Origin of the sequence: Cupriavidus oxalaticus (assembly GCF_004768545.1) — a bacterium.
GTDB lineage: Bacteria > Pseudomonadota > Gammaproteobacteria > Burkholderiales > Burkholderiaceae > Cupriavidus > Cupriavidus oxalaticus_A.
The window spans coordinates 515,336-573,006 of sequence record NZ_CP038636.1 but is presented as its reverse complement, the minus strand read 5'-3'; the positions used below and the strand labels follow the sequence as shown (position 1 = coordinate 573,006).

Genomic DNA, 57,671 nt, shown 5'->3' with positions numbered 1-57,671 from the left:
GTGCTTCGACATTGTTAGGACAAAAGTTAAAAGATTGATATGCTGGCCGGAAATATAGGTCAATCACACAAACAAGTCAAAATGATGAGGGCAACGGCCGAATCCATGCGGGCAGGGACAGCGAGTGAGGTATTGGATAGGGAATACCCTCCCTTTTACTTCCGACTTATATTTGTCATCATGACCTAATGTTGGTTGGTTGTTCTATAAACGAAGCGACCGGAAGCGCACGCGGCCGGGCGCCGGGCTTAATGAAGCATCAGGAGAGCATCCATGGATGAATCCAAACGAAGGGCCTTCGAAGAGGACGGTGCCGTCCTCATCGAGGGCTGTCTCAACGCGGAACAGTTGGCCATGTGCCGGCAAGTCTTTGACTGGGGCATCGAGAACCCGGGGCCCAACGCCCACAGCCTGTTTGACGGCTCCGTGCAACGGTCGCAAGTCGATAACGCCAATCCCTTCGCAAAGGGGCGGCTGGATGAACTGGTCGCCTCGCTCCCGTTCGGCCAGCTGTTCGCCGACCTGTGGGGCTCCAGACATGTCTGGTACTTTGCGGAAGAGTTGTTCCTCAAGCAGGGTGGCCGGGCCGGGCGCTCGCCGTGGCACCAGGACACCTCTTATCTGCCCTGGGCGGGAAAGCACTTCGCCAACGCGTGGATCAGCTTCGAGGCGGTCCCCAAGCGCAATGCGCTGGAGATCGTCAGGGGCTCGTACCTGGGTACGCGCCACGATGGCAGCACCTTCCAGAACCCCGACGACCCCACCGAGCCGTTGCACGGCGGTGGGGCCTGGCCGCGGCTGCCTGATATCGAGGCCGAACGCCGCACCGATCCCAATGCGTACGACATCCTCTCCTGGGCAACGCAGCCGGGAGACGTTCTGCTGCTGCACCCGGGTTCGCTGCACGGCGGGGGCGCTGTCGACGCCGATTTCCCGGACCGCCATACGCTGGTGTTGCGCTTCTTTGGCGATGACGCGGTCTTCAGTCCGTTGCCGGAGCACAGCGATGCCGGCTTCACGCCGGCGGGTGTGCTGTACGTCGAAGAACTGGCATCGCTGAAGGCGGGGGACCCCTTCCGCGCGCCGTGTTTCCGCCAACTCATTTGATAAACGATACCGACCTCATGACGACCACGACGATGAAACGGCAACCGATCATTCCGCCCGGCACCCAGCCGCTCTACGACGCCTACCATTTCGCCCCCGCGACCCGGGTGGGCGACACCATCTGGGTGTCGGGCCAGGTTGGGCTCGACGCCACCATGAAGCCCGGCGAGGGCATGGAGGCACAGGCACGGCTGGCCTTTGCGTCCCTGCAAGCGATCCTTGAATCGGCAGGCGCCAGCCTGGACGATGTTGTCGAGCTGACGACCTATCACACCAGCCTGCGGCAGGAAATCGAGGCCTTCACCAAGGTCAAGGATGAATACCTGCCGAGCCGCTATCCGTCCTGGACTGCGGTAGGCGTGGCGGAGCTGGCGCTTCCCGAGTTGTGCATCGAGATTCGGGCCGTGGCGGTAGCTGGCAGCGGCGGCGCCTGAGCCTGGTCATGACGCCACGCCAGCTGCCGGGGGCCGCGCCTGTGCGTTTGCAAGCATCGCATCCAGGCGCGCAGGGACTACCCCAGCTCTTTTTTTCTTTTGTTCTTTGTCATTGTTACCTAAGTTAGGTAACGTGTTCTACATCATAAAAACACGAAGCGAAGCACTTCGTGGCCATGCCAGACAGGAGACTCAGATGAGATACAAGATGTTGTTCCTCACCATGACCCTTGCGTTCGGCGGAGCGGCTTATGCCGCGGCCTCCGAGCAGGACGCGGGCCGGCTCGGCAAGGACCTCACCCCGGTGGGTGCCGAACGGGCCGGCAACAAGGATGGGTCGATTCCGGAGTGGACCGGCGGCGACATGAAGGCACCGGGTGGCTGGAAGCCCGGCACGGCGCGCCCCGACCCGTACGCGAATGACAAGCGGGTGCTTTCGATCGACGCGTCCAACGTCGACAAATACAAGGACAAGCTTGCCCCGGGACAGATCGAAATGGTGAAGACGATCCCGGGCTATCGGATGGACGTCTATCCGACGCACCGTTCTTGCGGCTTCCCCGACTTCTTCTACGAGCGGACCAAGAAGAACGCGACCACGGCGAAGCTTGGCGAGAACGGCCAGGACCTCGCCGAGGCGCTCGGCGCCGCCGTGCCGTTCCCGATTCCGCAGAACGGCGCCGAAGCCATGTGGAACCACAAGCTGCACTGGAAGGGAGAGGGCTTCCAGATGAGCTATGCCGGCTACATCCCGCCGAAGGGCACCGACAGCATCGGGGAGCCGCTTGGCCAGCAGGAATGGCAGATGTCGCCGATGTGGTCTCCGTCGAACAAGGGCGTAGGCGACGCCCGCGGCATCGAGAGCCTCTACCTCAACACCTTTACCAGCCCACCGTCGATCGCGGGGGATGCCACCCTGACCCAGTACAAGTTCTCCGAGGCCAACGACGTCTGGCTGTATTTCGCGAGCCAGCGCCGCGTGCGGCGCGCGCCGACGTACCAGTACGACGCCCCGCAGCTCAACACCGAGAACCTGCTGACCGTCGACCAGTACATGCAGTTCAACGGCCCACTCGACCGCTACGACTGGAAGCTGGCCGGCAAGAAGGAGATGTACGTGCCCTACAACACGTACCGGGTCAACTCTTCGGCAAACAAGGTCGACGAAGTCGTCAAGCCGAAGTTCCTGAGCCGCGACCTGACGCGCTATGAGCTGCACCGGATGTGGGTGGTCGAGGCCACGCTCAAGCAAGGCATGCGGCATACCTTCCCCAAGCGTGTGTTCTACATCGACGAGGACACCTGGACCATCCTGGTGGAGGACATGTACGACGCGCAGGGCAAGGTCTGGCGCACCACCGAGATGGGCCCCTACATGGCCTGGGAAGTGCCGGCCTGCGTCTGGGCGGCCAATACCAGCTATGACCACCAGACCCGCCGTGCCGTGCTCGACCGCGTCGTCGCCGGCCACAAGGAACCTGACTGGCTCGCCGCAAGGGAAGGGCGCCTGAAGGAGAAGACCTTCGAGCCGGACGGCCTGCGCCGGTTCACCACACGATAAGCCCAAGAAAAACAGAACCACGGGGAGACAGGCATGAAACTGCGTGATGTGGCAGCAGCGGCGGCGCAAGCCGCCGCGGGGAAGCGAATGGAACGGAAGCTGGCCCGCTCGGTGATCGTAGGCCTGCTGGCAATGGCGGATGCCGGCTCGGCTTACGCCGCACAGTGGACGCTCGACAACGGCTGGACGGTGGCCTTCGACTCGACGGTCTCGTTTGGCGCGGCGATGCGAACGTCGAAGACGAACTGCAGCTTTGTCGGCAACGACAACGGCGGCTGCGTCGGCGATGCGCCAACGCCGCTGCAGAAAAGCAACCCGTCTGTCTTCTCGTCGAACCTGGATACGCTGCGCCTGAACCAGGACGACGGCAACCTGAACTACAAGCGCTGGCAGCCGGTCTCGGCCAATGCGCAGTGGACCAGCGACCTCTATGTCAAGGGCACCAACGGGTGGAGCGGACTGGTGCGCGGCGTCGTCAACTATGATTTTGCGACCGCCCACACCAGACGCACCGACCTGGACCCGGACGCGCGGAACTTCGCCACCAGCGACCCGCGCCTGCTCGACGCCTACATCACCAAGGAATTCGACGTCGGCGACCAGCAGGCGCGTGTCCGGGTCGGCAACCAGGTGCTGAACTGGGGTGAGAACCTCTACATCCCGGGCGGTATCAACGCGATCAACGCGATCTACCTGCCGTCCGCGCACCAGCCGGGAACGCCGCTGAAAAACCTGTTTATCCCCGCGCCCATGGTCTCGGCGAGCACTTCACTCGGCAAGGACCTCGGCCTGGAGGCCTTCTACCAGTGGAAGTGGAACAGCTTCACGTTCGACGCGCCCGGGACCTTCTTTTCGACCAGCGACTTCCTCGGCAAGGGCGGACGAGGCTTCTATATCCCGACTTCAGCTGTCAATGGCGCGCTGGCTGCATCGGGCCTGGCCCCGCTTCCCAACGGCACGATCGGCGACACCGGAACCCGGATCGTCGGCATCAATCCCGCGACCGGGATGCCCTACAACCGCCGCCTGAGCACCGGGGAGCTGGCGAATCCCAATACCAACCCGGTCGGGCCCCTGGTCGGCACGGGCACCTTTATCCCGCGCGGCGCGGACAACAAGCCGACCAACAACGGGCAAGGGGGGATGGCGCTGCGTTACAAGTTCCCCGACAGCGGCAACGAACTCGGCCTCTATTACTACCACTACAGCGAGAAGGTGCCGTTCGTGAGCTACCAGGTGGTCAACACGACGAGCAATCCGTTCGGCTGGCAGGCGTCGCTCGACTACGGCAAGAACCGCGACCTGTTCGGCCTCTCGTACAACTTCCAGGTTGGCGAATGGGCGATCGGCACCGAGCTGTCATACCGTCCGCGGGACAGCGTCGCCATCGATCCGACCACGGTCATCGATCCGGCCAACCCCTACTACTGCAACGCCCTGGCCGATTTCGCGGTCAAGCCCGTCGGTAGCAGTTGCCGCGGGGCAATCGACACGCAGCACTATCAGCTCCACCTGACCGGCATCCACATCATGTCGCCTTCGGGCTCGTTCGGCTGGCTGCTGCGCGCGCTGGGCGCGTCCGAGGGCACGCTCACCGCGGAAGGTGCGCTGGCGTATTACCCGAAGCTCAGGCTCAACGCCGGCATTCCGTATGCGGTCACCGCCGACTACACGCTGCCCACCAAGTTGTCGGCGGGGATGGTGCTGGCGGCCTCGGTGACCTATCCCAACATCTTCGGCACGCGGGCGTCGCTGTCGCCGGACATCGCCGTCATGCAAGGCATCGGAGGCTATTCGGCCACGGCGCTGCCAGGCTTCATCCGGGGCGCGGGCGCCGCGGTGATCGGCGCGACCCTCGACTTCAAGACGAAGCCGGAGACAAAGATGCGCCTCGACTACACGCACAACTGGGGCGGTAGCGGCAGCAACCTGCTGCGCGACCGCGACTTTGTCTCCCTCAGCATGACCACGTCCTTCTGATGCTTTCCCGCCTGATAACCCGTCTGGAAGCGGCCCTGTTCGGGCACCGCCTTCCTTTCCTGCTCGCACTGGCAGGATTCACCGCCTTGATGGGCGTGCTCGGCGCGAAGCTGCACCTCGAAGCCGGCTTCGAGAAGCAGCTGCCGCAAGGCCACGAGTACATCAAGACCTTCGAGCAGTTCCGTGACAAGCTCTTCGGCGCCAACCGGCTGACCATTGCCGTGCATGCCCGCCAGGGCGATGTCTGGAATGCGGCGACGCTTACCCAGGTCCTCAAGGTGACCGAGGCCGTCACCTATCTTCCGGGCGTGGACCGGACCAGCGTGACGTCGCTGTGGACACCGAACGTGTTCTTCACCGAGATCACCGAGGACGGCTTCCGGGCAGAGGCGGTGGCCGGCGGGGATATCGTGCCGGAAAAGCTCTCCGCCGATGTCATCGGCAAGATGCGTCAGCGCACCATGGCCGGCGGCCATGTCGGGACCCTGGTGGCACGCGACCAGTCCAGCGCCCTGATCACCGCCGAGCTGGCCGACGTCGATCCCCGCACGGGCAAGAAGCTCGACTATATCCAGTTCAACCGCCTGCTCGAGGAGCAGATCCGGCGCCCGTTCGAGAACGACCAGGTCGAGATCGAGATCATCGGCTTCGCCAAGCAGATCGGCGACATTGCCGACCGCGGCGCGGACGTGACGCGCTTCTTCGGCATCGCCTTCCTGCTCACCGGGCTGGCGGTCTACTGGTACTGCCGTTCGGTGCGCCTGACCCTGCTGCCGCTCGCCTGCTCGCTCGTGTCGCTGGTCTGGCAGTTCGGCACGCTGCGCCTGCTGGGCTATGGGCTTGACCCGCTCGCCATCCTGGTGCCGTTCCTGGTATTCGCGATCGGTGTCTCGCACGGCATCCAGCAGATCAACTTTATCGTCCGCGAGGTCGCCCAGGGCACCGACTCCGCCATTGCCGCCCGGCGCAGCTTTACCGGCCTGCTGATTCCCGGGTCGCTGGCGCTGGTCACCGCGCTGGTGAGCTTCGTTACGCTCATTCTCATCCCGATCCCGATGATCCGGGAACTGGCGATCACGGCGGCCATCGGCGTGGGCTACAAGATCGTCACCAACCTGATGATGCTGCCGGTGGCGGCGTCGTACTTCCGGTTCACGCCGGAATTCGCGCAGCGGGCACTGGCGCGGCGCGAGCGTCATAACGGGTGGCTGGAGGCGGTGGCCCGGATCGCCCAGCCGCGCAACGCACTGATCGTGACCATCGCCGGCGCTGTGGTCTTCTGCCTGGCGTTCTGGCAGAGCCAGGGCAGGCACGTGGGCAGCCTCCAGGCCGGGGCGCCGGAATTGCGCGCGGATTCCCGCTACAACCAGGACGTCGCCGCGATCGTCAACCGCTTCGACGTGGGCCTGGACTGGCTCACAGTGGTGTTCGAGGCCACGCCGGACCGCCATGGCGAGGTCTGCTCCCGCGCCGACGAGTTCCTGTTCATCGACGACTTCGCCTGGCGCATGGGCAGCGTGCCCGGCGTGGTGTCCACCGATTCGCTGGCCGCCCAGCTCAAGCTCTACAACGCCGGGATGAACGAAGGCAGCCCGAAGATGGCCACCGTGACGCGGGACCCGCGCGGGCTCGGCTCGCAGTTCCAGGGCGTCAACAACCGCATCGCCGGGCTTTCGTCGAGCGACTGCCGCGTGCAAGGCGTCAACCTCTATCTGCCCGACCACCGCGCCACCACGATCCAGACCGTGGTGGCGGCGGTCAAGCAGTTTCGCGAGTCCAACCGGCTCGATGGCGTCGCGGTCAGGCTCGCAAGCGGCAATGCCGGAGTCCAGGCAGCTACGAATGAAGTGCTGGAGGCCAGCGAGCTGCCAATGATGCTGTACGTCTACGCCGCCATCCTCCTGCTGGTCTTCCTAGTGTATCGGGACTGGCGGGCGATGGTCGCCTGCTGCCTGCCGCTGACCGTGGCCACGTGGATCGGTTACTGGTTCATGAAGGAGCTTGAAATTGGCCTGACGGTGGCGACGCTGCCGGTAATGGTGCTCGCGGTCGGCATCGGCGTGGACTACGCCTTCTACATCTACAACCGCCTGCAGGTGCAACTGGCAAACGGTCTCGCGTTCACCGACGCGCTTGCCGTGGCGCTGAAGGAAACAGGGCTGGCGACCGTATTCACGGCCATTACGCTCTCGGTCGGCGTGGCGACCTGGATGTTCTCGAGCCTCAAGTTCCAGGCCGACATGGGCGCGCTGCTGACCTTCATGTTCCTCGTCAACATGGTCATGGCCATTACCCTCCTGCCCGCGTTCGCGGCGGTGCTGGAGACGTTCTTCCCCCGGCGCGGCGCGGTGCGCATGCCGGAAATCCTGAAGCATTGAGACGCGAGAAGGCGTCAATCCCCCATGAACCTGCACCGATTCCTACCTGTTGTCGCGATCGCCTTGGGCGTGGTGTGCCCGTCGCGGGCGGCGGAGACCTCCGCCGCAGCACCGTGGCCAACGCTGGAGCCCGCCCGGCAGGTCTCCAATGCGGTGGCCGCGCCGCTGCTGGCGTCCGCGCGTGCCGGCAATCGCGTGGTCGCTGTCGGCGACCACGGCGTCATCCTCCTTTCCGACGACGGCATCAGGTTCCGGCAGGCAAGGATGGTCCCGGTCCGCTCGCTGCTGACTTCTGTCCAGTTCATCGACGCGCGGCGCGGCTATGCGGCGGGGCACGATGGCGTTGTGCTTGGCACGCAGGATGGCGGCGAGACGTGGAAGCTGTTGCGTGCCGAGAAAGGCGCGGAGCAGCCGATCCTTTCGCTCTACTTCGACAGTCCGGAGCACGGCATCGCCGTGGGGCTGTACGGCTGGGCCATCGAAACCCGCGATGCCGGCCGGACCTGGTCCGAGATCAAGGTGGCGACGGGCGAGAACGTGGGCGAAAACGCCGACCGCCACCTGCTGCACATGTTCCGATCCGGTCGCGGAACGCTCTTCATCACTGGCGAAGGCGGCACCATCTTCCGCTCCGCCGACCGAGGCAAGTCGTGGCGGGCCTCGGCCACGGGCGACAACGGCTCGCTGTGGTACGGGCGCGCACTCCCCGACGGCTCCCTTCTGGTCTGCGGCATGCGCGGACACCTGTACCGCAGCAGCGACGACGGCATGACGTGGCAGCGCGTGGACTCGCATACCACCCAATCGCTCACCGGGATCGCTGAGCTTGCTGACGGCCGCGTCGTCGTGGTCGGCATGGCCGGGACGGTGCTCGACAGCAAGGACGGCGGCAAGACGTTCTCGGTCACGCAGCGCGCAGGGCAGGAGTCCCTGACCGCGGTGCTCGCGGACGGTTCGCGGCCGCTGCTGATGTCGATGGCGGGTCCTTTGCAAAACGACGGTCCGGCCAGGCGATAGGCACACCACAAGCATTTCCAGTCGTCCCGTCAGAGGACGGCATTCCTTTCAACCACCCAATCACTTGTCAGACACAACTCTCAAGGAGACAAAACATGGCAAAGCACCCCGTCGTCGTCTATGGCGCAAGCGGCTACACCGGCATGTTGATCATGGACTGGCTGATCGACCAGGACATCCCATTCACGGCCGTGGCGCGCAATGCAGGCCGGGCGAAGGAAATGATGGCCCAGCGTGTCGTGCGCCTCGAATCGGCAAACTATGAACTCATCGAGGCGGGCCACGATGTCGATGCCCTGGTGAATGCCTTCCGCGGCGCGAAGGTGGTCTGCAACACCGTCGGACCTTTCTCAACGGTCGGGCTCGTTGGCGTCGAAGCGGCGCTCAAGGCGGGTTGCCATTACCTCGACACCACGGGCGAGCAGCCGCACATCCGCCGCGCGCGCGATCAGTTCGGCGACCTGTTCCGGCAGGCCGGGCTGCTGTTGTCGCCGTCCAATGCCTACATGTACACGTTCGCCGAGATTGCCGCGGAGCTGGCGCTGGAGACGCCCGGCGTCGATGCGCTGGAAACCGCGACGCTGACGCGCGGCCCGCGTGGCGGCAGTGCCGGCGTGAGCGTGGGCTCGACCGCGACGATCTTCGAAGGCTATCGCCACGAGGCTTGCTACCTGTGGGAGAACCAGCTGGTGCCTTATGCGGCGGATGCGTCGTTCAATGTGGTCGATCCCGCCTTCATGCAACCGGTGTTCTGCCTGCCGTGGGGCGGTACGTCGCTGCCGGTCTACTTCGAACACGATCCGCGCGTACGCAGCTGCATCTCCAGTGTCGGCTTCTACGACAACGACGCGATGCGAACGGTGCATGCGCTGGGCAAGAAGTGGGAAGCCGAGTACAAGCACCTGCCCCGCGAGCAGCAGGACGCGGTGCTGAAGCAGATCGTGGATTCGACCACCCCCGCCATGCCGCCGCGGGAACGCACCACGCTGCAGCGCACCGTCGATTTCGCCATCGGCCGCGGCCAGATCGCTTCGGTGCGGGCGACCGTGCATGGGACCACGCCATATATCGCCACCGGGGCCATCCAGACGGCAGGCGTCATCAAGCTGCTCGACGGCGACACCGCAAAGGTCGGTTTCGCATCCGGCTCGAAGGCCTTCGGGCACCGCTACCTGCTCGGCTTCCTCGAGCAGCGCGGGCTGGCTCGTGCGACGGTTTCGCATCTGTAATTGCCGTGCCGCCCCGGCCTGTTCTTCAGGTCGGGGCAATCAATGCGTCACAGATTCAGAGGACTACCAGAAATGGCAATCATTGATTATTTTGACCGCGGGTTGCGCATCAATCCCCACGGCATTGCCTATATCCAGGGCGAGCGCAGCTACTCGTTCCGGGAGATTGGCGAGCTTTCCTGCCGCATCGCCAACGGGCTGCTGGCGGAAGGCTTCGGCAGGGAAACCAAGGGGGCGGTCTGGGCAGACAACGACGTCACTGCCTGGAGTTGCGCGCTGGGGCTGTGGCGAGCGGGGATGGCGTACATCCCCGTCAACGGGCGCAACGCGCCCGAGGAGAACCAGTTCATTCTTGACGCATTCGACTGCGAAGTGCTGTTCTTCCAGGAAGCGTTCGCATCGGTGATCGAGGCGCTGCGTCCCCGGCTGCCGAAGGTCAGGCTCTGGGTGTGTGTCGATGCCGCGCTGCCGTGGGCGCCATCGCTGTCCAGGTGGAGCGGGGACCAGGCCTCGAGCGCGCCGCGCATCGATTACGGCATGGACGACATCGTGACCCTGTCGGCAACGGGCGGGACGACCGGCGCGCCGAAGGGCGTGATGAACACGCACCGCGCTTACCAGACCTACTTCGCGCAGTTCATGATGGCGTACCCCTACCAGGGCGACGAGCGCCCGGTGAATCTTGCCGCAGCGCCGATGACGCATACCGCCGGGATGCTGTCGCTGCCTTGCACTGCCCGCGGCGGTACGGTGGTCGTGCTACCGAAGCCAGACCCTGCAGCCTTGATCGGCGCGATTGCGAAGCACCGGGTTACCGAGTTCTTCCTCCCGCCGACGGTGATCTACCGGCTGCTGGACATTCCGGGGATCGAGAAACAGGATTTCTCATCGCTCAAGTGCTTCCTTTATGGGGCTGCGCCCATGTCGGTGGAGAAGCTCAAGCGCGCGATCGAGGTGTTTGGCCCGGTCATGGCTGGCGGCTACGGCCAGACCGAAGCCCCGGCGTCGATCTCCTACCTGACGCCGGCCGAGCATTTTGTCGGTGGCGAACTGGCGTCCGACGAACGGCTGTCCTCGGTCGGCCGTCCCAACCCGCTGATCCGCGTGGAGATCATGGGCGAGCACGGCGAAGTCCTGCCGCAAGGCGAGACCGGCGAGATCTGCGTGCGCGGCGACCTCGTCATGAAGGGCTACTACAAGGCGCCCGAAAAGACCGCGGAGACGATCGTCGACGGCTGGCTGCACACCGGCGACATCGGCCATCTCGATGCGCAGGGCTACCTCCATATCACCGACCGCAAGAAGGACATGATCATCAGCGGCGGCTTCAACGTCTATCCGAGTGAAATCGAGCAGGTGATCTGGTCCCATCCGGCCGTACAGGACTGCGCGGTGATCGGCGTGCCCGACGAGAAGTGGGGCGAGGCGGTGAAGGCCGTGGTGGAGCTCAACGCGGGCTACGAGGTGAGCGCCGACGAACTGGTCGCGCTGTGCAAGGGCAGGCTCGGCTCGGTCAAGGCGCCGAAGAGCGTGGAATTCGTCGCTGCACTGCCGCGAAGCCCGGTCGGGAAGGTGTTGAAGAAGGATCTGAGAGAACAGTACTGGCAGGGCCAGCAACGCAAGATCTGAACCAGGCTCCGAGGAAAAGAGACATGAGCAACATTTACATCGCCGGCATCGCGATGACCGTCTTCGGCCGGCATTTCGACCTGAGCATCGAGAGCCTCGCCGGTGCCGCGCTACGCGACGCCTTGCAGGACGCCGGCTGCAGTGCCGACGCCATCGGTGCGGCTTTCTACTCCGGCATCACCAATGGCCAGCTTCAGGGGCAGTTGTCGATCCCTGGCCAGGTCGTGTTCAGCAAGATCGGCATCGAGGGCATTCCGGTGTTCAACATCGAGAACGCCTGCGCGTCCGGCAGCACGGCGGTGCATCTTGCAGTACAGCACCTCAGGGCAGGCAGTTGCGACGTCGCGCTGGCACTTGGCGCGGAGAAGATGAACGTCGCTGACAAGGCGAAGTCGTTCGCCTTGTTCGAGGCGGGATGGGACGTATCCCGCGTCGAGGAGAACTTCGCGACGCTGGCGAAGCTGGGAGAAGGCATCGAGCCGCCGCCGGGATCGGAATCCGACCGGCCCTATAGCCGCTTCATGAAGATCTATGCCGCGATGTGCCGGTATCACATGAAGACCTACGGCACGACGCAGCGGCAGATTGCGGCGGTATCGGCTAAGAACCACGGGCATTCGGTGCACAACCCGCATTCGCAGTTCCGCCAGGCGTTTACGATCGAAGAGGTGCTCGCCGCGCCGCCGATCACCTATCCGATCACGCTGCCGATGTGCGCGCCGGTCTCGGACGGTGCCGCGGCGGCAATTCTCTGCACGGAAGCGGGGCTGCGGCGCATCGGCGCCGATCGCAGTCGCTGCATCCGGATCGCGGCGAGCGTGATCCGCAGCTTTACGCATCGGCGCATCGACGAGCCGGAGAAGAATATCGGCCGCTTCGCCGCGCTTCAGGCTTATGAGCAGGCCGGCCTGGGCCCGGAAGATATCGACGTGGCAGAGGTACACGATGCCTCGGCGATGGGGGAGATCATCCAGGCCGAAAACCTGGGACTGGCGCCGCCCGGCCAGGGAGGGCCGGCAGCGGAGCGCGGGGAATTCACAATCGGCGGGCGCATTCCGATCAATACGTCTGGCGGCCTCGAATCCAAGGGCCATCCGCTCGGTGCGACAGGTATTGGCCAGCTCTACGAACTGGTCACGCAACTGCGTGGGGAAGCGGGTGCGCGACAGGTTGGCGGCGCGCGTCACGCGATTCAGGAGAACGGTGGCGGCTTGCAGGGCGTCGAAGAGGCGGCGCTGGCAATCCATATTTTGAGCAAGGAGTAAGGGAGCAGGTATGGACGGGTTCAACTGGCGAGGCGGACAGGCGTATCGGCCATTGGGAGGCTGGGTGGAGCGGCCGGATGACCTGCAGCCGCAACTCGAAGGCGACGTCAGCGCGGACGTGGTCGTTGCCGGGGGCGGCTTTGCCGGACTGTCCACCGCGCTGGAGCTTGCCGCGCGCGGGGCGAAGGTGATCGTTCTCGAACGCGAGTTCGCCGGCTTCGGCGCGAGCGGGCGCAACGCGGGCTATCTCGCGGGTGGGCAGGGGCTGGAGTACGACCTGTTTCTCAAGCGCGTGGGACAAGAGCAGGCCAGGGATATCGTGCGCTTCTACGATGAAGGCGTCGACTATGTGGAGCGCAAGCTTGCAGAGTGCGCGATCGACTGCGACTACAATGCCTCGGGGATCATCCGCGCAGGCGTCCATCCGTCCCAGGAAAGGAAGCTGCGCAGGAGCATGCGTACCGGCGTGCAACTTGGCTCTCCCGGGGAGTTTCTGGATCACGCCGCGATGCGGGCCCGCGGCATCCCGCCGGCGTTCCTGTTCGGCTGCCATGCCCCTCGAGGCGGTACGCTCGATCCCGGCAAGTATGTGCTGGGGCTGCGGCGCGCGGCGCTGCGCGCGGGCGTGAAACTCTATGAGAGTACGCCGGTGTTGTCCTGGGACGGAGGCCCCACCGTCCGGGTGCGGACTCCGAAGGGCAGTGCGAGCGCGCCGTTCCTGGTGCTTGCAACCAACGCCTATACGCCGCAACTCGGCCTGCTGCGGAACAAGGTCATGCCGCTGCGGGTGTCGGCCATCGAGACTGAGCCGTTGTCCCCGGCGCAACTGGCGTCGCTGGGCTGGCCGCGGCGCGAAGGCATCGTGACCTCGCACTGGACCATGGAAAGCCATCGGCTGACAGCGCGCGACACGCTCGTACTGACGACAAAGCGGTTGAGCTACGTCTATGGTGCGCAGACACCCAATGTGCCGGACGAAGCCTCTTACCGTGCCCTGGCCAAGACGCTGCATGAGCGGTTCCCCACGCTGGGAGACGTTGCCATCCGGTCATGCTGGAGCGGGTACATCAGCCTTGCTTACGATGCGCTGCCCGTGGTCGGCGAGGCCGGCGCCGACCGGAACATCCTCTATGCCGCCGGGTGTTCCGGGCATGGTGTAGGTACCCAGTCGCTGATGGGACTGCTGCTGGCCGAACGGATACGTGGCGCGGGACATCCGCTGCTATCGGCGTTGCACCACAAGACTCCCTCGACACTGCCCGAACCGCTGCAATGGTGCGCCGTCAATTCCGCGCTGGGCGTGGCCAACATGCTGGACGATCGGGTGAACCGCAAGGCACGCTACGCCGCGCTGTCATAGCGCTCGCCGACCATTTCCGTTCCAGCCAGGACAAAGGAGGTAAGCCGCTGCCGAAGCGAGCCGGGCGGCACGCGCGTCGACGGGCGTCAGATATAATGATGCCCGCCCAGCCTACCGCTGGCGCGATCGTTTACAAAGGGCTGAAAAGCCCTGGATCAAGGCAGACAGGATGACAGTGCCCATGGAGCAGCGCACCACCAGGAAGCGGCGCGCATCGAGCGCAGCCGCCACGGGAGCCGACCCCGACAGCTTGCGGGCCCAGGGCTTGCGCACGCGCAACGCCATCGTTCGCGTTGCCAGGAAGCTGTTGCTCGAGGGCGGCAGCCTGGACTTCTCGCTGCGTGCCGTCGCCCTCGGCGCCGGGATCAGCATCAGCAATCTCCAGTACTATTTTCCGACCAGGCAGGCCGTGCTGCGGGCGATCATGGCCCCGATCATCGACGCCTATCTCGAGGACCTCAAGCGCGCGCTGGACAGCCGTGTCTCGCCGCGCGAATCCCTCGACGCACTGCTGGAAAAGACGCTCAGCGATGCGCGGAATGTCAAGGACGCGGCGCTATGGTGGCACTTCGTCTCGCTGTCATCGACCGATCCCGAGTGCGCCCGGATGTACGAGGAATGGTATGACACGCTGACGCGCGGCATTGCGGAACTGGTGCGGTCGATCAATCCGGAACTGAAAACGGCCGACAGCCTGCACGTTGCCTCGCTACTGATCGCGCTGGCCGACGGGCTGGCGCTGCAGCTCGGCGCGGGACGGCGCAAGCGTGATTCGCGCGGGCTCGACGCGGCATATCGGGCCGCTGTCGAGCAGATCATATTCAAGGAGCGGTCGACCGAAGTGGCCGGCTAGCTGCGGCAACGCGGCGCCGCGGCGCGCGAACGCCAGAAGGCAGGGAATACCCTGTCTTTTTTTTCGCCCGTGTGTTTGGCAACATGACCTACGTTTTGTATGGTGTTCTACTAAATAGACGATAGACGACAGGCGTGCCGTATCCGCGGCAAGCCGCCACGCATGCTTCCACGACAGGAGGAGACCCAGAATGATTCGATTGCACAAGACCGCTGCGTTGCCCGTAGTCGGCCCGACCGGATTCGAGACGCCGCTGAGCGAAGAGGAAAACGCAATCCAGCAGACCGTCCATCGTTTTGCGCGTGATGTGCTGCGACCGATCGGACGGGAACTCGACCGGATGGCGCCCGAGGACGTCATCGCTCCGGGTTCTCCGTACTGGGCGGCGATGATGGAGAGCGCGAAGCTCGGTCTCGACCCGCAACTCATCGCACAGTTCCCGCCGGAGGTTGCAGTGCGCATCGAGTCGCTGATCGGCGAAGAGCTTGGCTGGGGGGATTCGGGCCTGGCCGTTTCGCTCGGCGCGGCGACCATGCCGCTGACGATGGCGCAGTCGCTCCGCAATCAGGAACTGATCGACATGTGCACCGGAAAGATCGGTTGCTGGATGAACACGCAGCCTGACCGCGGCTCCGATGCCGCGATCCTCTACCGCGAAGAACTGAGCGCGGGCGGAAAGCAGCCAGTTGGCAACGTGACCGCCAGGGTCGGTGCCGACGAGATCGTCATCAACGGACAGAGCTCGGCATGGGTGTCGAACGGGTCGGTGGCGCAGGTCGCGCTCGCTTACATGGCGGCGGACTATGGCGACGGGTTCCACGGCACGGACGAGCACGGCGCGTTTACCAACGGCATCGGGCTGATCCTGCCGCTCGACCTGCCGGGCATCTCGCGCGGCAAGCCGCTGGACAAGATCGGCCAGCGTGCGCTGCCTCAGGGCGAGATCTATTTCGACAACGTCAGGGTGCCCAGGCGCTTCGCCGTTGCGCTGAAGGACGAATACCTCGGCAACCTGGCTTCGACATGGTCGTTCGCCGGTACGCACATGTGCCAGGTCTTCGTCGGTGCGGCCCGCGCCGCGTTCGAGCTTGCGCTTTCCTATTGCCATGAGCGCAAGCAGGGCGGGGCGCTGCTGCTGGAACACCAGATGACCCAGTTGCGCGTGGGCGAGATGCTGCGACGGCTCGAGATGGCACGTGCCATCGCCCGCCGCAGCCTGGCGTTCGCGCGCCTGTCGCCACAAAGCCACCCGTATGCGACCGCGCAGGCCAAGGTCAGCGTCACCGAGGAAGCCATGAAGATCACGCACGAGGCATTTCAGCTCTTCGGCGGTAACGGTACGACGCGCGAGTTCCCGATCGAGAAGCTGTTCCGCGATGCGCGCTCGGCGCTGATCGAGGACGGGGAGAACTACGTGCTTACGTCGCGGCTGGGCGTGTTGGCCGGGCGCCTCTACCAGAACGGGTGGGCGCGGGATTAGGCGCCGAGGTCAAGTGCCGGATACCGGCCGTCGCAGCGGGCGGCCGGAGCGCGCCAGACCAATCAGCCATTTGCATGGGAATGCCGCGATGAAGTCAAGTTCCTGCTCGGGCGCGACAGCCCTGGGGCTACGGCCTGGTCCTAGTGAATTGCTCCACTTCATCCGGGCATCGGTGGCAAGGATTCGAATGGACGCCGCGGACGGCGCCGCCATCGAGCGCCGCTTGTCGAGCCTTCTGCGGCACGCGCTCGCGACAGGCTCGCCATTCGATATCGCGCTGGTATTGGGCAGCGCAGCCGAACTCATGCTGTTCCCGGAGCAGGAAGTCCTGGAGCAGTGTACGGCCGCAGTCCAGCAGGCCGATCAACAGGCGCTGCGTGGGCTCGTCTGGGCAGTCAGGCACAGAAGCATGAGAAGCGGGAAGGGCGTGCGCAGGTTCGCACTCGACCCGCAATGAGATGACAGCAAACAGCAAAGCACTATGGGCAAGATTTCGTCCTCCGACACTTCCGTAAACACACAGCGAAGGCACTTGCTGAAGATGGCGGGCGCCTCCACGGCGGCAGGGGCCGTCGGCCTGGGCCCGGGGCTGGCCAAGGCAGCCAGGGGCCGCACGCCTGAAGACGTTCTGGACGTCGCCATCATCGGCGCGGGCCTGTCGGGCCTGACTGCCGCGAGGGACTTGCGCCAGGCTGGCTGCGAGTCCTTTGTCGTGCTGGAAGCGCGCAATCGCGTGGGTGGGCGGATGCTTAACTACGACGTGGGCTCCGGACACGTTTCCGAGGTCGGGGGACAGTGGATCGGCCCCGGCCAGACGGCGGTGGCCGACCTGGCGCGCGAACTCGGTGTGGGCACGTTTCCCAGCTACTACAAGGGGAAGACGGTCGTCCTCGGTGGTGACGGCCGGCTGGAGGTCGACCTGAAGGGCACGTTTGGCAGCGATGAGGCAATCGGTGGCAAGCTCAGCAAGCTCTCGCGGGACGTGCCGTCGGGCGCGCCGTGGAAATCCGCGAAGGTCGCGGAACTGGACAAGTTGTCGGTTGGCGACTGGCTGGCGAAGCAGGCCATCAAGCCCGAGGACCGGACGGGGTGGAATGCGAGCATCGCGCTTTCCGGCGGCGTGATGCCGGCAAAAATGGGAATGCTCCATTTCCTGTCAATGATCAACTCGGCCGCCTGCGACTACATGCAGCTGGACAGCATCAAACACAGCGCCCAGGAAACACGATTTGTCGGTGGTTCGCAGGTCCTCTGCGTCAGGATGGCGCAGGCATTGGGGAAGAGGGTGCGCCTGTCGAGCCCGGTCCGGCGCATCTCGGACTGGGACCGCGAGGTCGTGATGCTGCACACGGACCAGGGCGAAGTGCGCGCACGCCAGGTCATCATGGCCCTGAGTCCACCCTTGTGCCAGCAGGTGCAATTCGATCCGCCGCTGCCGGAAAAGCGCGCCGCGCTGCAGCGCGCCTGGCCCGCCCATTCGCCGGCGCGGAAGACGGCGATGGTCTATTCCCGTCCGTTCTGGCGCGACAAGGGATTGAACGGACACATCTTCCAGGTCGACGGGCCCATTCTGTGGGCCTTCGACAACTCTCCCCCGGGGGGCGAGATCGGCGTCATCAATGCCTTCATCTCGAATGCATCGGTCCCCTCGGATCACAAGGCGGCGCAACGGTTTCTGGCAGAGATCTATGCGCGGGCCTTCGGCAGCGAGGCCTTGTCGCCGGTGTCATACCACGATCATGACTGGGGCCGTGCCGATCCTTGGACGATCACCTGTGTCTCGGCCATTCCGCCGGGCTTCTGGAGCGCTCACGGCGAGGCATTGCGGCCGCCCTGCGGCAAGCTCATCTGGTCGGGCACCGAGACGGCCGAGATCTGGGCCGGCTACATGGACGGCGCCGTGCGCTCTGGCCATCAGGCCGCCCTCCAGGTGCTCAATGCCTTGCGTCGCGCTTAGGAGACGGAAATGAAGAAACGCATATGGCTGGGCGTTCCCGCGATCGCCGTCGCCGGGCTGCTCGCATGGTTCGGCGGCGACCTCCTTGGGATCTATCGCCTCGACCGCTATATCACGGCGTCGGCTGCCGCGTATGAGACCGATGGCAGCCCGTGGCCGCGCGTGTCCGACGCCTGCATCGGCTGTCACGGCGCCAGGGGCAATTCGCTGCACCAGGGCTATCCGAGCCTGGCGGGCCAGCCGGCACCATACGTGGCGGCCCAGCTTCACAAGTTCGCCAGCGGGGAGCGGTCCGATCCGATCATGGGTCCACTGGCCAGGACGATGAGCGAGACCGAGATCAACGATCTTGCCGGCCACTTCGCCAGGCAGCCAGCCGGCGCCAACCGCTACTTCACGCCAGATGCCGGATTGCTGGAGAAGGGCAAGCGGCTGGTGGCGTCGGGAAACTGCGCCGCGTGCCACGGCAGCCAACTGATTGGGCGCGACCAGTTCCCGCGCCTCGCGGGCCAGGGCTACGAGTATCTGCTGGCGCAGTTTGATGCGTTTGCCACCGGCACGCGCGGCGAACCGACCGGGGTGATGAAAAGCGTGGCTGCGGCGGCGTCACCGGAGGACCGCAAGGCGATGGCCACTTATCTCGCCAGCCTGGCGCCGCAAAAGCCATGAACAATCCAAACCTGCAAATCGAGCCTTGGGAGTCGTGATGGACCGTAATCTCTATCTTCTCTGTTTTGCCATGTTCGTCCTCGTGGTGACGTCATTGATCCACGGCCTGAAGTTCCTCGGGAAGCGCAACTACCTGCTCGGCTTTGAATGGCTGGTCGTGACCTTCTCGGCGTCTAATTTCCTGCTTTTCGCCCTGGGCGGCGTGCAGGTCTCGTATGGCATCTCGTACTTTTGCGATGCGTTCTCACGGGGCTTCGGCATTCCCGTGGTTGCCCTGGCCGGACTGATGTCCGTTACGCATCGCTACAAGCCGTCCATCCTGATGGATGTCGTGCTCTTCGCGGGAGCGATCGCGGGGACGGCCGTGTTGTTGTCAGTCGACGCGCTGGCGCAGCCAAGGCCGTATTTCTATGTGGTGATGTGGTCGGTATTTTCGGTGTACCTGGCCTGGTTTGCCTGGAAGCTGCTCAGCGCCGGGGAAGGCTGGCATGCATTTGGCGTATTCATGGTCCTGCTGACCGGGCAAGCCATTGCATGCATCTACGATTTCCACACAATTCCCGGCGATGACGAGCAACACCTGATCTTCTTTACCCTCGCTTGCCTGACGTGGTCGTTCTTGTGTGTCGAGCTGTATTACGCGTACTGCGCGCTGGATCGCGCAGAGAAGGATGCGGAGTCGCTGGCTCCCATGCCGGCGCTTCAATGAACGGGGCGACCGGATGAGCAATGCTTCTTCAGCGTTCGCCGGCACGCAGCCGGCAAAGGAGACACTGGGCTTTGACCCGGCCGGACTTGAAGCCTGGATGGCGCGCCAGGTGGAAGGCTTTGCCGGCCCGCTGACCGTCGAGCGGTTCAGCGGTGGGCAGTCCAACCCCACTTACAAGCTGGTTACGCCGCGCCAGGCTTACGTCATGCGCGCCAAGCCGGCGCCGAAGGCAAAGCTGCTGCCGTCCGCGCACGCCATCGAGCGCGAGTTTCGTGTGATGGCGGCGCTTGCCGGCACTGAAGTGCCCGTGGCCAGGATGTATGCCCTATGCGAGGACGAAGCCGTCATCGGCCGTGCTTTCTACATCATGGAATTCGTCAATGGCCGCGTGCTATGGGATCCTGCGCTGCCTGGTATGAGCAACAGCGAGCGTACGGCGATCTACGATGAGATGAATCGCGTGATCGCGGCACTGCATCGCGTGGACTACAAAACCATCGGTCTCGCGGACTACGGTAAGCCCGGCAACTATTTCTTCCGCCAGATCGAACGATGGAGCAGGCAGTACAGGCTGTCTGAAACCGAATCGATTCCGGCGATGGATGCACTGATTGCATCGCTGCCCGACCAGATCCCGGGGGAAGCGGAGGAGCAGGTCTGCATCGTGCACGGTGACTACCGGCTCGACAACCTCATGTTCCATCCCACCGAGCCTCGCGTACTCTCGCTGCTCGACTGGGAGCTGTCGACGCTCGGCCATCCGATGGCGGACTTCAGCTATCACTGCATGAGCTGGCACATTTCTCCGGGGCCGCTGCGCGGCATGGGCGGCATCGACCGGGGCAGCCTGGGGATCCCGGATGAAGCGGCCTACCGCCACGCGTATGAGCAGCGCACCGGGCGCAAGATCTCGGGGAACTGGAACTTCTATCTCGCGTTCAGCATGTTCCGAACCGCAGGCATCCTGCAGGGGATCATGAAGCGCGTGGTGGATGGCACGGCGGCGTCGGCGCAGGCGCTCGAAGCGGGAAAGCTGGCCCGGCCGATGGCTGCGATGGCCTGGAAGTACCTGCAGAAGCAGGCGCGATGACCTGCATCCAGGGGGCTCCAGCGGCATAGGTTTGTCGGCACCGCGCTTCCGAAGCTGTCATACGGGCCTGACGCCAGGGCATCCCGCTAAATGGTAATTCGCATTACTAAGGATTACTAAGGAACCGAGCCGGGGCTCGGCCTTCTGGTGGGCTTTCGGTGCAAGGGAATTTATTGATATGCAAATTGGTATTCCGCTGGAAACACTACGCGGCGAAACTCGCGTCGCCGCCACCCCCGAGACGGTCAAGAAGTACGTCGCCCAGGGCCACAAGGTGGTCGTCCAGGCCGGCGCCGGCGTTCGCGCCAGTCAGCCCGATGGCGCGTATGAAGCGGTCGGCGCCACCATCGGCACCGCTGCCGAAGCGCTGGGAGCACAGCTGGTGCTCAAGGTGCGCGCCCCGGACGACGCGGAACTGGCACAGATGAAGCCGGGGGCCGTACTGGTGGGCATGCTCAATCCCTTCGATGCCGAGAACAACGCGCGCATGGCGGTTGCCAATGTGACCGCCTTCGCGCTCGAGGCCGCGCCGCGCACCACGCGCGCGCAGAGCATGGACGTGCTCTCGTCGCAGGCCAACATCGCCGGCTACAAGGCCGTGCTGGTGGCCGCGCACCACTACCAGCGCTTCATGCCGATGCTGATGACCGCCGCCGGCACCGTCAAGGCCGCGCGCGTGCTGATCCTGGGCGCCGGCGTGGCGGGCCTGCAGGCGATCGCCACCGCCAAGCGCCTGGGCGCGGTGATCGAAGCGTCCGACGTCCGCCCCGCTGTGAAGGAACAGATCGAATCGCTCGGCGGCAAGTTCCTCGACGTGCCGTTCCTGACCGACGAAGAGCGCGAGATCGCGCAGGGCGTGGGCGGCTATGCGCGCCCGATGCCGCCGGACTGGATGAAGCGCCAGGCCGAGCTGGTGCACCAGCGCGCGATCCAGGCCGACATCGTCATCACCACCGCGCTGATCCCGGGCCGCAAGGCGCCGGTGCTGCTGCAGGAAGCGACCGTGCAGCAGATGAAGCCGGGCTCGGTGGTGGTCGACCTGGCCGCCGCGCAGGGCGGCAACTGCCCGCTGACGGTGGCCGACCAGGTGGTCGAGCGCCATGGCGTCACCCTCATCGGCCATACCAACCTGGCCAGCATGGTCGCGGCCGACGCCTCGGCGCTTTACGCCCGCAACGTGCTGGATTTCCTCAAGCTGGTCGTCGACAAGGATGGCCAGTGCACGCTCAACCTCGAAGACGACATCGTCGCCGCCTGCCTGATGTGCCGGGACGGCCAGGTCGTGCGAGCAGGTTAAGGCAAACGAAGGAGAAGTCGATGGAGATGGTGAACCACACGGTGATCAACCTGATCATCTTCGTGCTGGCGATCTACGTGGGCTACCACGTGGTCTGGACGGTCACGCCGGCCCTGCATACGCCCCTGATGGCGGTAACCAACGCGATCTCGGCCATCATCATCGTCGGTGCGATGCTGGCCGCGGGCCTGACCGAAGGCGGCGTCGGGCGCGTGATGGGCACGCTGGCGGTGGCACTGGCCGCGGTCAACGTGTTCGGCGGCTTCCTGGTCACCCAGCGCATGCTGGAAATGTTCAAGAAGAAGGAGCCGAAGGCCAAGGCGACCGAACCCAAGCAGGCACTGGCCAGGGAGGGCGCGTAATGGCAGCCGGCCTCGTCAGCATGAACCTCGTCACCCTGCTCTACCTGGTGGCCTCGGTCTGCTTTATCCAGGCGCTCAAGGGGCTGTCGCACCCGGCCTCGGCGCGCAAGGGCAATGCCTTCGGCATGATCGGCATGGCGATCGCGGTGGTCACCACGCTGGTCCTGATCATCAAGCTCAAGAATGAGTTCCTGGCGGCCGGCACGGCGCAGTCGTCGGTGGGCTCCGGCCTGGCGCTGATCTTCGGCGCGCTGGTGGTCGGCGGTGGCATCGGCGCCTACGTGGCCAGGAAGGTGCAGATGACCAAGATGCCCGAGCTGGTCGTGGCGATGCACTCGCTGATCGGTCTCGCGGCGGTGTTCATCGCGGTGGCCGCGGTGGCCGAGCCGGCTGCGTTCGGCATCACGCCGGCAGGTTCGCACCTGATCCCGCTGGGCAACCGGATCGAGCTCTTCATCGGCTGCTTCGTCGGCGCCATCACCTTCTCCGGTTCGGTGATCGCCTTCGGTAAGCTGGCCGGGCGCTACAAGTTCCGCCTGTTCCAGGGCGCGCCGGTGGTGTTCCCCGGCCAGCACTGGCTGAACCTGCTGCTGGCGGTGGCGATGATCGGCTTCGGCGTGATCTTCTTCATGTCGCAGGCCTGGCTGCCGTTCCTGATCATGCTGGCGATCGCCTTCGTGCTCGGCGTGCTGATCATCATCCCGATCGGCGGCGCCGACATGCCGGTGGTGGTGTCGATGCTGAACTCGTACTCGGGCTGGGCGGCGGCGGGCATCGGCTTCTCGCTGAACAACCCGATGCTGATCATCGCCGGCTCGCTGGTGGGGTCAAGCGGTGCCATCCTCTCGTACATCATGTGCCGCGCGATGAACCGCTCGTTCTTCAACGTGATCCTGGGCGGCTTCGGCGGCGACGCGTCGGCAGGCGCGGCCGCCGGCGCACAGGCACAGCGCAACGTGAAGTCCGGCTCGGCCGACGATGCCGCCTTCCTGATGGGCAACGCCGAGACCGTGATCATCGTCCCCGGCTATGGCCTGGCGGTGGCGCGCGCGCAGCACGCGCTGAAGGAACTGACCGAAAAGCTGGCCGAAAAGGGCGTGACCGTGAAGTACGCGATCCACCCGGTGGCGGGCCGCATGCCCGGCCACATGAACGTGCTGCTGGCCGAGGCCGAGGTGCCATACGACCAGGTCTTCGAGATGGAAGACATCAACAGCGAGTTCGGCCAGGCCGACGTGGTGCTGGTGCTGGGCGCCAACGACGTGGTCAACCCGGCGGCCAAGACCGATCCCAAGTCGCCGATCGCCGGGATGCCGATCCTGGAGGCGTACAAGGCCAAGACCATCATCGTCAACAAGCGCTCGATGGCGGCGGGCTACGCCGGCCTGGACAACGAGCTGTTCTACATGGACAAGACCATGATGGTGTTCGGCGACGCCAAGAAGGTGGTCGAGGACATGTTCAAGGCGGTGGACTGATCCCGCTGACGACCACTGCTCGCGCTATACGGCCACTTGTCCGATACGCCGGCGATGTGCTAACCCAGGAAACTATGCGGCCTGCGTTTTCAATCACCTTCTATTCTGATGACTAATGTTATTATAAATAGACTGAAGACAGCGTTTCGCAACCCGGCCTGATCGCTCCTGGAGCATCTCGGCCGCGGGGAGACCGCAACGGACCGCCAGGGAGGACGATTGACATGAGCACAGCTTTCAGCAGTTCCGACATGCAGGGACGCATCCGGCGCGTGGATCTCGGGCGCGTTTCGGTCTTCTTAGGCGAGAAGAGCGGCAAATACCCCGACGGCAATCAGGTAGTGATACGAGGCTCGGACACTCGTGCGGCGTTCGACACCCCGCTGGTCGCGAACTATATCGGCCCCGAGTTTGACGCGACCGAACTGGTGGTGATGGGCCATGTGCATGAGGACCATATGGCTGGATTGCATCGTCTCCCGCATGCATCGGTCTATGTGCACGAGGGGGATTTGCCAGCGGCAAGGAGCTGGGATGGCATGATCGCCGCTTTCGGCAATGCGGACTATGCATCGGAGACGCTGCTCAAGTTTCAGCGAGAGTTCTTTTATGCGCCGCGGCCCGATGCGCAAGGCTACGTGGACGGCGCATACTGGGATCTTGGGCAGGCCGGCATCCGCGCGTTTCACCTGCCAGGGCACACCGCGGGCCACACCGTGCTTCTTGTCGAACCGGAGGGGGTGGCTTTCACGGGCGACATCGACCTGACCGGATTCGGGCCTTACTATGGCGACGCGGGATCCAGCCTGGCGGACTTCCGTCGCAGCCTGGCACGGCTGCCCGAGATTCCGGCCAAGGCTTGGGTTACGTCCCATCACCGGGGCGTCTACACCGATCGCGAGCGCTTCCTGCGTGATCTCGCGGCCTATGCGGCCAAGCTGGACGAGCGCGAACAGCGCCTGATGGCCATGCTGCGCGAATCGCCAAAGACACTGGCGCAGCTGGTCGACCGGCGGCTGCTGTATCCGCCTGGCTATGAAGGCTTGTGGGTGGTCAACGCCGAGACCCGTACGATTTCCCAGCATCTGGCGGAGCTGCTGGCCGACGGACGGGTTGAGAAGAACGAAGACGGCGTCTACCGGTTGGGATGACATACCCTGAGGACCGCCGCCATGGTGGTCCTCGCGCCATGTCCCGATGCGGAACGCTGAAGCAACGCCGCATCGGGTTGGCATCGGCCAAGGTTTGACGATATCCGTCGTGCTCAGAAGTTGTGGCGGATACCCAGTGCTGCGCCGAACATGCTGTTCTTGCCGGCACCGGGCTGGTAACCGTTGTTGAACGCAATGGATGCGGTGTCCAGGCACAGGCCGGCATTCCTGGCGTAAGCGGTGGTCAGGTACAGGTCCGTACGCTTGGAGAGGCGGTAGTCGGCAATGAACATCAGTTGCCTCGGATTGCCGGCAGGCCTCAGCGCCGGCAGGGTCGAGGACCGGAACGTCTGGTAGTAGTAGTCCAGCGTCAGGCTCAGGGCAGGCGTCATTTCGTAGTAGACGCCAGCCCAGTACAGGTTGTCGCGCGTCAGTGTCTGCCCCGGCGCGGTCGACATGCCCCAGCGGTATCCACTCATGAAGATCGCGGGCCCGACGGCGTAGCTGGCTGCTGCGGCGGCCTTCTTGAAGGTGCCGGTACCGGCGAAGCCGTTGGTGCCGATGATGCTCGGGTTCACCTGGTCATAGGTCACGGTGGCGCTGAACGACCCTGCCGTATAGGACGCCCGGGCGCCATAGCCGGTATCGCGGCGAAACTGGCCCGGAACCTCTCCCGAGCCGCCAAGCCGGCCGAGGTCCACGGTGCCGCTGCTCCCGCCGGTGCCAAAGCTCCAGTGGGCCCCGACGCTGACCGGACCAAAGGTCCCGGAATACTTGAGGGTGTTGTCTTCGCGGTACACCGGCCCGATCTGGGCGATGACAGGTTCATACAGGCTCGACATGGCCGCCGGCGAGAAGTTGGCCAGTGCCTCGAGCATCGAGGTGTATTGGCGCCCGAAGGTGATCTTGCCGTAGGTGGCGCTCTGCAGGCCGACGAATGCCTGCCGGCCAAACAGGCGGCCGCCTTGCTGCAGGGTGCCATTGTCGCCGCCTACGCCGCTTTCCAGCACAAAGACGCTGCTCAGGCCGCCGCCGATATCTTCAACGCCGCGCAAACCCCATCGCGAACCAGACAGGCCTTCGCCGTTCAGCGCGTATCGATTGGCCGAGCCGCCGCCCGCGCTCTTTAAGTTGGTGTCGATTTCAAGGTTGGTGTCCAGCGTCCCGTACAAGGTGATGGATGACTGGGCATGTGCCGCGCCTGCGAAGACACCAAGTGCTGCCAGTGCGATGACAGGCGTCGTGCCCCAGTTGCGTGCCACGCTGCGCGGCACTCGGTGTTTCTCCTCACGACGCTGTTCCCTGACGACAGCACCATCCTTGCTCAACCCATTGCGCCTGAATGCATCCATCAACCATCTCCCTGTTTGTCAGTTGCCTGGCGGCCGCATGCAAAGGCATCGGCCGCGCACTCTTTCTGAAGTCCTGCCCGGCGATTCGCGCGAATCGTGAATTAACATAACGTGTGTAATGTTAAATAAAAAGGACGGGTATTCCCTGCGTGGTCCCGGCAAGGAGAGGGGGGCAGGGGCGGACACAGGCTGCGCGTCCCGGATGGAACGGGCTGCACCCGGGCGTTGCCGGAGGCAAGAACGCTGAAGGGGCTAGAATCGGAACATAACGTCAATTCTGTAAAATCAGGCTTCTGGCGGCTAACCGGCGGCATCCAGTGATCGAAATCCTCCTCAAGAGACAGAACAGAACAATGGACAGAGACGACGATATCGAGCAGGTCTCAACCCGGGGTCGTCCGGTCGGCGACCGCGAAGCGAAGCGCAAGGAGCTGCTGCGCGCGGCATCCATGGTGATTGCACAGGAGGGATACGCCAACGCATCGCTGCGCAAGGTTGCCAAGCATGCGGGCTACACCACTGGGGCGGTGACGTATTACTTCGCGAACAAGGAAGAGCTGGTCGTGGCGCTGATGGAGAGCGCATTTGACCGTTTCGACGCGATGCTGGAGTCGGCCCGGGAAAGCGGTGACATCCTTGCGCCGTTCGAAAGCTGGATCAGGCTGACGGACCGCAGCACGAGGTTCTGGCCGGCGACATCGGAGTTGCTGGCGCAGGGGCGCCACGAGCCTGCGTTTGCGGAAGTCATCGCCAGGCGCTACGCGCGTTATCGCCGCTTGCTCACTGCCATTGTCAAGGACGCTCAGGAGAAAGGGACGGTCCGCAATGATATTCCGGCGGACATCCTCACCGATCAGCTCGTTGCCATGGGGGACGGGTGGATGATGATGTATCCCATCGAGCCCAAGCGATTCACGCCAAAGCGAATGCGGGCGCTCATCGATGCGCTGGCGGTGCTGGTTGCGCCCGTGCCGGGCGAGCAGAATCCTGGCGGACGGGCGGTGCGCGCGTAGCACGGCATCAGCGGTGGCCAGCGCCATCCAAAGCGCGGGCGACGTCAGCGGCAGCCCTGGTGCCGGTCTCGATGGCACCGTCGATGCCGCCAACCCCGATCGGTGCGATGTCCGCTCCCGCGAAGTGGATGCGGCCGTGGGGTTGTCGCATCAAGGGAGCTGCGTGCGTCAGATTGCCGGGGCGGTGATGCATCCATCCGCCTTTGGAGAACGGGTCGTTCGCCCAATCCTGGCAGACCGTGTCCACCACTTCGATGTCCGGGATAAAGTCCCGCAGCGCCTGCTGTACTGCCTCGCGGTCATTCCCGTCCAGCGTTGAGGCATCGGCGCAGAAGCACACCACCAGCGTATCGCCATCGTCGCGCCGTTCGGCATGGGCGGTATTGATGGGATGCTTGCCCGCCGGCGCATAGATTACGAAGGGCTCGATCTCGCCCTTGACCCGTACCCAGATCTTGCTGGGCAGGATCGGGTTCTTTTGCTCGATCATGGCGCGCACGGGTTGCGGCAGTGCAGGCGTGACGGAAAGCTCGCTCAGCAGATTCAGCGGCAATGCCACCACGGCGCGCCGGGCCCGGATACGCTCTCCATCGCGGGTGGTCACGATGACCTCATGCCCGTTGTCATCGACAGCGGCCACCGGCGTCGAGAGGCGCAACTCGGCGGCCGACTCGGCGCTCATGGCGTCGATCAGGCGGCCGGTGCCGCCCTCGATCGGCCAGTGCCCGGCGATTTCCTTGAACGCGCTCCAGCTGCCGAAGCAGATCGCGCACCAGAACAGCAGTTGCGCGAGCCCCTGCTCGTGTTCGGCACAAACCAGGATGGACATCGCGTTGACCAGCAGGTCACGGTCGTGCGCGGAGAGTTCAAGCGCGTCAAGCCGGTCGCCGATGGTCTGCTTGTCGATCGCGCCGACATCGGCGGCTGCGAGGTCATCCACCTGGGGAAAGTGCGTCCGGGCATCGGCAAAGAAGCGGGCGACCAGCGGCGCGGTCAGTTGGTGGAGTTGCTCCCACGTCCCGGCGTGCACCACGCCGTCGGCGTACCAGTAGGCCCTGGTCACCGGCATCGGTTTGGCCAGCCCGATGCCATAGCGCTTGAGTTCGCGCCACACATGCGCCTGGGTCCAGTGCACGTAGGTGCCGCCCAGATCGAGGTGCAGGCCGAGGGCCTTTCCCCACCAGGTCCGGCCGCCAATCCGGTCACGCGCCTCGAGCAGGACCACCGAATGGCCTGCCATGCTGAGGTCCCGTGCGGCAGTCACGCCTGCGAAGCCAGCGCCAATCACGGCGACATCGTACAGATCTGTCATGAGTATTTCCGTAGCGAATTTCAGTTAATGCAGGGGTCCCGCAAGTCCCCGCTGTCATGCCATCGCGTAGCATCCCCCAGCGCATGCCTCATGCGGCGCGCGCCTTGCGGTTCGAGCGTTCATCGAGCCTGCTTGCGACCTTCAGGGCGGCGTTCAGCGCGAACCAGCGCAGCGGCTCGGGCAGCGTCGTGGGCGGGCTGTGTTGCATCAGCATCGCAAGCAGCGGGTTCTCGATGCCGCAGATCCTCTCGGCCAGCATGTGTCCGACCATGCCCTGTGTGCCGACGCCGTGGCCGGAGCATCCCGCCGCGTAGTAGATGTTCCGGTCCGCTCGGGTGGTGCCGATCACCGGCAGGCCATCGTCGGCATAGCTGATGTAGCCGCTCCAGCAGCGCCGGATGGCGATACCCCTCAAGGGTGGAAAGCGGTCGTGCAGGGCCATCCGCAGCGCCCGGTACTGGGCGTGCTCCGGCACATCCGGCGTCTGCGAGCCGAACGGGTAGCGCAGGCGCTTGGTCGTCACGACCAGCGTGTTGCGCGCCGTCAGGCGATGGCTCTCCATGACCCAGAGCATGGTGGTGATGCCTTCGCGACGATGCCACCCAAGCGCTGCCAGCTGGACGGGGGAAAGCGGTTCGGTCTCCATGGCCGAGAGCCGCAACGGCACCACCTTGTCCGCGAGCGGGCCGAGCTGGGGCGTATAGGCGTTGGTGGCCAGGATCATGACCGGCGCGCTGACACTGCCGCGCGGCGTCTGCACCTTGACGACTGGTCCTTCGGTGAAGGACAGCAACGGCGTGTTCTCGTGGATCGTGACGCCTGCCCGCAGGGCCGCGCGCCGCAGGCCCAGGACGTACTTGCCGGGATCGAGCGTGCCGCCGTTCGACACGTAGCTGCCGAACAGGAACGCTGGCGGGATGCCACGTGCGCGCATCTCGGCCTGGTCCAGATATTCCGATGGGCATCCGAGTTCGGCGCTGATGCGCATATCGTCGCGCACCCTGCCTTCCTGCGAGGGGTCGATGCCGGCACGGATCAGTCCCGACTGGTTGTAGTCACAGTCGATCCCGTACTCCGCGAACTTGCCTTCGGCGAAGCTGACGCCGTCCTGGTAGAAGCGCACGATCTGCTTCGCTTTCTCATGGCCTGCGCGCTTGAGGAAACGGTCGAGCTTGAGTCCCTGACCGCCGGCGAGATAGCCCGCGTTGCGGCTGCTCGCTCCATAGCCGCAGAATTCGCGTTCGAGGACGACCACCTTCACGCGGTGCCGGGCAAGCTCCAGCGCCGCGCAAAGGCCGGCAAAGCCGGCGCCGACGATGACCACATTGGCGTTGGTGTGGCCCTCGAGCGGTGGCTGCAGATCGGCCGGCTTTTCTATCCAGCCGCCCAGCGTTCGATATGTCTTGAAGTCTTCAGTCACGTTGCCGCGTTCCTTTATCTGGAGATTCGTGCTGCCGGGACACAACCACCCGGTACTTGACGGCAATGCCGTGTCAGGCGGCCATGGGCGTGTCCGGGGATTGGCGCGCTCCGTTTGCAGCGCCGGACCCTTCGTCGGTAACGGCTTCCAGCGAGCGGTTGGTCGTGCGCGGGCCGAACAGGGCAACGGGGATGGAGAAGACGATGTAGCAGGCTGCCGCCGCGAGCATTACGCCCGCCATGCCGCTTGCCGAGAACAGCGCGGCGCCCAGGACGCCGGCGGCCGCTCCGCCGAACCGCCCGCCGGAAATCACGATGCCGCTGCCCAGGGCGCGCAGCTGCGTCGGAATCGTCTCCGGAATATAGGTGTAGTACGCATTGACAACGAGCCCGGTGATGATGGACGCGAGACCGCCCGCACCGATCACCGTCCAGTTGGTGGCCGAGATGCCGAGCACGACCAACGGCAGGGCGCTGAGCACGGACACGACAAGGATGGTGGACTTGCGTTCATACCGGTCGAGAAACAGCATGGCGACGAACGGCGTGACGCCATAAATCACGTTCCATAGGAACAGGATGAAATACGCATCTTCCTCGGAGTACTTGAGGCTGTACACGAGCGAGTAGACGCCCCACTGCCCGAACAGGTAGTAGGCCAAGGTGGCGCCGAAATAGCCGAGCGTGAGAACGGCTATGGTTCGCAGAACGGCCTTGTCGTTGATGAGGTCGCGTAGCGTTGGTGCTGCGGCGTTCTGTTGAGTTGCGGCAATTCCGGGTTCGTCGAGCGGACCGCGGCGCAGTGCGCGTGCTTCCAGTTCTCTGACGATGCGTTCGGCGCGGTCGGACCACCCGCGCGAGACACACCAGCGCACCGATTCCGGCAGGATGAAGCGTGCCAGGGGCGCAATCAGCAGGCCGATGCTGCCAGCCAGGAACAGGTTGCGCCAGGCACCGGTACTGCTGTGCGGGAGATAGAACATCGCCAGCGCCGCAGCCCCGATGCCGGAGACCACGAACCCGATCGTCACGATGGAGACGAAGCGGCCACGAGCCTTGCCGGGAAACATCTCGGCGATATAGACAAGCAGCACCGATGTGGCGGCCTGCACGCCGATACCCGTGACGACGCGGGAGGCCAGTATGGTCTCGTAGGTAGGCGCGAACGCCGTCGCCAACGCGCCCAGCGAGTACAGGACGGTGGTCCATACCAGCACCGAGCGTCGTCCCCATCTGTCAGACAGTCTTCCTCCCACCAGCGCTCCGATGATCATCCCGATGAAAAACGCGCTGCTGATGAGGCCGATCTGCTCCGTACTCAGATTGGTATGGGCTTTGATCGTCGGACTGGCGTAGGCAAAGATGGCGTTGTCGTAATACTCCAGCATCAGGTTGGCCGCGAGCAGCGCGGCCCAGACGTAGTGGCAAGCCATCACCGGCAGGCGGTCAAGCCTCGCAAGAATGCTGGATGGCTTATCCGGTCTGACGACCGTATTGGGACGATTCATGTTTGTGTCTCCATCAGCTTTGTCGATGTTTTTTTCTTTTGGGATCGTGTGCCGCGACCTAAGTGTGCAAACGGGGCCGCGGCTTCTGGCTGTCAGCCGGCGCCGCAGCCGGCGACCGCAATGGCGCGTATCTCGACGAGGAACTCGGGGCGGGCCAGCTGGCTTACGCCCACGCCTGTCCACGAGGGATAGCGGTCGGGGAGGTATTCATCCTTGACCTTCACAAACGCCTGGATGTCGCCGCGCAGGTCGGTGTGGAAAGTCATGATCTCCACGATGTCGGCCATGCTGGCTCCCGCGGCTTCGAGGACCGTCTTCAGATTTTCAAATGCCTGCCGGGCCTGCGCTTCCATTCCCTGGCCCACCGTGGCTGTCGCCAGATCGAAGCCCACCTGGCCGGACACCCAGATCATGTCGCCGACACGGGTCGCCGACGAGAAATGAAGCTGGTCGTAGTGCCTTGCCTGCGCGAGGCCGGGATTGATCATTTGTCGTTTCATGGCTGCTCCTCCGAGCAAGGCGATATCAGGCGATCTGGCGGAAGACAGGCGAGCGGAACGGCTCGCCTTCATTGAGCCTGGCCATTTCTTCCCTGAAGAGGGGCCCGTTGCGGGCATAGCGCGGGTTCGATAGAGGCAGGGCGCGGAATGTCGCGTCGTCACCGAAGAAGCGCAGCACCAGGGTATGGCGGGTCGGACAGCCGGCGTCGACGGCGGCGCCTCCGTGCAGCGAACGCGGATGCAGGAAGACGACGTCGCCAGGCGTCACGCCCCAGGAGAGCACGTCCCACGCATTGGGATCTTCGGCGAGTTCCTTGTCGATATACGGCAGGCGGGGCAGGGTGCCGTCGCCGTACAGCGGATCGGTCGGGTCATCGGCATTCGCGAAACTGGCCCCGTCGTACTGGATGCCGAGATGGGAGCCGCGAACTATCTCCAGCGAATTCTTCTTGGGAATGGCCTGGAAGGTGATCCACGCGTTGCCCCAGTGCTGGCCGGCCCACGGGAGGTTCGCCGTGTCCTGATGCCACGGCCCGCGGCCGCTTTGGCCACCTTCCTTGGCGAACACCTCCTCGGCGAAATACCAGACATGCTCCGATCCCCATAGCTCCTGGAATATCCTTCCGAACGGCAGCGTCGTGACCAGATCGTCAAGCTTGTCCTTGACGACCGGATTGGCGTTATCGATGTGGGTCTGCAGGCTGGTGCCGTCCAGCGAGCGGAAGTGATACGGCCCCGGGTTGGCGACGTTCCACTTGAACGCCTCGTAGCACTGCGCGAGCTGCGTCGGGTCGAGGCAGTTCTCTACCAGTACGGCGCCGTCATGGCGAAACGCCTCTCGTTGGGATGGGCTGGTGAGCATGATGGGTCTCCTTTATTCCTCGGTGATGGACGCTGGCCGGCGTGATGCAAGAACAATAACTCGCAATCCGACTTAACACAACATCTGTTGTGTTAATGTGTGAGCCGTGCTGGAAGACTTACGCGATGAGGTCGACGGGTGGCTGACTTGGCTGGATCGTCGCTTTGATCGTCAGATGTCCTTCAACGCCTCCGGCAAGTCGGGATGGTCGATGGTGACGCGCGTGCGCCCGCGCAGTTCCTGCCAGAACGCCCTTGGAAGCTGCGGCGACCCTCGAGCTCTCGCAACCGATCATTGACGATCTGACGCCGCCCGCCCCGCTTCGAGCCGGGCCTGGGTCGCCGCGTGCGCCTGCCGCTCTGCGGCCAGCGTCGCCTGACCCTCCTCGATGGACGCCGCGCGCCAAACCCAGCTGCGCGACAAGCGCCGCGGCTTCCTCGCGCGCCAGCGCGGTGTCGGCGTGCGCGGCATCGCGCTCGGCTTCGGCAGCGCTGGCGGCGGCGCGGGCCTCGGCGCGCAGCGTGGCCAGCTCGCCGATGGCAGCCTCGTTGGCCGCCTGCCAGATGGTCTGCACCGCCCCGGCCGCAATGGACGCTGCCGGGCGGCAGTTGGCGGAACTGCGTACCCAATTCTCGACCGAGCTCGCGCGCGCCCGCGAGCAGGTGACCCTTGCCCAGGAACGGGCCGAGGCCAGCGAGCGGCGCGCTTTGCGCGAACTGGACGCCGAGCGGACCGCGCGCCAGCAGAGCGAGCGCACGCGCGGCGAACTGGTGGCGGCGCGCAGCGCGGCCCGCGACGCGGCGGTGGCGCAGGCCGAAGTCCGGGCCCGGCTCGAGGCCCAGGCCGCGGCGCTCGCCGATCGGCTCGCCAGCGCCGAGCAGGCGCAGCGCAAATCCGCCAACGACCTGGACGCGGTGCAGACGGAGTTGGCCGCAGCACAGCGCCGGGCGGAGCGCGCCGAAGCCGAGGCGGCGCTGGCGCGCCAGCTGCTGGCAGAATTGCGGGTAAGACCACCCGCACGAGAGGGTGGTGCGCGGCGGCGCAAGGCCGGGAGCCCGGCGCCGGCCGAGCAGGCGGCGCTAGGCGAAAAACCGGACGAACAGCAGGACGACAAGCAGGGCGCGCCGACGGCCGCCACCAACTCGGAAGACGGCAGCGACAGCAGTGACGACAGCAATGACAGCAAAAACTGAGCGGGCGGCGGCGATCCGCTGGATCCAGAATGAGATGGCCGACTACGGGCTGACCATGGAGGAACTGGAAGCGGCGGGGTGCTTCGATCCCTCGCCGCCACCCGCACCCGCGCCCCCGCCTGTGGTCTGCTACCGCAACGCGGCGGGACAGAGTTGGGACGGGCAGGGCGACATGCCCGACTGGCTGCGGCGGGCGGTCAATGCGGGGCAGTCGGTGGAGTTTTTCCGGGTCGAGTAGCACCGCCTCGCACGCCCCGAGTACGAATACCCCAATTGCGTGTCGCCGGGCGTGACGTAGCGCCTTCAAATTCAGTCGTGGCGAACCCTGACATAGCGCCCAGGCGCCCGTTCGAGCGGCCGGTGGCGGTCATTGCCCGGCCCCGCCGGCGCCGGCATCTTCTTCCCGGCATGGCGACGCAGCCACTGGCTCCAGTGTATCCACCAGCTCCCGGGTATCGCTTCCGCGCGCGACAACCATTCGTCAGCGTTCGCGCCGGGCTTTTTCCCTGCCCAAAAATTGCGCTTGCCGGCGGACGGAGGATTGATGACGCCGGCAATATGGCCGCTGGCGCCGAGTACGAACTGTGAGTCGCCGCCCAGAAGTTGCGTGGCGCGGTACGCCGATCGCCAAGGCACCAGGTGGTCGCTCTGCGCGGCGAGAATGTAGCTGGGCATGTCGACCTTTCCCAGATCCAGCATCTGCCCGCACACAGCCAGCCGGTCAGGTTCGCATAGCCTGTTTTCCAGGTAACCGTTGCGCAACAGCCAGGCAAACATCGGCCCCGGCAGGTTGGTCGTGTCCGCATTCCAGTAGAGCAGATCAAACGGCTCTGGTTGCTGCCCCTTGAGATAGTTGTTGACCACGTAGGGCCAGACGAGGTCGTTGGCTCGCAGCAGCTGGAACACGAAGCCGAGGTCCTTGCCCCGCAGAATGCCGCCGCCGCCAATGGCCTGCTCGTAGTGGCTGACGACCGGAGCGCTGACAAACGCTCCGAGATCGCCCGGCTCCTCGAAATCCAGCAGAGTGGTGAGCAAGGTCATGCTGGCCACCTTCGCTTCCGAGCGCGCTCGCATCACCGCCAGCGCCGATGCCAGCAGGGTGCCGCCGATGCACCAGCCAAGCGTATTCGCTTGGTCGGCGCCGCTGATTTCCAGCGCGACGTCGATAGCCTGCATGACCCCTTGCTCGAGATAGTCGTCCCAACTCGTATCCTTCAGCTCCAGGCACGGGTTGCGCCACGACACCAGGAAGACGGTGTACCCCTGCTCACAGGCGAAGCGTACGAATGAATTGGCAGGCTGGAGATCGAGTATATAGAACTTGTTGACGCAGGGCGGCACGATCACCAGCGGCCTCGATGCCACGTGGCTGGTCAGCGGCGCGTACTGGATCAGTTGCATGAGCTCGCATTCGAACACCACCGATCCCTGCGAGACGGCCACGTTGCGCCCAACTTCGAACGCTGCCTCGTCGGTGATAGCGATGCGGCCGCGCTCCAGGTCCGAGAGCAGGTTGGCGAGGCCGGCGCGCAGGCTTTCACCGCCTGATTCCAGCGCCTGCCTGGCGGCTTCGGGGTTGGTAGCGGCGAAGTTTGCGGGGCACATCATGTCAATGAGCTGGCCGGTGAAGAAGCGCAGCTTTTGCTTCTCCGTGTCACCGAGGTCGATGGCCTCGACCATCGCGGCCAGCCAGCGCGAGTTGGCCGAGTAGGCCTGCTTGAGTGCGCCGTACCACGGATGCTCGTGCCATTCCGGCGCCTGGAACCTGCGGTCGCCGTTTTCAGCCGCGATAGCCGGAGCAAGGGTCAGCACATTGGCCCAGTCCTGAGCAGCCCTGAAATATGCCTGGAATAGCGCGTCCGAATGGTAAAGCCGGGGGGGCATGCAATTCTCCGGGAAGTGTGGTCAATGCGGTGTCAGGCACCGCCTGGCGCAGTTGAGTCGGGCCGTTGGAGTCGCCACGCTCGCACTGCGCCATCGTGTTTGGATCACACCATAAACCGAACTCGCGATGCGCCCCCCTCCCGCGACGGGGGGGCGGAACCATTGCGGAGGTGGGCATGAATGCTGTGCGTGTTTGGAACCGGCATGTCGAAACCCTGCTGTCCCCATACGGACAGCTAGCGAGTGGCCGCTGCCTTCCTCCATTCGCGTGCGCTTGGTCGGGAAGGCGCACGGTGTTGTAGCAACTTCAGACGACTAAAAAAAATGCTCCGGCATAGCCGGAGCGGAAGCTCTTCGCCCGGATCCGACCCCTGACGAAGTGTTTTCATGGCTTGCACAGCTATGAACGCAACGGTGGTGCCGAGCCCGGGCGAACTTCAAGGCGTCCTCCGCGCTCAGGCGGCAAGCTGCTGCAGCGTTGCTGCGGGTGGAATTGCCGTAACAATCAGAATATCCGGGATGCCGGTCAGGCTGACGGCTCCTTGCCAAATTTGTCGCGCAGCGCCTGCTTGTACAGCTTGCCCGTCGGCAGGCGGGGCATGGTGTCGATAAATGCCACGGACCTCGGGATCATGTATCTGGCGACCTTGCCGCGCAGATAGGCGACCAGTTCCTCCGCCAGCTCGGCGGTGGGCGCTATGCCAGGCGCGGGCTCGATAATCGCCTTGACCGATTCGCCCATCTCGGCGTCCGGCACGCCGATCACGCCGGCGTCCTGGACTTTCGGATGGGTGACCAGCGCGTCCTCGATCGCCTGCGGATAGATGTTCACGCCGCCCGAAATGATCATGAAGGTCTTGCGGTCCGTCAGGTACAGGTAACCGTCGCCGTCCACGTAGCCCATGTCGCCCACGGCCGTCCAGGTCGGATGGATGGGATGGCAGGCCGCACGGGTCTTCTCCGGGTCGTTGTGGTACTGGAACGGTACCCTGTCGCGCTCGAAGTAGATCAGGCCGCTCTCTCCGGTTGGCAGTTCGTTGCCGTCATCGTCGCAGATGTGGATGACGCCCAGCGTTGCGCGTCCGACAGAGCCGGGGTGCGACAGGTACTCGGCGCTGTCGATCTGGGTCATGCCGCAACCTTCGGTCGCGCCATAGTACTCGTGGATGATAGGGCCCCACCATTCGATCATGCCGAGCTTGACATCCCGCGGGCACGGCGCGGCGGCGTGGACGGCGAACCGCATGCTGGAGAGGTCATGCGCCCGGCGTTCGGGCTCGGTCAGCTTGAGCAGGCGCACGAACATTGTCGGCACCCACTGGCTGTGCGTGACGCGGTAGCGTTCGATCAGCGCCAGCGACTCAGCTGCATCGAATTTCTCCATGAAGACCGTGGTCCCGCCGATGGCCGCGGTCTGCAGCGCCCATGCCAGCGGCGCCGAGTGGTACAGCGGCGCGGTGGACAGGTAGATCATGCCATCAAAGAAGCCGTAAGCCCCGTACAGCTTGCGGCGGAAGGGATCGACATAGTCGCGCACGTCATGCGAGTGCTGGGCGCGGATGATGCCCTTGGGCCGGCCGGTGGTGCCGGAGCTGTACAGCATCAGCGCGCCGAGCGCTTCATGCTTGAGCGGCGCCGTGGGGCAGGGCGCGACGGCATCCTCATAGGCGGACCATCCCTCGATCACCCCATCCACCATCAGGCGCACCGGGCAATCCGGCATGCGGTCGTTCAGTCCGGCGGCGAGGTCGCGCATCGCCCATGAACTGATGACTGCCTTGGAGGTGCTGTCGGCAATGATGTAGGCGGCTTCGTCAGGGGTGAGGAAGCGGTTGACCGGCGTCAGCAGCAGCCCTGCACGTTGCGCTGCCCAGCCGATCTCGAAGCAGCGCATATTGTTTTCCAGCACCATCGCGATATGGTCGCCGGGGCGCAGGCCGAGCTCGTGCAGGTAGTGCGCCAGCTGGTTGGAGCGCTCCTCGAGTTCGGCGTAGGTCATTGAAGCCCCGGTGGTGCCGTTGATGACGGCGAGGCGCTCGGGATGGGCGCGCGCGTGGTCGCCGAGGTAAGACCAGTTGAGTTGTTCCATGGCAGATGTCTCCGTGGCCGAGCACGGGCGGCGGTTGCGCCGCCTGTACGCGGAGCGGGGGCCGAAGGCGCCCCGTTATTCTTATTGCAGTTCGTTGGACAGCACCAGCGCCGAAGCCGACGTGAAGTAACCGCCGACCCCCTGCACGAAGCTCGTGCGGACTTTGTCGACCTGCCGGAACGCTTCGCCGCGCAACTGGCGCACGGCCTCCAGGATGGCGAACATGCCGTACATGCCGGTGTGCGTGTAGAGGATGCCGCCGCCGTTGGTGTTCATCGGCAGCTTCCCGCCCGGCCGGGTATGCCCGGCCTGGATGAACTGCCCGGCTTCGCCGCGCGCCACGAAGCCCAGGTCGGCTAGCCCGTACAGCGGCAGGTGGGCGAAGGCGTCATAGATCATCAGGTGGTCGATGTCGGCATGGGCCAGCCCGGATTCGGCAAAAGCCTGCTGGCTCGACAGGCGGAATGCCTTCGAGCTGGTCATGTCGTCCATCATCGAAACCAGCGGGCTGTCGGCCGCTTCGCCGGAACCCAGCAGGTAGACCGGCTTGCCCGCTGTCTTCAGGTCGCGGGCTCGGTCGGCCGAGGTGACCACCAGCGCGCCGCCGCCATCGGTGACCACGCAGCACTCCAGTTTGGTGAACGGGTAGGCGATCATCGGTGCGGCCATCACCTCCTGGGCGGTCAGGCGCTTGTTGCGGCTGGCGCGAGGATTGCCTTCGGCCCAATGGCTTTGCGCGGCCACGACCTCGGCCAGTTGTTCGTGCGTGGTGCCGGTTTCCTTCATGTACCGCATCACCGGCAGCGTGAAGGTATTGGGCGGGGCGCCGGCGCCGTAGGGGGCTTCGAACTGGCCGGTGATGGAGAAGGGCGGCGTGGCGCGCGGCGGCCAGCCCACGCGCGAGCGACCCGATTGCCCATGCAGAACCAGCACAGTCGAGCACAGGCCGGCGCGGATGGCAGCAGCGGCGTGGCGCACATGGAGCATGAAGGAACAGCCGCCGACCGAGGTGCCGTCGTACCACGTGGGCGTGATGCCAAGGTAGTGGGCGACGTCGATCGGACTGTCGACAGCGCTGGTGATGCCGTCGACGTCGGCCAAGGTCAGGCCGCATTCGGCCAGGGCCTTGTGCGCGGCGTCGGCGCGCAGGTCCATCTCGGACAAGTGCGGCAGTGCGCCCAAATCAGTTTCTGCGGCGCCGACGATGGCGATTGTCTCGGAAAGTTTGCGCATCATGCAGCCCCCATCGGCTTGAACACCGGCAACATCGTCTCGCCACGCGGCTCGAACGCGACCTCCAGCGGCATATCCAGCGCCAGGTGCGCGGGGTCGGCGGGGACGCCAACCAGGCTCGACATCATGCGCGGCCCCTCTTCCAGTTCGACCACGGCAATGACGTAGGGCGTCTCGCCGGCCCAGCCGGGCATCGCCAGGTGGCTGATCACATAGGAGTACAGGCGTGCGCGGCCGCTGGCGCGTACCCACGACAGCGCATCGGCGCCGCACGACGGGCAGCGCAGCCGCGGATAAAGCACGTGCTTGCCGCAGCAGTCACACAGTTGGACGCGCAGCTCTCCGGCCTGCGCGCCTTCCCAGAAGGGCCGTGTCGCGGGCAGCGGCGCGGGGACCGGTTTGGCGGGGCCTGGCTGGGGCGGACTGATGGTGGGCGGACTCATGGTGGCAGGTCTCCTTTTACTGTAGCGGGATGACGCAGTATCGGGTGGCGTCCCGCGCCGCCCCCCTCCCCGCAAGAGGGGGGCGCGCCTGGCAAGGAACCGGCAATCAGTCGGTGCTGGGCGCCTGCATCTGCTGTGCCGCGAGCACGGCTTCATACCGGCTCGATACGCCGAGCTTGCAGAAGACGTTTTTCAGGTTCCACTTGATCGTATCCAGGCTCAGCCCAAGCGCCTGCGCAATGCGCTTGTTCGGCATGCCTTGGCTGACCAGTGCCAGCACCTGCCGCTCTCGCGGCGTCAGTCCCGGCAATTCCGGGAAGACGTCAGGGCTTGCGCCGGACGGCGCAGTGCAGCGCGCCACGGCCGGGGACGCGGCCGCAATGCGGACGCGGTAGCTTTCCAGCGCCGCGTCGTCGCCGCATTGCAGGCGCGACGCCAGGCTGCGCCAAGCTTCGCCTTCATCGCACAACGAGCGCACCAAGCCCATGCGCCGGGCGGCGGACAGGACGTCGCGCGCTGCGGCCAGTGCCTCGGCATGGCAGCCAAGAGCGTCAAGGGCGACCGCCCGCGCGAGGCCGGCCATCTGCAGCCACGGCCCCCTGCCGTACTGCCTGGCCAGGCGCCGCGCGGCATCCGCGCAGCGCAAGCCTTCGTCGGGACGCTGCAGGGCCGTGGCAAAGCGGGCGCCTGCCAGCGCGCACAGGTAGCTGATCTCGTCCTGGCTGGGCCCGGTGGCACCGCTGTCGGCGGCAAGTGCCTGTAGCGCGTGCATGCGGCCCTCGCAGCGGCGCAGGTCACCGGCCATCAGCAGCAGGCGCACTTGTTCGGCAAGCATGGCGGCTGTGCCGCGTGCCAGCCCGGCGCGGCGGCACGCCGCTTCGACATGCGCGAGGCCGTCCAGCGCGCGTTCGGGTTCGCCGTGCAGGTGCAGGAGCCGCGCGCGCGTCTGCGCAACGCTGACCATGGCAGTCGGCAGGCCAATGCACAGCAAGTCGCTGCTTTCCTGGAACAGGGCATGCGCCGTGTCGGGGTAATCACGCTCATAGAACAGCTCGACCAGTAGCGCACGTGCCTGGCACGCCGCGAGCGAGCGGGCGCGTTGCGCGGCGGGCATGCGGGACAGCGTTTCGGACGCCATGCGCTGGGCCTCGCGCAGGTGCCCTTCGTAATACTGCGCATAGGCGGCAGTCACCGTGGCAATGCCGGCCAGCTCGTCGTCGCTGGCCACTGCATCCTGAGTGGCGGCGCCATGGAAATGCCGGCTAGCCTCGTCGAAGCGGCCCTGCCGGGACAGGCATGAGACCGTCATGGCGGCATGGAGCAGGCGCAGCCGGGGCGGCCACGTCGTGGGCACCTCGGCGGGAAGCGCGGCCAGGCAGCCCGGCACATCGTCGCGCAGCAACGCGACCGCCGCGCGCAGCGCGCCGGTGAGCTGGTCCCAGCCGGGACGTGGGGGCGCGGCGGCGATTACATCGAGGCACCGTTGCGCCTGGTCGGGCAACTGGGCTAGTACGCATGCAAAGGCGCCACGCATCAGGATATCGGGGTGGGCGGCCAACTGGTCGTGCGGCAGGTCCGCAAGCCAGCGACGCAGCTTGCGGACCACCGAGAGGTTGGCGCGATCCGGCGGCAAACGCCGAAGCACACCGACCGCATCCGCCAGGGCGCCGGTGCGGGTGGCGTGCTGCAAGGCTTCGAGCGCGCAGCCTTCCTGTTCAAACCATTGCGCCGCGGCGCCATGCAACGCGGGGATGTCCGCGCCGGCGGCTTCCAGCCGGCGCCGCAGGAAGGCTGCGAACAACGGGTGCAGGCGCAGCCATTGCCGGCCATTGTCCGCTGCTTCGGGCAGCAGGTACAAGTTCTTCGCGAAGGCCAGGCGCAGCAGCGCAGCGGCATCGCCGTTGCCGGTCAGATGTGCCGCGAGCCCATCGTCAAAATGCGGCGGCAGCGAGAGCGGCTCCAGCAACGCCACCAGCTCGGCTGGCGCCGCGGCAATCACTTCCTCGGCAAAGTACGCGTCCAGCTCGCGGCAGGCTTGCAAGGCCGTTGCGGGCGGGAGTCCGGCGGCTATCACCGCTTTCGCTGCGGTGGCCAGGCATTGCAGGCCCGCCGGCCAGCCTTCGGTGCTTGCCTGTGCGCCGCGCGCCAAGGCCAGGGCGGCTTCGGTTCCCAGTTGTTGCTCCAGGAAGGCCGTGGTCTCGGCCGCGTCGAATGCCAGCGCATGGGCATCGATCTCCGTACATTCGCCGATGGCATGCAGCCTGCCCAGGCGCAGGGTCGGGCGCGTGCGCGACGCCAGCGCCACGACGAGGTTGGCCGGCGCCTCGTCAAGCAAGGCCTGCACCAGGCCATGCACCGGCGCGCTGCCGGCACGGTGGAAATCGTCGACCATGACATGCACCATGCCATCGTGGCTGGCGATGGCATTGACCAGCACCGGCACTAGTGCCTCGGGCACGCAGTCGGGCTCATCGTCAAGCAGTTGCCGGATATCGGCGGCGACCGGAAGGTCCGCCGCTTTTAACGCGGCCGCAAGCGCGGCGCAGAACCGGGCCGGTGTATCGGCGCCGCGCGTGGCGGACAGCCACACCACGGTACCGCCTGCGCCAAGCAGGACCTGCCGCCACTGCGCCATGGCGATGGTCTTGCCATAGCCGGCCGCGGCGCTGAACATTACCAGCCGGCAGCGCTGCAGTCCGGCCAGCCGGGCCAGCAGGTCGTCGCGCGCAATGGCCTCGGCGCGCACGCGCGGGGGCGCAAAGCGGGTGACGGGTAGCGGAGCATTCATTCCGGTGGGATCCGGCAACGGCGATCCGGCTGGCTAGCGGCCGCGAAAGAGCGGAACGCGGCGCTCGGCCATGGCCGCCTTGCCTTCGCTGAAGTCCTCCAGCATGAACTGCCAATGCTGTTCGACGAATTCGCGCTCGGTGGCGGTCTCTGCGGCCTCGGCCAAGCCGCGGCGAAGCGTCGCGCGCACCGACATGACCGACTGCGGCGCCGACGCTGCAATCTCCGCGGCGAGTTGCCAGGCCGCGCTGCGTACTTCCGCCTGCGGCACCAGCATATCGGCAAGACCCAGGCGCACGGCTTCGGTGCCGCTGATGCGTCGTCCAGTGTAGAACAGCAGCGCCGCTTGCTGGGTGCCCACCAGGCGCGGCAAGGTTGCGGTCAGCGCGAAGCCGGGGTGGGTACCTAGGCGGGCAAAGTTGGCGCTGAAGCGCGCTTCATCGCAGGTCACGCGGAAGTCGGCGGCCAGCGCGAGCCCCAGCCCGCCGCCCACCGCGGCACCGTGCACGGCTGCCACCACGGGCTTGCGGGTGCGGAACATGCGCAGCCCCTTCTTGTACAGCAGACCGGCGCTAACCGGCTGGCCGTTGTTATGTTCCGCCGCGGAGAAATCAGCGCCCGCACAGAACACCTTGCCTTCGGCGGCAAGCACGACAGCGCGGCAGCTATCGTCCTGGTCGAGCGCTTCCAGCACATCGGCCAGGCCGCTGATCAATGCCTCGTTGAAGTGGTTGTGCGGAGGCCGCGCGAACTCGACCGTCGCGACATATTGGTCCAGGGCGACGCGGATGTCGCCGGTTGTGGGGTAGGTAGACATAGAGAAGGAAGTCAGTGCATGAGGGGAACCGGATATGAGGCTACCGGCGGACATCAGTGGTCCTGAGCGCTGGCAAGCCTGACCAGGCGCTGTGCATGGAGTACGGCTTGCCGAGGTTCGCCCGTGCCTGTTCCGCGCCGATGGCGCAAAGCCCCAACGCACAGGCGAGTGATTCAACATGTGATGTTGTCTCCGGTTTTCCGAGTCTGTCAGCCCCGGTTTGCCGCATGATGGGCTGCTTCTGCATGGGGCTCCCCCCCCTGCAGCGGGTGGGGGCCGATATTCGCGATCGCGGGCAGTCTGCGCAGGCGTGCAGGTGGACTCACCCCTGCTCGCCGGCGATCCACCGGTCGGCATCAAGTGCTCCCGGCCGGCCAGCACAACAACCATGGAGACAAGGACCTGTCATGCACAACCAAGGTCAGTTCTATATCGGCGGCCAGTGGGTAGCGCCCGCGCCCGGGGCTACGTCCGCCGATATCGTCAACCCGGCAACCGAGTCGGTCATCGGCAGCGTGGCGCTGGGCACGGAGGCGGACGTAAGCCGCGCCGTGTCCGCCGCGCGTGCGGCGTTCCCGGCGTGGTCCGCCACCAGCCGCGAGGAGAGAATCGCGGTGCTCACGCGCGTGATGGAGGGTTACAAGGCGAGGCTTGACGAACTTGCCATGGCCATCCACCAGGAGATCGGCGCGCCGCTGTGGCTGTGCAAGGCGCGACAGGCGCCGCTGGGCCTGGCCATGCTCGGCTCGGCGGTGGCGGCGCTGCAGCAGATGGAATTCGAACGCAGGCTGGGCAATACCGACGTGGTGAGCGAACCGATTGGCGTCGCGGCGCTGGTCACGCCCTGGAACTGGCCGGCAGTTACCGTTGCCCTCAAGACGGGCTATGCCCTTGCGGCAGGCTGCACGGTGGTGCTCAAGCCGTCCGAGCTGGCGGCGCTGGATGCGCATATTTTTGCACAGATCCTGCATGAGGCGGGCGTGCCGTCCGGCGTCTTCAACATGGTCTATGGCACCGGGCCGGTGGTGGGTGCGGCGCTGGCGCGCCACCCGGATGTCGACGTGATCTCGCTGACCGGCTCGACCCGCGCCGGCGTGGACGTGGCCGCCGCCGCGGCGCCGTCGGTCAAGCGCGTGCTGCTGGAGCTGGGCGGAAAGTCGCCCTTCGTTATCCTTGACGATGCGGACCTCGCGGCCGCTGTCAAGGACGGCGTGCTGAACTGCATGATGAATTCCGGGCAAACCTGCGTCGCGCCGACGCGCATGCTGGTGCCACGGCACCGGCATGACGAGGCGGCGCAGATTGCGGCAGCAGTGGCGCATGCGCTGACTGTCGGCGATCCTGCCAGTGACGACAGCAAGCTGGGGAGTGTCGCCAGCGGCGCCCAATTCGACAAGGTGCAGCGCATGATCGGCATTGGCATCGAAGAAGGCGCACGGCTGGTGGCGGGCGGCACCGGCCGACCGGATGGACTGGACAAGGGCTTCTTCGTGCGACCGACGGTGTTCGCCGACGTCGGCAATGATGCCACCATTGCGCGGGAGGAGATCTTCGGCCCGGTGCTGGCGATCATGCCGTATGACACGGAGGAAGAGGCCGTGGCCATCGCCAACGACACGGAGTACGGACTTGCCGCCTATGTCTGGTCAGGCGATGCGGCGCATGCGCGGCGCGTGGCGCAACGGCTGCGCGCCGGCACGGTGCGCATTAACGGCGCGAGCGCGGACCTGGGGGCGCCGTTCGGTGGCTACAAGCGCTCGGGCAATGGGCGCGAGTGTGGTGTTTATGGGTTGGCTGAATATATGGAGCACAAGGCTATCGCCTGCTGAGGTTGCCAAAACCAAAACTGCGATTGTTGGCTCCCTCTCCCAGAAGTGGGAGAGGGAGAAAGCGTGTGGTATGGAGAACCAGTCAGCAGCGTGAACTGCTCAGGGCAAGCTCTTCAGCGCCTCCGCCGGGAGCCAACCGGCCAATACGCGCGCCAACCCCTTCGTCACCGGTTCCTGCGGCCCGGTCGGCGTGGCCGAACGCGTGCGGCTGAAGCGTGGCGCCGGGGCCGGCTGGACAATGCCGTCGACTTCGACAAAGGTGCCACGCGCCTTCATGTGCGCATGCTCGGGCGCCTCGGTAAAGGTCAGCACCGGCGCGAAGCAAACATCGGTGCCTTCCAGCAACGCGCACCATGCATCGCGCGTCTTTGAGCGGAACACCCGTTCCAGCACCTCGCGCGACTGCGACCAGCTGGCGGTGTCATATTGGGCGCCAAGCGTTGCGGGATCGATCTCCAGACGCTTCAGCAACTGCGCATAGAAGCGCGCTTCGATCGGCCCGACAGAGATCCAGCCGCCGTCGGCACACTCATAGCAGTTGTACCAGGGCGCGCCGGTGTCGAGCACGTTCGTGCCCCGTTCCAGCTTCCACTGTCCGCCTTGCACCAGCGCGTAGAAGCTCGTTGCCAGATGCGCGGTGCTGTCCGAAATTGCCGCATCCACGACCTGGCCCTGGCCCGAGCCGCGTGCCTCCAGGATGGCGGCGACCACGCCCAGCGCCATGTAAGCGCCGCCGCTCATGTCGCCCAGCAGCGCGAGCGGAATCGCCGGAGGCTGGCCGTTGCCACCGATCGCATGCAATGCGCCGCTGAGCGAGATGTAGTTGACGTCATGCCCGGCCGCGTGTGCCAAGGGCCCGGTCTGGCCCCACCCGGTGATGCGGCCATAGACCAGCTTCGGATTGCGCGCCAGGCAAGCGTCGGGGCCAAGACCGAGGCGTTCCGTCACGCCGGGGCGGAAGCCTTCGAGCAGGGCATCGGCACCTGCCACAAGATCCAGCACCAGGCGGACCGAAGCCGGATCCTTCAGGTCCAACGCTATCGCCTTGCGGTTGCGGGCGAGCAGGTTGTACTTGAGCGGCTTCTTGACGCCGAGGTCAGCCGGCTCGACACGGTCGATGCGCAATACTTCCGCACCCATGTCGGCCAGCAGCATGGCCGCCATGGGGCCGGGGCCGATGCCGGCTAGTTCAACGATCTTGACACCTGAGAGAGGTCCCATGGTAAGTCCTGGTCTGTAGTGAGAGATGAAAAGAAGGCAGCGCAGCCAGCGGTTTATGCCGCGGCCGCCAGTGCGTCGGCGCCGGGCGCCAGCCGCAACCGCACGAAATCGAGCATGGACAGGCCGTGCTCGGCCAGCAGCGCCTGTCCGAGCACGGCCGCGCAACGCCCGGCCGTGCCCGGCGCCATGCGCCATTCATGCAGCCGGCGCGTGAAGCAGCCGAGGATGTGTTCCTCGGTGATGCCGATGGCGCCGTGCACGGCATGGGCGAGGGCAGTGACTTTCTCTGCGGCTTCGCAGGCACGCAGCTTGGCCGCGGCGGCGAGCAGCGGAGCGGGTCGATACGTGGCGCTGGCGCAGCCGATGCGCGCGCCAATGTCGGCGGAGGCTGCCTGCTCGGCCAGTACGCTCAGGTCTTGCTGCACCGCCTGGAACTTGCCGATGGGGCGGCCGAACTGGACACGGTCATTGGCATACAGCGCGGACAGTTCGCTGACGCGCGCCATGGCGCCGGCCATGCCGGCGGCATGCAGTGCATTGCAAAGCGTTTCGGCATCGGCATCGCCCACGGCAAAGCTGGCTTCAGCTTCCGCCGCGTTCTCCCAGAGCAGCGTGGCCGATGCCTGCGGCCGGTAGAAGCCGGGCGTAGTCCTGGCGGCGGCGGTGGGCAGCAGCAGCCAGTTGCCATCCAGCGACGCAAGCACATGCGAGCACAGCGCAGCGCCGGGCGTGTCACGGCAGACCAGCCCCTCGCCCTTGACTGTCGCGACTGCAATGGCGATGCAACCCGGACCGGCGGCATGCCCAGCCTCGGCCAGCAGCGCACGCGCCATGGCGGTCTCGGCGAACGGCAGGCCCAGGCCGGCATGCCCCGCGGCAAAAGCTAGCGGGTAGAAGCTGGCCAAGGGCAACCCGAAGCCGCCGTGGGCCTCGCTTGCCAGCGCGTCGGTGTAGCCCAGCGCGTCGATCTCTGCCCACAGTTGCGCGGCGCCTTCGCCCGCTTCGGTGCGGCGCAGCCGCTCGTCCGTGCAGACGTCCTGCAGCGCGCGCTGGAAGCCATCAAGAATGGAATCGGTCATGGTGTGTCGTTCAGCGAAGTCCGATGCCGCGCGCGATGATGCTGCGCATGATGTGGCGGGTGCCACCGCGGATGGAGTAGGTAGGCGAGATCAGGCTCACGTAGGCCAGCGTGCGCAGCAGTGCGTCCGACGCTTCGTGCCCGGGTGTCAGCTCAAGTGCCTGTGCGATCCAGTCCTGCACCGCCTGCTCGAACTCAGTGCCCAGGTCCTTGACCAGCGAGGCCTCCTGTTCCGGGTTCTCCCCGGCTTCCAGGCAGGCAGCGACCGCAATCGACATGGCGCGCAGCACCGCCATGCGGCCCGCCATGCGCCCGGCGATTGCCTGCACGGCGAGCGGGACCTCGCCAAGCTGGCGCAGTTCGGCCAGCCACGTCTCGACCAGCACCAGGCTCGAATAGATGCGCTCCGGGCCGCTGCGCTCGAAGGCCAGCTCGGAAGTGACCTGCCGCCAGCCCGAACCTTCCTCGCCGAGCAAAGCGTCCGCGGGCACGTCCACGTCTTCGAACAGCACTTCGCAGAAATGGCTGTCGCCGGCGATATCGGGAATGGGCCGCACCGATACGCCCGGCAGCGACATGTCGATCAGCAATTGCGACAAGCCCTTGTGGCGGTCGTCGGGCGTGCCGGAGGTCCGCACCAGCGCGCAGGTGTAATGCGCGCGATGGGCATTGCTCGTCCAGATCTTGCGCCCGTTGATGCGCCAGCCGGTCTCGGTGCGCACGGCGCGCGTGCGTACGCTGGCAAGGTCGGAACCCGTGTCGGGCTCGCTCAGGCCTATGGCGATAATCATTTCTCCGGCGATGATGCGCGGCAGGAAGAACTCGCGCTGCGCGGGCGTGCCGTAATGCAGGATCAGCGGCGCGGTCTGGCGGTCGGCGACCCAGTGGCCGGCCACCGGCGCGCCGGCGGCCAGCATTTCCTCGATCATGACAAAGCGGGCAAAGGCACTGCGCCCGGCGCCGCCATGCTCGCGCGGCATGGTCAGGCCGATCAGCCCCTGCGCGCCAAGCGCGCGGCTGAATTCGGCACTGAACCCGAGCCAGGAGCGTGCGCGCAGGTCCGGCGCAGTGCCGACAAGCTCGGCTTGCACAAAGTCCCGGACCGGCTGGCGCAGCGCCTCGTCTGCCGGCGGTATCGCCGACAGGGAGAGGGAGGAGAGGTTTGAAGTCAAGTGGGCTCCAAAGATTGAATACGGGAAGGGCTTGAAGCAGAAGTAGGCACTTCAGTCATCCAGCCGCGTGACGCCCTGCGCGCACAAGGCTTCGATCTGGCTGTTGCTGTAGCCGGCCTCGCGGAGGACTTCGGCGCTGTGCTGGCCCAGGCGCGGCGCGTGGCGCGCAATGCCGGGCTGGGTCGCCGACCAACTCGAAGGCACGGCCATCGATCGCATCCGCCCTTCGCTGGGATGCTCCACGGTGTCAAGGAAGCCGACCGCGCGCAGGTGCGGGTCGTCCATCAGCGATTCGATGGTATGCAGCGGCATCACCGGGATATCGGCGGCTTCGAGCAACGCCTGCCATTGCGCCGTGGTACGGGTGGCGATGACCTCGGCCAGCATGCGATACAGGTCGCGGATGTTCTCGGTGCGCGACGCGATCGAATTGAAGCGCGGATCGCTCTCCATTACTTCCGGTTGCCCGATCAGTTCGAAAAAGGTGCGCCACTGCTTGTCGTTGTAGACCATGACGCACAGGTAGCCATCGAGCGTGCGGTAGGGCCGGCGGTACTCGTTGAGCAGGCGCGCGTAGCCGGCCGGTCCTTGCGGCGGGTCGAAGGTATGCCCGTACATGTGGTCACCCAGCACGAACTGCGCCATGGTCTCGAACATCGGAATCTCGATGGACTGGCCTTCGCCGGTGCGCTCGCGGTGGAACAGCGCCGCCGCAACCGCGCCCACGGCGCTGATACCGACGATGCGGTCAGCCATGGCGCTGGGCGCATAGCGCGGCACATCCGAGCCGGCCAGCGTGGCAAGCGTCGGAATCCCCACGGCACCCTGGATCAGGTCGTCGTAGGCGGGACGCGCGGCGTAGGGACCGCGCTGTCCATAGCCGTACACGCCCACATACAGGATGGCGGGATTGACCGCGCGCACGGTCTCGTAATCCAGCCCGAGCCGCGCCATGGCCTGCGGCCGCACGTTGTAGATCAGCACGTCGACATCGGCGGCCAGCCGCAGCAAGGCGTCGCGTCCCGCGGGCTGCTTCAGGTCCAGCACCACGCTGCGCTTGTTGCGGTTCGCGTGCAGGAAGACGCCAGCCATGCCCGCGTGCCGGGACGGGCCAATGTTGCGGACGTTGTCGCCCGTGGGCGGTTCGACCTTGATCACGTCGGCGCCATAGTCGCCAAGGATCTGGGTCGCATACGGGCCCATCAGGACCGAGGTGAGATCCAGGACGCGCACGCCGTGCAGTGGACCCCCGCTCATTCTGGGCACCTGGTGCTGTCGGGGAAGGGTAGGGGGAATGCCTGTTGCATGCTTGTCTCCTGCTGTCGTCGATATCGCGCAACCAGTATCGGGCGATCGCCGCGTATCACCCCCCCCTGCCATGGGGTGGGGGTCCTACCCCGCAGCGCCTGCACCATTGCTGCCAGCATGCCGGCCGGTGCAGCCATGCCTAGCAGGGTTGTCGCCGGCTCGGCCGATATTCCCGGGAGGAGATGACATGTATTTCACGCAGGGGCTGCACCGTGCAGTACGGCAACAACCTGACACCGTCGCGGTGTGCTGTGGCGATGAGCGGCTGACCTTTGCGCAGTTCGCGCAACGGGTGGCATCGCTGGCGGGGGCGCTGCGCCGCCTTGGCATTCATGGCGGCGAGCGGGTGGCGATGCTGTCACTCAATTCCGTGCGCTACCTGGAGTACGACATGGCGGTGCCATGGGCAGGCGGCGTGCTCAATCCCGTCAATATCCGCTGGAGCCCCGCGGAAATGCTGTACGCGCTGGACGATTCGGGCACCCACGTGCTTATTGTCGACGACAATTTCAAGGATGTCGCGTCGCGCCTGGCCAAAGAGGGCCGCACCGTGCGCCACGTCATCTATGCGGGCGCTGGCAAGGCACCAGCCGGGATGCTGGACTATGAGGCGCTGATTGCCGCCAACGAGCCGGTCGAGGACGCCTGGCGCCATGGCGAGGACCTCGCCGGGATTTTCTACACGGGCGGCACCACGGGCTATCCCAAGGGCGTGATGCTGAGCCACTACAACCTCGGGATCTCGGGCATGGCCTCGCTGGTCACTGGCCGCTGCGCGCCCGGCACGGTTTACCTGCACGCCATGCCGATGTTCCACCTGGGCAGCTTCTCGTCGGTCAACGCGCTGTTCATGAACGGCGGCGTCCATGTGGTGCTGCCCTCGTTCACCCCGCAAGGCGTTCTGGAGGCCATCTCCCGCTATGGCGTCAACGAACTGATGCTAGCGCCGACCATGATCCAGCTGCTGCTGGACTGGATGGATGCCAACGCTTCGCTGTCCGGCACTCTCGACCTGTCTTCGCTGCGCATGATCGGGTACGGCGCTTCACCGATTTCCCAGGCGTTGCTGCGGCGAGCGCAGGCCACCTTCCGCAACGCGAAGTTCGTGCAGGGATATGGCATGACCGAACTCTCTCCCGCCGGCACCTTCCTTGGCGACGAGTACCACACCGACGCGGCCTTCGCCAGCGGCAAGATGCGCGCGGCAGGCAAGCCCTATGTGTGCGTTGAGATCAAGATCGTCGACGATGACGGCCAGGAACTGCCGCGCGGCGAAGTGGGCGAGATCGTGGCCCGCGGCGGCAATGTCATGCGGGGCTACTGGAACAAGCCCGAAGCCACCGCCGAAGCGATCCGCAACGGCTGGCTGCATACCGGCGACAGCGGCTACATGGACGAGGAAGGGCTGGTCTACGTGGTCGACCGCCTCAAGGACATGATTGTCACCGGCGCCGAGAACGTCTATTCCGCCGAGGTCGAGAACGCACTGGCCAGCCACCCCGCCGTGGCGGCCTGCGCGGTTATCGGTATACCCAACCAGAAGTGGGGCGAGTCCGTGCACGCCGTGGTGGTGCTCAGGGCCGGCGCCAGCGTGGCCGAGGCGGCGCTGATGGCCCATTGCCGGGAGCGCATCGCCGGCTATAAATGCCCGCGCAGCTTCGAGTTCCGCGATACGCTGCCGCTGTCGAGCGTGGGCAAGGTGCTTAAGACAGAGCTGCGCAAGCCCTACTGGGATGGCCAGGGCCGTAACGTCGCCTGAGCGCGGCGGCCGCGAAAGCCCACCGCAAACCGCAAGAGGAGAGATGATGGAACTTCCGTTCGAACCCGGTCGGCGCATGCTGCTGCTTGGCGCAGCAGGATGCGCGCTCGGCGCGGCGCTGCCCTCAGCTGGCATCGGCGCTGAGCCGGCCTATCCCGCCAGGCCGGTGCGCCTGGTGGTGCCGTTTAGCTCTGGCAGTGGCACCGACGTACTGGCGCGGGTCTATGCCAGGATTGTCGGCGAACTTGCCGGCCAGCCCTTCGTGGTGGAAAACCGCGGCGGCGCCAATGGCGTTATTGGCGCGAAGGCGGTGCTGGGCGCGCCCTGTGACGGCTATACCGTGTTGTTCGCGTCGGCAACCGTGCTTGCCACCAATGCCGCGCTGTACCGGCAGCCGCCGTACGACCCGCTGGCCGATTTCACTCCGGTCACGGTGCTGGACGGCGGCTACTGCGTGGTAGCCGTTCCCGCCAGTTCGTCCTGGAAAAGCATGGCGGCGCTGGCCGCCGAGGCAAAGCGGCGGCCAGGTGCGCTGAATCACGGTGCCGGCACGCCTACGTATGCCATGTGGAGCGCCTGGCTTAACGAGATTCTGGGCATCGACACCGCCAATATCGTGTACAAGGGCTCCGGCGATGCACTTAATGCCGTCGTGTCGGGGCAGGTCGACTATGCCATCCTGAGCGGGGGCGTCGCCGACGCGATGATCCGCGCCGGCCGGTTGCGCGCACTGATGGTCACGGACAACAAGCGCTCGCCCATGTTTCCCGGCGTGCCGGCGGCGCCCGAGGCGGGCGCAAGCGGCTTTCGCGCCTTCGCCTGGACCGGCGTGGCGGTGCGCTCCGGAACGCCAGAGGACATCGTGCGCACACTGACGACGCTGTTCATGCGAGCGGCCGAACATCCGGATGTCCGAAGCAGCCTGGCAAAGCTTGGCTATGTGCCGATGGTGACGGGCCCCGCTGGCATGCGCAAGTTCCAGCAGGAAGAGATCGAACGCTCCAGGCGCCTTGTGGCCGCAGCGGGCATCGCCGTCGAGTAGCAGTCGCCCTTGGAGGCGCGAGAAGCAAGCCGGCGCGATGCAAGCGCCGGCCCCTTCTGTTCCCGCCGTTACCGGACAGTGCTGTCCGGTACCCGCTTCATCTTCGTTGTATCCAGCCGGACCAGCCCGAAGGTGCCGCCATGTTGTCCGGTTGGGAGGGGGCTGGCGGGCGGCATCAGCGGGATGTCGCGCGAATCAGGTCGGCTGCCTTCTCGCCGATCATGATGGCAGGCGCGTTGGTGTTGCCCGAAACCAGGGAGGGCATGATCGAGGCATCGGCGACGCGCAGACCTTCGACGCCAATGACGCGCAACGCTGGATCGACAACGGCCATGTCGTCGATCCCCATCTTGCAGGTGCCCGCCGCATGGAATCCCGTCTCCGTGTACTGGCGGATGAAATTTCGGATCGCAACCTCGTTGGCATCGTCGGTGCCGAAGGCGGCCATGTATGGCGCATCCTGTCCGCCTGCCTGGCACAGCGCAGGTTGCGCCATCACGCGCCGAACAAAGCGCACGCCAGCCACCAGGCTATCCACGTCTTCCTCAGCGGTCAGCATGCCGAGGTCAATCCAGGGCATCTCGCGCGTATCCGTGCTGCGCAGCCGCAAATGGCCGCGGCTGCGTGGCCTCAGGGCGCAAACATGAATGGCGTAGCCGTGAGTAGCCTTGCCGCCAGAAGCCTTGTGGGCAACCGGCAGCCCCGGCGTGAAATGCAACTGCAGGTCCGGAGAGGGCAGACCGGGGCGGCTCTTCAGGAATGCGCCTGCCTCGCCCACGTTCGAGGCGATCATGCCGGTACGGTCGCGCCGGTATCGCACCACCTCCCGGAGCAGGCGCAACCCGCCGCGCAGGCTCCTGCCGAACAGGTCGGTGGAGTCGACTTGCCGGCATAGGGTGACGTCGGGGTGATCCTGCAAATTCTCGCCCACGCCGGGCAGGTGATGGATGACATCGATGCCAAGTTCGGACAAATGAGCGGCAGGCCCGACGCCCGAGGCCAGCAGGATCTGCGGGGAATTGAAAGTACCGCCGCACAGCACGATTTCGCGTCGCGCGCGCAGGGTAAGTTCCTCTCCCGCGCGCACCATGCGCACGGCGCTCGCGCGCTTGCCGTTGAACAGCACGCGCAGGACCTGCGTGTCCGTCAGCACGGCAAGGTTCTGCCTGCCGCCGTTCATGGCGCGGTCAGCGGCTTTGCCACCATGCAGGTAGGCGCGTGCCGAATTCCATCGTTCGCCGCCGTGCTGCGTGACCTGGTAGAAGCCTGCGCCTTCCTGGCTGGCGCCGTTGAAGTCATCATTACGCGACAGCCCGGCCTGAATGGCAGCTTCGACAAACAGCCGCGAAAAGCGGTTTGGGGACCGCAGGTCGCCAATGTGCAGCGGCCCGCTGGTGCCGTGATATCCGTCATTAAGTCTTGCATTGCACTCGCTGCGCACGAAGTAGCGCAGGACATCGTCGTAACCCCAGCCTGTGCAGCCTGCACTGGCCCAAGCGTCATAGTCGTTGCGATGGCCCCGGATGTACACCATGCCATTGATCGACGAACTTCCGCCAAGGCCCCGGCCGCGCGGCTGATACGAGCGGCGACCGTTCATGCCGGCTTGTGGCTCGCTGTAATAGGCGTAGTTGCGCGCACCTGCCTTGGGCACGATCGCGGCAATGCCCAGTGGCGCCCATACCGTGAAGTGGTGATCGTGCGGCCCGGCCTCGAGCAGCGCCACCGTGACGGCGGGGTCCTCGGCTAGCCTGGCGGCGACTGCGCAACCCGCAGAACCAGCGCCGACCACGATGTAGTCATATTCGCCTGCAATACGCCCGCTATCTCGAAGGGTCTTATCTTGCATTCACTGTCTCCTATGGCGATGGCAAGTTACACCTGCCTCTGAAGCAGAAAAGCCTTGCCAGGCCCAGGGCATGGCAAGGCTTGTTGGCATTGTTCGAATGCGCTCAGAAGTTGCCGCCGGGACCGCCGGCTACGTACACCACCTGACCCGAGATCCAGTTCGATTCCGGCGTGCACAGCAGGTACACGGCATTGGCCGCTTCATCAGGGCGCCCGGCGCGGCCCAGCGGGATACTGCGCGCGGCGCCGTCGAGCATGGCCTGCTGCACGCCCACCTTGATGTCGCGGCCTTCGATGCTGACCGTCTTCGACTGGTCGCCGGCCAGCGCCTGCGTCAGGCGTGTTTCGATCAGGCCGAAGGCGATGGCGTTGACGTTGACCTTGAAGCGGCCCCATTCCTTCGCCAGCGTCTTGGTCATGCCGAGGATGCCTGCCTTGGCCGCTGAGTAGTTCGACTGGCCCGGGTTGCCGCCGGCGGCGCCCGACGAGATATTGACGATCTTGCGGAACACTTCCTTGCCTTCGGCGGCTTCTGCCTTGGCGGCAGCGGCGATGACCGGCTGGGCCGCGCGCAGGATGCGGAACGGTGCGGTCAGGTGGCAGTCCATGATCGCGTACCACTGCTCGTCGGTCATCTTCTGGATCACGTTGTCCCAGGTGTAGCCGGCGTTGTTAACGACGATGTCGATGCCCTTGAAGTTGTCGACGGCGGTCTTGACGAAGCGCTCGGCGAAGTCGGGCGCGGTCACGCTGCCGATGCAGGCCACGGCCTCGCCGCCTTGCGAGCGGATCAGTTCAACGACTTCCTGGGCCGGATCGGCGTCCAGGTCGTTCACCACCACGCGGGCGCCTTCGGACGCCAGCTTGAGGGCCAGTTCACGGCCGATGCCACGGCCGGAGCCGGTAACCAGTGCGGATTTGCCTGCGAGTTTGGTCATTTGTCACTTCCTTTGGGTCTGAATGGATGACGGAATTCGGGGGTTGCGGCGCCGGGCGAGCCGGCGCGCTCAGTCCAGTGCGACGACGGCCTCACCAACCAGCTTGTCGTCACCGTACTGGGTGGTGCACTTCAGCGTGATGCGCACACGCTTCTCGCCCTCGGCGTCGAATTTCTCGACGATGGTGCCGGTACAGGTCGGCTGGTTGCCCAGGTGCGTAATGCCGGTAAAGCGCATCGACAGGTCGCGGATCTGCGTCTGCGGTACCCAGCCGCTGACCAGCCGGCCGAGATAGGCGGCCGACAACATGCCGTGGGCAAAGACATCGGGCATGCGAGCCTTGCGTGCGAAATCGATGTCGATATGGTTCGGGTTGTGGTCGCCGGAGGCGCCGGCATAGAGCGCCAGCGTGGTGCGGTTGACGGGCGGCAGCGCCAGCGCGGGCAGCTGGTCGCCAACCTTCAGGTCGTCGAAACGTGGAGCTTGCATGGTTCGGTTCTCCCTGGGCGCGCTCAGCCGCGGCGCTCGACCAGCGTGTTCCGCAGGTCGGCGACGTGCTCGCCCTTCTGGTTGGTCACGCGGGTTTCCTGCACGAAGAAGTGCAGGGCGCCGCCCTTCTTGTCGTACACGTCGGTCAGCTTGGTCTCGAACGACAGCGTGTCGCCCGCAAAAGCCATGCGGTGATAGCGGAACGACTGCTCGGCGTGCAGGATGCGGGCCAGCTGTACCTTGAGCTGGCCCAGCATGTTGAAGCTGCGGCTCACGTCGCTGTTCAGGCAGAACAGGAACGTGGGCGGAACGGGCAGCGACGGGTAGCCCGCGTCGCGGGCTGCGGCCTCGTCGGTGTACACCGGATTGGTCTCGCCGATGGCCTTGGCGAAGAACGCCAGCCGGCCTTTCTCGACTTCGGCGGTGCCATGCGTGGTCACCATGCCGATCATGCTTTGGTCTGCCATGAATGCATCTCCTGGTTATCGTTGTCCGCGCGCCGGCGCGGACGTCTTACATCGCCTGGTACACCGTGACCACGCATGCGCCGCCGAGGCCAAGGTTGTGCTGCAGCGCGATGCGCGCGCCTTCGACCTGGCGCGCCTGCGCGGTACCGCGCAACTGCTGAGTCAGTTCGAAGCACTGGGCCAGCCCGGTGGCGCCCAGCGGATGGCCCTTTGACAGCAGGCCGCCCGACGGATTGGTCACGTATTTGCCGCCGTAGGTGTTGTCGCCATCGTTGACGAACTTCTCGGCTTCGCCTTCGCCGCACAGGCCCAGCGATTCGTAGGTGAGCAGTTCGTTGTGGGCGAAGCAGTCATGCAGCTCCACCACGTCGACGTCCTCCGGGCCGATGCCGGCCTGTTCGTAGGCCAGGCGAGCCGCATTGCGCGCCATGTCGAAGCCGACCACGCGGGTCATGTCCTTTGCGTCGTAGGTGCTGGGCAGGTCCGTGGTGAGCGCCTGGCCCGCGATGCGCACGTCGGTGCGCAGGCCATGGCTGCGGGCGAATTTCTCGGAAACCAGGATCGCCGCGGCCGCGCCGCAGGTCGGTGGGCACGCCATCAGCCGCGTCATCACCCCCGGCCAGATCATCTTGTCGGCCATGACGTCTTCAGTGCTCACGACCTTGCGGAACACGGCCAGCGGGTTATTGGCGGCATGGCGGCTGGCCTTCGCGCGGATGCTGGCGAACGTCTCCAGGCGGGTCCCGTACTTGCGCATGTGGGTCAGGCCGGCGCCGCCGAACAGGCGCAGCGCGCCGGGCACGTCGTCGAGCGGACCGAGCAATTCCGCCCCGGCATTCTGGTGGTGCTCAGTGGCAGACGGGCGGTCGGTCCAGGCCGACGCCAAGGCACCCGGCTTCATCTGCTCGAAGCCGAAGGCCAGCACGCAGTCGACGGCGCCGGTGGCGACCACCTGGCGCGCCAGGAACAGCGCAGACGAGCCCGAGGCGCAGTTGTTGTTGACATTGACCACGGGGATGCCGGTCATGCCGACGCGGTACAGGCCCTTCTGGCCGCAAGTGGAGTCGCCGTACACATAGCCGGCAAAGGCTTGCTGCACGTC

Annotated in this window: 47 protein-coding genes and 2 pseudogenes (1 of these 49 cut by a window edge); 27 read left to right on the top strand and 22 right to left on the bottom strand. The window is 65.5% G+C overall.

The window, feature by feature from the left end:
- Positions 1-273: 273 nt before the first annotated feature.
- The 21 genes from E0W60_RS30745 (at position 274) to E0W60_RS30645 (ending at position 25,006) form a co-directional block, all read left to right on the top strand.
- The gene (locus E0W60_RS30745) at positions 274-1,107 is read left to right on the top strand and encodes a phytanoyl-CoA dioxygenase family protein (RefSeq protein ID WP_135706674.1); all 834 of its coding nucleotides are present in this window, start codon (positions 274-276) and stop codon (positions 1,105-1,107) included.
- 17 nt (positions 1,108-1,124) lie between these two features.
- Entirely contained in the window at positions 1,125-1,541 is a 417-nt protein-coding gene (locus E0W60_RS30740; RefSeq protein WP_167884645.1) for a RidA family protein, read from the top strand.
- A gap of 196 nt (positions 1,542-1,737) precedes the next feature.
- Positions 1,738-3,102: a DUF1329 domain-containing protein gene (locus tag E0W60_RS30735; protein ID WP_135706673.1), complete on the top strand. Its 1,365-nt coding sequence runs from the start codon at positions 1,738-1,740 to the stop codon at positions 3,100-3,102.
- 33 nt (positions 3,103-3,135) lie between these two features.
- Positions 3,136-5,082: a DUF1302 domain-containing protein gene (locus E0W60_RS30730; protein WP_135706672.1), complete on the top strand. Its 1,947-nt coding sequence runs from the start codon at positions 3,136-3,138 to the stop codon at positions 5,080-5,082.
- Positions 5,082-7,460, top strand: a complete 2,379-nt coding sequence (locus E0W60_RS30725; protein WP_135706671.1) for an efflux RND transporter permease subunit — start codon at positions 5,082-5,084, stop codon at positions 7,458-7,460. Before E0W60_RS30730 ends, E0W60_RS30725 begins: the two co-directional genes overlap by 1 nt.
- A 24-nt stretch (positions 7,461-7,484) precedes the next feature.
- The gene (locus E0W60_RS30720) at positions 7,485-8,477 is read left to right on the top strand and encodes a WD40/YVTN/BNR-like repeat-containing protein (RefSeq protein ID WP_135706670.1); all 993 of its coding nucleotides are present in this window, start codon (positions 7,485-7,487) and stop codon (positions 8,475-8,477) included.
- A 95-nt stretch (positions 8,478-8,572) separates the two neighbouring features.
- On the top strand, positions 8,573-9,706 hold the full coding sequence (locus E0W60_RS30715) for a saccharopine dehydrogenase family protein (RefSeq protein ID WP_135706669.1): 1,134 nt from the start codon (positions 8,573-8,575) through the stop codon (positions 9,704-9,706).
- A 72-nt stretch (positions 9,707-9,778) separates the two neighbouring features.
- The gene (locus E0W60_RS30710; RefSeq protein WP_135706668.1) at positions 9,779-11,335 is read left to right on the top strand and encodes an AMP-binding protein; all 1,557 of its coding nucleotides are present in this window, start codon (positions 9,779-9,781) and stop codon (positions 11,333-11,335) included.
- Between the two features lie 23 nt (positions 11,336-11,358).
- Complete coding sequence (locus tag E0W60_RS30705; protein ID WP_135706667.1) at positions 11,359-12,600, top strand: thiolase family protein; 1,242 nt, start codon at positions 11,359-11,361, stop codon at positions 12,598-12,600.
- A 10-nt stretch (positions 12,601-12,610) separates the two neighbouring features.
- A complete protein-coding gene (locus E0W60_RS30700; RefSeq protein WP_135706666.1) occupies positions 12,611-13,960 on the top strand; it encodes an NAD(P)/FAD-dependent oxidoreductase in 1,350 nt (449 codons plus the stop codon).
- 181 nt (positions 13,961-14,141) lie between these two features.
- Positions 14,142-14,813: a TetR/AcrR family transcriptional regulator gene (locus tag E0W60_RS30695; RefSeq protein WP_135706665.1), complete on the top strand. Its 672-nt coding sequence runs from the start codon at positions 14,142-14,144 to the stop codon at positions 14,811-14,813.
- Between the two features lie 190 nt (positions 14,814-15,003).
- Positions 15,004-16,293, top strand: a complete 1,290-nt coding sequence (locus tag E0W60_RS30690; protein ID WP_135706664.1) for an acyl-CoA dehydrogenase family protein — start codon at positions 15,004-15,006, stop codon at positions 16,291-16,293.
- Positions 16,294-16,480: 187 nt separating this feature from the next.
- Positions 16,481-16,750 carry a hypothetical protein gene (locus tag E0W60_RS30685; RefSeq protein WP_240746100.1) on the top strand — a complete coding sequence of 90 codons (270 nt, stop codon included), beginning with the start codon at positions 16,481-16,483 and terminating at the stop codon, positions 16,748-16,750.
- Between the two features lie 24 nt (positions 16,751-16,774).
- Positions 16,775-18,250 (top strand): flavin monoamine oxidase family protein, encoded by a 1,476-nt coding sequence (locus E0W60_RS30680; RefSeq protein WP_135706662.1) that lies wholly within the window; start codon positions 16,775-16,777, stop codon positions 18,248-18,250.
- 9 nt (positions 18,251-18,259) lie between these two features.
- The gene (locus E0W60_RS30675) at positions 18,260-18,919 is read left to right on the top strand and encodes a c-type cytochrome (RefSeq protein ID WP_135706661.1); all 660 of its coding nucleotides are present in this window, start codon (positions 18,260-18,262) and stop codon (positions 18,917-18,919) included.
- A gap of 37 nt (positions 18,920-18,956) precedes the next feature.
- On the top strand, positions 18,957-19,628 hold the full coding sequence (locus tag E0W60_RS30670; protein ID WP_135706660.1) for a hypothetical protein: 672 nt from the start codon (positions 18,957-18,959) through the stop codon (positions 19,626-19,628).
- 13 nt (positions 19,629-19,641) lie between these two features.
- The gene (locus tag E0W60_RS30665; RefSeq protein WP_135706659.1) at positions 19,642-20,718 is read left to right on the top strand and encodes a phosphotransferase family protein; all 1,077 of its coding nucleotides are present in this window, start codon (positions 19,642-19,644) and stop codon (positions 20,716-20,718) included.
- A gap of 178 nt (positions 20,719-20,896) precedes the next feature.
- On the top strand, positions 20,897-22,015 hold the full coding sequence (locus E0W60_RS30660) for a Re/Si-specific NAD(P)(+) transhydrogenase subunit alpha (protein ID WP_135706658.1): 1,119 nt from the start codon (positions 20,897-20,899) through the stop codon (positions 22,013-22,015).
- A 20-nt stretch (positions 22,016-22,035) separates the two neighbouring features.
- Positions 22,036-22,377 (top strand): NAD(P) transhydrogenase subunit alpha, encoded by a 342-nt coding sequence (locus E0W60_RS30655; RefSeq protein WP_135706657.1) that lies wholly within the window; start codon positions 22,036-22,038, stop codon positions 22,375-22,377.
- Positions 22,377-23,855: an NAD(P)(+) transhydrogenase (Re/Si-specific) subunit beta gene (locus E0W60_RS30650; protein ID WP_135706656.1), complete on the top strand. Its 1,479-nt coding sequence runs from the start codon at positions 22,377-22,379 to the stop codon at positions 23,853-23,855. Before E0W60_RS30655 ends, E0W60_RS30650 begins: the two co-directional genes overlap by 1 nt.
- Positions 23,856-24,079: 224 nt before the next feature.
- Entirely contained in the window at positions 24,080-25,006 is a 927-nt protein-coding gene (locus E0W60_RS30645) for an MBL fold metallo-hydrolase (RefSeq protein WP_135706655.1), read from the top strand.
- Between the two features lie 113 nt (positions 25,007-25,119).
- Here the strand turns inward: E0W60_RS30645 and E0W60_RS30640 are convergent, their stop codons facing one another.
- Positions 25,120-26,358: a porin gene (locus tag E0W60_RS30640; RefSeq protein WP_135706654.1), complete on the bottom strand. Its 1,239-nt coding sequence runs from the start codon at positions 26,356-26,358 to the stop codon at positions 25,120-25,122.
- Between the two features lie 353 nt (positions 26,359-26,711).
- Between E0W60_RS30640 and E0W60_RS30635 the strand changes: the two genes are divergently transcribed.
- A complete protein-coding gene (locus E0W60_RS30635; RefSeq protein ID WP_135707103.1) occupies positions 26,712-27,371 on the top strand; it encodes a TetR/AcrR family transcriptional regulator in 660 nt (219 codons plus the stop codon).
- Between the two features lie 7 nt (positions 27,372-27,378).
- Here the strand turns inward: E0W60_RS30635 and E0W60_RS30630 are convergent, their stop codons facing one another.
- From E0W60_RS30630 to E0W60_RS38430, 6 genes and pseudogenes are all read right to left on the bottom strand, one after another.
- Positions 27,379-28,683 (bottom strand): flavin monoamine oxidase family protein, encoded by a 1,305-nt coding sequence (locus E0W60_RS30630; protein ID WP_135706653.1) that lies wholly within the window; start codon positions 28,681-28,683, stop codon positions 27,379-27,381.
- Positions 28,684-28,771: 88 nt separating this feature from the next.
- Positions 28,772-30,103 carry an NAD(P)/FAD-dependent oxidoreductase gene (locus E0W60_RS30625; RefSeq protein ID WP_135706652.1) on the bottom strand — a complete coding sequence of 444 codons (1,332 nt, stop codon included), beginning with the start codon at positions 30,101-30,103 and terminating at the stop codon, positions 28,772-28,774.
- Between the two features lie 73 nt (positions 30,104-30,176).
- The gene (locus tag E0W60_RS30620; RefSeq protein ID WP_135706651.1) at positions 30,177-31,610 is read right to left on the bottom strand and encodes an MFS transporter; all 1,434 of its coding nucleotides are present in this window, start codon (positions 31,608-31,610) and stop codon (positions 30,177-30,179) included.
- A gap of 92 nt (positions 31,611-31,702) precedes the next feature.
- Positions 31,703-32,110, bottom strand: a complete 408-nt coding sequence (locus tag E0W60_RS30615) for a RidA family protein (RefSeq protein ID WP_135706650.1) — start codon at positions 32,108-32,110, stop codon at positions 31,703-31,705.
- A gap of 25 nt (positions 32,111-32,135) precedes the next feature.
- Positions 32,136-32,972, bottom strand: a complete 837-nt coding sequence (locus E0W60_RS30610; protein WP_135706649.1) for a phytanoyl-CoA dioxygenase family protein — start codon at positions 32,970-32,972, stop codon at positions 32,136-32,138.
- 174 nt (positions 32,973-33,146) lie between these two features.
- Positions 33,147-33,209 (bottom strand): annotated as a pseudogene (locus E0W60_RS38430) (DNA-binding protein); the annotation flags it as partial.
- A 155-nt stretch (positions 33,210-33,364) separates the two neighbouring features.
- Here E0W60_RS38430 and E0W60_RS30595 point away from each other — a divergent pair.
- Together E0W60_RS30595 and E0W60_RS30590 are read left to right on the top strand one after the other, a co-directional pair.
- Positions 33,365-34,165: pseudogene (locus E0W60_RS30595) on the top strand (DNA-binding protein); the annotation flags it as partial.
- Complete coding sequence (locus E0W60_RS30590) at positions 34,149-34,403, top strand: H-NS family nucleoid-associated regulatory protein (protein ID WP_135706648.1); 255 nt, start codon at positions 34,149-34,151, stop codon at positions 34,401-34,403. The pseudogene E0W60_RS30595 and the gene E0W60_RS30590, both read left to right, overlap by 17 nt.
- 71 nt (positions 34,404-34,474) lie before the next feature.
- Here E0W60_RS30590 and phaC read toward each other — a convergent pair whose 3' ends face one another.
- The 6 genes from phaC to E0W60_RS30560 form a co-directional block, all read right to left on the bottom strand.
- Positions 34,475-36,049 (bottom strand): class I poly(R)-hydroxyalkanoic acid synthase, encoded by a 1,575-nt coding sequence (gene phaC / locus E0W60_RS30585; RefSeq protein WP_135706647.1) that lies wholly within the window; start codon positions 36,047-36,049, stop codon positions 34,475-34,477.
- Between the two features lie 526 nt (positions 36,050-36,575).
- Complete coding sequence (locus tag E0W60_RS30580; protein WP_135706646.1) at positions 36,576-38,138, bottom strand: acyl-CoA synthetase; 1,563 nt, start codon at positions 38,136-38,138, stop codon at positions 36,576-36,578.
- Positions 38,139-38,219: 81 nt separating this feature from the next.
- Positions 38,220-39,371 (bottom strand): thiolase C-terminal domain-containing protein, encoded by a 1,152-nt coding sequence (locus E0W60_RS30575; RefSeq protein ID WP_135707102.1) that lies wholly within the window; start codon positions 39,369-39,371, stop codon positions 38,220-38,222.
- Positions 39,371-39,814 (bottom strand): Zn-ribbon domain-containing OB-fold protein, encoded by a 444-nt coding sequence (locus E0W60_RS30570; RefSeq protein WP_135706645.1) that lies wholly within the window; start codon positions 39,812-39,814, stop codon positions 39,371-39,373. Before E0W60_RS30570 ends, E0W60_RS30575 begins: the two co-directional genes overlap by 1 nt.
- Positions 39,815-39,920: 106 nt before the next feature.
- A complete protein-coding gene (locus tag E0W60_RS30565) occupies positions 39,921-42,602 on the bottom strand; it encodes a LuxR C-terminal-related transcriptional regulator (RefSeq protein ID WP_135706644.1) in 2,682 nt (893 codons plus the stop codon).
- A 33-nt stretch (positions 42,603-42,635) separates the two neighbouring features.
- A complete protein-coding gene (locus E0W60_RS30560) occupies positions 42,636-43,418 on the bottom strand; it encodes an enoyl-CoA hydratase/isomerase family protein (protein WP_135706643.1) in 783 nt (260 codons plus the stop codon).
- Between the two features lie 407 nt (positions 43,419-43,825).
- Between E0W60_RS30560 and E0W60_RS30555 the strand changes: the two genes are divergently transcribed.
- Positions 43,826-45,247, top strand: coding sequence for an aldehyde dehydrogenase family protein (locus E0W60_RS30555; RefSeq protein ID WP_135706642.1), 1,422 nt, complete (start codon positions 43,826-43,828; stop codon positions 45,245-45,247).
- Positions 45,248-45,346: 99 nt separating this feature from the next.
- Here E0W60_RS30555 and E0W60_RS30550 read toward each other — a convergent pair whose 3' ends face one another.
- From E0W60_RS30550 to E0W60_RS30535, 4 genes are read right to left on the bottom strand one after another with little or no spacing between them, the layout of a single operon-like run.
- On the bottom strand, positions 45,347-46,468 hold the full coding sequence (locus E0W60_RS30550; protein ID WP_135706641.1) for a CaiB/BaiF CoA transferase family protein: 1,122 nt from the start codon (positions 46,466-46,468) through the stop codon (positions 45,347-45,349).
- A gap of 53 nt (positions 46,469-46,521) precedes the next feature.
- On the bottom strand, positions 46,522-47,547 hold the full coding sequence (locus tag E0W60_RS30545; protein WP_135706640.1) for an acyl-CoA dehydrogenase family protein: 1,026 nt from the start codon (positions 47,545-47,547) through the stop codon (positions 46,522-46,524).
- Between the two features lie 10 nt (positions 47,548-47,557).
- On the bottom strand, positions 47,558-48,718 hold the full coding sequence (locus E0W60_RS30540) for an acyl-CoA dehydrogenase family protein (protein WP_135706639.1): 1,161 nt from the start codon (positions 48,716-48,718) through the stop codon (positions 47,558-47,560).
- Positions 48,719-48,769: 51 nt separating this feature from the next.
- Positions 48,770-49,975, bottom strand: coding sequence for a CaiB/BaiF CoA transferase family protein (locus E0W60_RS30535; RefSeq protein WP_135706638.1), 1,206 nt, complete (start codon positions 49,973-49,975; stop codon positions 48,770-48,772).
- 238 nt (positions 49,976-50,213) lie between these two features.
- Between E0W60_RS30535 and E0W60_RS30530 the strand changes: the two genes are divergently transcribed.
- Together E0W60_RS30530 and E0W60_RS30525 are read left to right on the top strand one after the other, a co-directional pair.
- A complete protein-coding gene (locus tag E0W60_RS30530) occupies positions 50,214-51,785 on the top strand; it encodes a long-chain-fatty-acid--CoA ligase (RefSeq protein ID WP_135706637.1) in 1,572 nt (523 codons plus the stop codon).
- Positions 51,786-51,828: 43 nt separating this feature from the next.
- Entirely contained in the window at positions 51,829-52,827 is a 999-nt protein-coding gene (locus E0W60_RS30525) for a Bug family tripartite tricarboxylate transporter substrate binding protein (RefSeq protein WP_167884643.1), read from the top strand.
- A gap of 175 nt (positions 52,828-53,002) precedes the next feature.
- Here E0W60_RS30525 and E0W60_RS30520 read toward each other — a convergent pair whose 3' ends face one another.
- The 5 genes from E0W60_RS30520 to E0W60_RS30500 all read right to left on the bottom strand — a co-directional run.
- A complete protein-coding gene (locus E0W60_RS30520) occupies positions 53,003-54,676 on the bottom strand; it encodes a GMC family oxidoreductase (protein ID WP_135706635.1) in 1,674 nt (557 codons plus the stop codon).
- Between the two features lie 103 nt (positions 54,677-54,779).
- Complete coding sequence (locus tag E0W60_RS30515; protein WP_135706634.1) at positions 54,780-55,613, bottom strand: SDR family NAD(P)-dependent oxidoreductase; 834 nt, start codon at positions 55,611-55,613, stop codon at positions 54,780-54,782.
- Between the two features lie 69 nt (positions 55,614-55,682).
- A complete protein-coding gene (locus E0W60_RS30510; protein WP_135706633.1) occupies positions 55,683-56,102 on the bottom strand; it encodes a MaoC family dehydratase in 420 nt (139 codons plus the stop codon).
- A 23-nt stretch (positions 56,103-56,125) separates the two neighbouring features.
- Entirely contained in the window at positions 56,126-56,569 is a 444-nt protein-coding gene (locus tag E0W60_RS30505; protein WP_135706632.1) for a MaoC family dehydratase N-terminal domain-containing protein, read from the bottom strand.
- A 46-nt stretch (positions 56,570-56,615) separates the two neighbouring features.
- Positions 56,616-57,671: the 3' portion of a lipid-transfer protein gene (locus E0W60_RS30500; RefSeq protein WP_135706631.1), read on the bottom strand. It continues 132 nt past the right edge of the window; only the last 1,056 of its 1,188 coding nucleotides appear in the window; its start codon lies off the right edge, out of view; it ends in the stop codon at positions 56,616-56,618.

Coding starts and splice junctions, on each gene's coding strand:
- E0W60_RS30505 (WP_135706632.1), bottom strand. CDS start 56,569: ATGGCAGACCAAAGCATGATCGGCATGGTGACCACGCATGGCACCGCC.
- E0W60_RS30720 (WP_135706670.1), top strand. CDS start 7,485: ATGAACCTGCACCGATTCCTACCTGTTGTCGCGATCGCCTTGGGCGTG.
- E0W60_RS30570 (WP_135706645.1), bottom strand. CDS start 39,814: ATGAGTCCGCCCACCATCAGTCCGCCCCAGCCAGGCCCCGCCAAACCG.
- phaC (WP_135706647.1), bottom strand. CDS start 36,049: ATGCCCCCCCGGCTTTACCATTCGGACGCGCTATTCCAGGCATATTTC.
- E0W60_RS30650 (WP_135706656.1), top strand. CDS start 22,377: ATGGCAGCCGGCCTCGTCAGCATGAACCTCGTCACCCTGCTCTACCTG.
- E0W60_RS30665 (WP_135706659.1), top strand. CDS start 19,642: ATGAGCAATGCTTCTTCAGCGTTCGCCGGCACGCAGCCGGCAAAGGAG.
- E0W60_RS30565 (WP_135706644.1), bottom strand. CDS start 42,602: ATGAATGCTCCGCTACCCGTCACCCGCTTTGCGCCCCCGCGCGTGCGC.
- E0W60_RS30645 (WP_135706655.1), top strand. CDS start 24,080: ATGAGCACAGCTTTCAGCAGTTCCGACATGCAGGGACGCATCCGGCGC.
- E0W60_RS30520 (WP_135706635.1), bottom strand. CDS start 54,676: ATGCAAGATAAGACCCTTCGAGATAGCGGGCGTATTGCAGGCGAATAT.
- E0W60_RS30635 (WP_135707103.1), top strand. CDS start 26,712: ATGGACAGAGACGACGATATCGAGCAGGTCTCAACCCGGGGTCGTCCG.
- E0W60_RS30590 (WP_135706648.1), top strand. CDS start 34,149: ATGACAGCAAAAACTGAGCGGGCGGCGGCGATCCGCTGGATCCAGAAT.
- E0W60_RS30615 (WP_135706650.1), bottom strand. CDS start 32,110: ATGAAACGACAAATGATCAATCCCGGCCTCGCGCAGGCAAGGCACTAC.
- E0W60_RS30515 (WP_135706634.1), bottom strand. CDS start 55,613: ATGACCAAACTCGCAGGCAAATCCGCACTGGTTACCGGCTCCGGCCGT.
- E0W60_RS30510 (WP_135706633.1), bottom strand. CDS start 56,102: ATGCAAGCTCCACGTTTCGACGACCTGAAGGTTGGCGACCAGCTGCCC.
- E0W60_RS30630 (WP_135706653.1), bottom strand. CDS start 28,683: ATGACAGATCTGTACGATGTCGCCGTGATTGGCGCTGGCTTCGCAGGC.
- E0W60_RS30710 (WP_135706668.1), top strand. CDS start 9,779: ATGGCAATCATTGATTATTTTGACCGCGGGTTGCGCATCAATCCCCAC.
- E0W60_RS30610 (WP_135706649.1), bottom strand. CDS start 32,972: ATGCTCACCAGCCCATCCCAACGAGAGGCGTTTCGCCATGACGGCGCC.
- E0W60_RS30535 (WP_135706638.1), bottom strand. CDS start 49,975: ATGAGCGGGGGTCCACTGCACGGCGTGCGCGTCCTGGATCTCACCTCG.
- E0W60_RS30725 (WP_135706671.1), top strand. CDS start 5,082: ATGCTTTCCCGCCTGATAACCCGTCTGGAAGCGGCCCTGTTCGGGCAC.
- E0W60_RS30560 (WP_135706643.1), bottom strand. CDS start 43,418: ATGTCTACCTACCCCACAACCGGCGACATCCGCGTCGCCCTGGACCAA.
- E0W60_RS30675 (WP_135706661.1), top strand. CDS start 18,260: ATGAAGAAACGCATATGGCTGGGCGTTCCCGCGATCGCCGTCGCCGGG.
- E0W60_RS30670 (WP_135706660.1), top strand. CDS start 18,957: ATGGACCGTAATCTCTATCTTCTCTGTTTTGCCATGTTCGTCCTCGTG.
- E0W60_RS30620 (WP_135706651.1), bottom strand. CDS start 31,610: ATGAATCGTCCCAATACGGTCGTCAGACCGGATAAGCCATCCAGCATT.
- E0W60_RS30580 (WP_135706646.1), bottom strand. CDS start 38,138: ATGGAACAACTCAACTGGTCTTACCTCGGCGACCACGCGCGCGCCCAT.
- E0W60_RS30740 (WP_167884645.1), top strand. CDS start 1,125: ATGACGACCACGACGATGAAACGGCAACCGATCATTCCGCCCGGCACC.
- E0W60_RS30700 (WP_135706666.1), top strand. CDS start 12,611: ATGGACGGGTTCAACTGGCGAGGCGGACAGGCGTATCGGCCATTGGGA.
- E0W60_RS30730 (WP_135706672.1), top strand. CDS start 3,136: ATGAAACTGCGTGATGTGGCAGCAGCGGCGGCGCAAGCCGCCGCGGGG.
- E0W60_RS30705 (WP_135706667.1), top strand. CDS start 11,359: ATGAGCAACATTTACATCGCCGGCATCGCGATGACCGTCTTCGGCCGG.
- E0W60_RS30550 (WP_135706641.1), bottom strand. CDS start 46,468: ATGGGACCTCTCTCAGGTGTCAAGATCGTTGAACTAGCCGGCATCGGC.
- E0W60_RS30575 (WP_135707102.1), bottom strand. CDS start 39,371: ATGCGCAAACTTTCCGAGACAATCGCCATCGTCGGCGCCGCAGAAACT.
- E0W60_RS30685 (WP_240746100.1), top strand. CDS start 16,481: ATGGACGCCGCGGACGGCGCCGCCATCGAGCGCCGCTTGTCGAGCCTT.
- E0W60_RS30555 (WP_135706642.1), top strand. CDS start 43,826: ATGCACAACCAAGGTCAGTTCTATATCGGCGGCCAGTGGGTAGCGCCC.
- E0W60_RS30695 (WP_135706665.1), top strand. CDS start 14,142: ATGGAGCAGCGCACCACCAGGAAGCGGCGCGCATCGAGCGCAGCCGCC.
- E0W60_RS30680 (WP_135706662.1), top strand. CDS start 16,775: ATGGGCAAGATTTCGTCCTCCGACACTTCCGTAAACACACAGCGAAGG.
- E0W60_RS30545 (WP_135706640.1), bottom strand. CDS start 47,547: ATGACCGATTCCATTCTTGATGGCTTCCAGCGCGCGCTGCAGGACGTC.
- E0W60_RS30735 (WP_135706673.1), top strand. CDS start 1,738: ATGAGATACAAGATGTTGTTCCTCACCATGACCCTTGCGTTCGGCGGA.
- E0W60_RS30525 (WP_167884643.1), top strand. CDS start 51,829: ATGATGGAACTTCCGTTCGAACCCGGTCGGCGCATGCTGCTGCTTGGC.
- E0W60_RS30690 (WP_135706664.1), top strand. CDS start 15,004: ATGATTCGATTGCACAAGACCGCTGCGTTGCCCGTAGTCGGCCCGACC.
- E0W60_RS30640 (WP_135706654.1), bottom strand. CDS start 26,358: ATGGATGCATTCAGGCGCAATGGGTTGAGCAAGGATGGTGCTGTCGTC.
- E0W60_RS30745 (WP_135706674.1), top strand. CDS start 274: ATGGATGAATCCAAACGAAGGGCCTTCGAAGAGGACGGTGCCGTCCTC.
- E0W60_RS30530 (WP_135706637.1), top strand. CDS start 50,214: ATGTATTTCACGCAGGGGCTGCACCGTGCAGTACGGCAACAACCTGAC.
- E0W60_RS30655 (WP_135706657.1), top strand. CDS start 22,036: ATGGAGATGGTGAACCACACGGTGATCAACCTGATCATCTTCGTGCTG.
- E0W60_RS30715 (WP_135706669.1), top strand. CDS start 8,573: ATGGCAAAGCACCCCGTCGTCGTCTATGGCGCAAGCGGCTACACCGGC.
- E0W60_RS30660 (WP_135706658.1), top strand. CDS start 20,897: ATGCAAATTGGTATTCCGCTGGAAACACTACGCGGCGAAACTCGCGTC.